This is a genomic window from Kitasatospora sp. NPDC003701 (assembly GCF_053587085.1).
Window position 1 is genome coordinate 1 of record NZ_JBSFNM010000023.1, and the last position, 54,710, is coordinate 54,710.

Consider the following 54,710-nt stretch of genomic DNA (forward strand, 5'->3'; position numbering starts at 1 on the left):
GCCGGCCTCCTGGAGGCGGCGGGCCAGGTCCTCGTCCGGGAACAGGGCCGCGGACGCCTCGTGGACCAGCCGCTGGGGATCGTGCGGCGCCAGGCCACGCTGCCGGATCGCCCGGCAGCGTGGTTCCACGACCCCGGTGATCTCCTCACCACCCGAGCCCACGTGGTGTTGCGGCGGCGCTTTGAGCCCAAGGTGGTCAACCGACAGACTGCAACGACCTGCTGCATCGCGACAACGGCGACCCCGCGAAGCCGCAGGGAGCCCGCGCGCGTTCCGGACCGCAGTGAGGCTGGTCAACCCGACATTCGCGGCCCACTCATTGCGGGGGCGATGGGTGCCCCGGGTCCTCCGTGGTGGCCTTCAGGACGGCCATCTCGCGGGGGGTGAGCCGACGCACCTGCAGTTCGTCGATCCGCCCGCCGGGGTCTTCGTAGTAGTCGACGTGGAAGCACTCCTGGCTCGGCTTGGCCGGGTCGACCAGGTCGTCCAGGATGCGCCGCAGGAGGTCGTGGCCACGGTCGCGTGCACGGTGGTCACGGGGGAGCGGGTAGGGGTCGTAGGACACCGCGACGGTGTACGCGTCGGGTGCGCTCATCCGCAGATCGGGCCGCCGCTGACGCAGCCGGCCCTCGATGACCCGCTGCAGGAGGGAGGGGCTCAGCTCGGCGGCCTGGTCCTCCTGCGGCATCGGGTCGGGCAGGACCCACTCGGCGGCCGGGACCGGGCCGGCCGCCGGGATCTCAACCAGGATGCCGTCGTGTGAGCGGGTGCACGGCTTGACGCCGCCCGTCCCGCCGCGCTTGCCGAAGGTCTTCTTCAGCACGCCGCACCCCTTGCACTGCAAGGCCCATTTGATCGTCGGCGAGCCCGGCCACCGCTCGGCCGGCTCCCACCCGGCCTCCTCCACCACCGCGAGGACCGCCGCCTCGTCCTCGGGCGTCGGGTGCACGCAGGCCGTCACCTCCAGCGGCGTCGGGCTCCGATCCACCACGAACCCGCAGCACCGGCACCGCCTCGGCCACGCCAGCGTCCGCTCGCCCGGCCACGGCACGATCGGTTCCCACTCCGCCCCCTCCAGCAGGCGGCGGGCCTGCCGCTCCTGGAGGGACATCTCGTCCCAGGGGGGTGCTGGCGCCAGGTTCATCGGAGGCTGGACCACCGCCTTCAGCGAACGTCCCTTCCCTGTGCCGCCCCGGGCCTCATCGGTCGTCATCGAACCTCTCCTTCACCGTCGTCGTTCGGGACTTGAGGGCTCCGGGAGGGCGGTGCCCGCCGAGCAGCCCCGTGCTGTACGGGTATGGGCGCCGACTAGCTCGGCTTCTTGTGTCCGCGGCCGGGCCCGTGGCCGGGACGGCCGTGCCACCAGGGGAGCGGCACCCGGGGGTTGTACCAGCTGGTGCCGCGCCCCGGGGCTTCGGTGTCGTCGGCGCCCTGCTTCGCGCTGACCATGAAGGCCCACCCAGGGTCCACCGTCGACGACATTTCCTCCAACTCGCTGTCAGCCCGCAGCAGGGCGGCGCGCTCGCGGCGGAGTGCCTGCGCCAACGTCGCACGGGGGACACCCAGGTGGTAGGCCATCTCCACGATCGACATCACCGGAGGCATCCACGAGGCCGTCGAGCCCTTCGGCCGGGTCCACGTCGGCCGTGGGGGCGGAGGTTCCAGGCAATGCGTTCTCCAGCGGGATCGGCCCGCCGGATGTGGCGGGTGGTACGGATCTGGTTCCGGGCCCGCGCGGCCGTCCTGGGTTGGTACTCGGGGGTGGGCGGCGGCGGGCACGGGCGGCGCTCCCTCCCGGCGGCTACCGGCTGAAGGCCGGCGCCCGGTAGCGGGTGCCGCCCGGTGCGCGCACCGTGGGCCGACGTCGCTACACCGGCGAGGTGATCGCATCGGCGCCGTGCTCGGCGAGCGCGATCCGCAGGCTGCGCACGTAGGCCAGCCGCTGCTGGAGCAGCGCCTCGGCCGCGCCCCGGCGGGCCCGCTGCTCGGCCACGAGCGCGGCCACCAGGCGGCGCCCGCTGATCCGGAACTCCCGGTCGGGGTCGACCGGACTGTGCGGGGCGACGCCGGTGTGCTCGACGAAGTGCCTGCGGGCCTGGATCTCGGCGAGGTCGCGCAGTGCCCTGGCCGCCGACTCCTCGCGCGAGAGCACCGGGGCATACCGTCGCGGGCGGTCCCGGCCCGCGACCAGCATCCGGCTGAACTGGTCGTGCACGTAGCCGACGACGGCCAGGACGTCCTGCCAGCCAACCAGGACGGCGACCGCCAGGTGGTACTCGACGGCCTCGGCCAGCGCCGCCCGTGCCGCCTGGTGGCCGGAACACGGCGGGCAGAGGCCGCCGGTACTCGGCTGGCGGCACTGCGGGCAGTCCCCGGTGTCGCCGTGTCCTGCTCCGGCCTCGGTCTTGGCTGCGGGGCTTCCACTGGTCAGGGCTCGGCGGCCGGTGCGTCGGGCGGCCGGACGGCCGTTGTCGGTGGTCATGCGTTTCCTCCAGGCGATCGGCTGGTCGCAGGCCGCTACTGCGGGGCGGCCTGCGGCGGATTGCCGTCGGGTCGGTCGTGGGGCGGTCGCGGGTCGTGCTGCTGAGCGCGCTGGTCGTGCCGGGACTGTCGGTGGTGCGCGGCGGTGCGGCTGGTGAGGATGGTCTGCCGGATCGCGGCGGTCGCCGCGGCGACGGTCGTGCGGGCGGCGGGCGGCCCGGCGGGTGCCACGGCGTCGGTCTCGACCGTGCGCCGTCGGCAGCAGGGGCAGCCGTGGTCGGCGTCGAGCAGCCAGCCGTCCTCGCAGCGGGGCTCCGGGCAGTCGGGTTCGGCGACCAGGGCGTAGGCGATGTCGTCGGCCCGCTCGGCGATCTCGCCGGCGGGCAGGTGGCTCCATCTCGCCCACCAGCGCCGCTCGATCCGCTCCCGCAGGGTGGCGGGGGAGCGGTGCCCCAGCTGGTCGAGGACGGCTTCGCGCACGGCGACGGGGATGCCCCCGCGCCGCTGGAGGGCGGCCGCCAGGACCGGCGGGTAGGCCTGGGTGACCCAGACTCCGGGGTGCAGGCCCTGCGGGCGCACCGCAGGTCTGCCGTTGGCGGCCGGCTGGCCGCCGCTGGGGCCTCGGCCGTCCTGGGGCGCGGACGGGTTCCGGACGTGGTTCGCCTGCACGTCCGTCATGGGCGTTCTCCTTGCGGTGGGTTCGGTGGAGCAGTGCGGGGGCGGGCCGTCACCGGATGGTGGCGGCCCGCCCCGTTCTGCTGTATCCGTCGGTGCCGGCGGGTCCGGGAGGTCAGGGGTTGATGGTGCGCGAGCGCGCGGCCTCGATGCGGGAGGTCGGTTCCTGGGCCCGGACGGCGGCGACGGCGCCGTCGGTCACCTGGTCGGCGGGGACGCCGACGGGGCCGGTACCGGTCAGGGTACGGGTGAGCGAGCGGCCGTCGGCGGTGACGACGTCGACCTCGGCCTGGTACAGGGCGGTCGCGGGCTGGGAGGACTCGGGGAGGGAGCTGGCCATGTTGTTCTCCTGGTGATGGTGTCGTCGCCTTCCGGCCCGGAGGGCGGGAGGCGGCTTGCGTGCGCGGCGCGGTGCGGGCTGTCCGCCGGGCGGGGGACTGCCGGGCGCGGGGGTGGCGAGTGCGGGTGGGTCGGCAGCCGGTTGGCTAGGGGGTGCTCGTGTGGCCGGCGGCCGGGTGGACGCGGTAGCTGCCGTCGGGGTGGCGGCGGACGGTGTCGCCGAAGCGGGCGACGGCGCGGGGGGCGTCGCCGTGCGCGGGGATGGTGAGTCCGTCGATCGCCAGGCGGTCGGTGCCGGGGTCGACGCTGGTGTGGTACTTGGCCGGGCCGATCAGTTCGTAGAGCTCGGCGATGGTCTGCTCGGTGACGTCCCAGGCGGTGCCGGTGGTGTCGGCGCACAGGAGGCAGGGGGTCTGGCCGAGGGTGTCGGAGTCCTTCTCGACGACGGCGCCGCGGGTGCTGAGGCGGGCCCCGTCGAGGGCCCGGCAGGCGGCGTCGAGGTGGTAGCGGCTGCTGCCGTCGAGGGTGAGGGCGGTGGTCACGGTGCTCCTCAGGCCGCCGGCGCGGCCGTGCTGGTGGCCTGCTGGGCGGCGCGGTAGGCGGCGATGTGGTCGGGGTGCAGGGGGCCGTCGAGGTAGGGGGCAAGGTCGCCGACGATGCCGGACGGGTCCTGGGCGGCGTCGAGTCGGCGCAGGCGCTCCTCGATGAGCCACAGGCGGACGGCGGCGGTCTCGGCGTGGTCGCGCAGCCGCGTGTTCCCGGACTCCTGGAGCCGGAGGGTCTCGGCGGCCCGCCCGGCGCGGTACTCGTGCGCCTGGTCGAGATTGACGCGCAGCCGTTCGGCGGTCTGGGCCGGGGTCCGGTCGAGGTCGTCCTGCTCCGGTTCCAGCTCGGGGTGTCCGGCCTCCTGGATCTGCCGGTAGGCCGCCTGGTCCTGGTCGGAGAAGCAGAGGAACGAGCGCCCCAGGGCCGTCTCGGCGCGCTCGCGCCACATGTCGATGGCGATGCGGGCCTCGTCGACGGCGAGGACGTACGCGTGGTGGGCGGCGAACCAGGAGGACGCGGTGCTCAGCGCCTCCCAGTGCAGCTCGACCTCGCCCAGCAGGCGGTCGCGCTCACCGCGGGCGACCTGCTCGTTGGCCAGGCGGTCGCGGATGTCGGCGTAGCGGATGACGGTGTCCATCAGAGCCAGCAGCCGCTGGCCCTCGGTGGTGGACTCCTCGCCGTTCGGGTCGGCGTCCGGGTGGGCCTCCCGCCAGCGCCGGGCGGCCGCGTCGTACTCGGCCATGGCCGTCTCCCGGGCTCCGGTGAAGCCCTCGATGTCGAGTCGGTCCAGGCTGGTGATCATGGTGCTTCCCTTCGGGTCGGTGATCGGGAGCGGTGTCCCGGGATCGCGGATCGGCGTAGGGGGCCGGGGGGTGATGAGCGCGGCCCCGGCGACGGCAGCAGCACGGGTGCGGCCGGCTGCCGGGCGGCGGGCAGGGTGATCTGCGGTTGAGTGGCGCGGAGCGGGAGTCCACCTGGTCGGTGGCGGCCCGCTCCGCGCTCCTGCGAGCGGCCCGGGGTGGGCCGGTCGGCGGGACGGCTGCCGGTGCTGTGCCGACAGGTGAGCAGGTGCTGTCGGCGGAGGTGCCACGGGCGGGAAGTTCAGCCCGCGGCACCTCCGCCGGACGATCCGGTTCCGCACCTGCTCCTTGCGGCTCAGGCGGGGGCGGCGCCCGGGGTTTCGGTCATCACCATGACGCGGACGTCGACCGCGGTGCCGCGCCGGTTGATCGTGTCGACCTGGTCCTTCTGCTCGGGGTCGAGCACGACCGGGTCCTGCAGGATGACGACGTACCGGCCCTTGGTGATGGTGTCCGGGTCGCTCTCGCGGCGCTCGATCTCCAGGAGCGCGTGGTGGAGCGCGGTGGTGACCTGCTGGGCCGTCGCGTCCGGGCCGAGGGTCTTGCCGGTGGTCTTGCGCCCGAACACGAGCGGGCCGGCCTGCATGTCGATTCGCAGTTCCATGGCAACTCCTGCTGTGTAGGGACGAACGTGCTGTCGGTGGATTGCGCTGGCGGGGCGCGGCAGTTCGGGTCCGCCGCCGGGCTAGCGGCTGGTGGGGAGGGATTCGATGGTGTTCTGCCGGATGGCTTCGAGGACGGCGAGTGCCTGGGGGCGGTTGAAGGTGCGGACGGCGGCGGTGATCGGGCCGAGGTCGACCCGGCTGCCGCGTGTGCGGGCGGCGTCCTCCAGGAGGGTCGCCAGGCGCTCGGCGGGGTCGTCGAGCCAGGTGCTGTCGGCGGCGGTGCCGCGGGCGAGGTGGGCGATGGCCGTCCACCAGTCGGCGGGCAGGGGTTCGAGGTCCGCGAGCTCCAGGGAGAGGAGCCGTTCGGCGAGGTCGACGGGCAGGCTGCTGTAGGGGCGGCCCTGCTTGGCGCGGGCGATGGCCTTGTCCACGGTGCGGACGGAGGCGCCGCCGAGCTGCTCGGCGACCTCGTCCCGGCCGCCGCGGCCGAGGGCTGCGGCGTGGCCAGCGATGGCGGACGCGCGCCGGTCGGAGCTCTCCTCCGCCTTCTTCCGCAGGTACTCGTGTCCGTCGTCGACTTCGCGGACGACGGCGAGCCAGTCGGGTTCGGCGGTGGTGCTCAAAGCGGGCTCCGATTCTCGGGGTGGCGCGCGGGCCGGCTCGGCCCGGCGCGCCGTCAGTCCTCGTCCGGGGTCCGGGCGAGGGTGTCGCGCAGGTCTCGCAGGTGGGCGTTCAGGCCGTCGATCACCAGGGGGCCGGTGTCCATGCTCTCGCGGAACTCGCGGGTGAGGCGGGCACCGATCTCCAGGAGCTGGGCGTCGGTGGTGCCGGCGGTGACGCCGGCCTCGTCCGCGGTCCAGAGCGTGCCGATGCTGTCGGTGCTCCACACCTCCAGGACACCGGCCGTGCTGTCCCGGGCGGCCCGGCACAGGGCCTCGATCTCGTCGTAGGCGGCGCGGGCGTCGTCGGTGACGAGGTGTCCGACGTGGTTCCAGCCGTCGAAGCGGACTTCGGAGCCGTCGAGCAGCCGCTGGGCGGCCGGCAGGATCTGCTCCAGCAGCTCGTTGGCCGGCTCGGCCGTCAGCGCGGGGATGTCCCAGCGCAGGTCGAGGCCGTATCGGACCGATCCCGGGGTGGCGGAGCCGACCTGCGCGTCGTAGGAGGCGAGGAGGACCCCGTCGTTGAGCCCGAGCTCGACGTAGGGCTGCTGGGGCTCGTTCTGGTTGTGGTAGCGGTGGTGGAGCTCGGCGTCCCCGGTGACCGGGCGAACCCGGACCGCGATGCGCGTCGTCATGGCGTAGCCTCCTGGCTTGGCCCGTGCCGGCGGTAGGACGCCGGCACTCGGCCAGTGCTGTGCCGGGGGAGCCGAATCTCTCCCGGCACAGCAAACACTACCTCCCGGGGTTCAGTTTTTCTACCCCATGTGCGTATTCTGCATTTCACGAGAGATTTTCACACCAGCCGTGCAGCGCTGACGGCGGTACAACGCGCTCCAGGGCGGCGCGCCCCGTACCCGCACCCGGATCTCCCGCGCCGCACAGGCCAGCTGTCCCGACCGCCGCCGAGACAGGGCGCCGCACCACCCACACCCGCTGGACCGGCGTCACCTGGATGGGCCAAACGCGGGAAACGGCGGCGGGTACCGCTTCGCGCACCACCGGTCCGCCGTTCTCCCGGCATGGAGCTCGCCACCGAAGAAGCCGCCGTCACCATCCAGGTCCTGTCCGTCAACGGCAAGCGGATGCCCAAGACGATCTACAGCCAACTGCAGCACCGGAGCCTGCTGGACGACGACTGCACGCTGCGCGGCAAGCCCTGGGGGTACGTCGTCGACCCGAAGTGCTGCCACCGGTCGTCCGTACAGCCGCACTGGCACGTCCTGTACGAACTCGACGGGGAGTTGTGCGTCTGGGTCGTGCCGAGGAGCCTCGACGATGCCGAGTTCCGACTGCGCGACGTGGTCTACGAAGCCCGGGCAGCGGGCGCCGCATTCCTCGACGCGTGCGTGCTGGAGAACCGCCGGGGCCGCAACGACTTCTTCCAGGGCCAGGTCCTGAACCTCGTCCGCAACGACGAAGTGCGGGCCACCATCGAGGACCTGCAGGTCCGCCTGTCCTGCTCCCACGAAGCCGCAGAGCTGCTCCGGGTGACCAAGGCCAGCTGGTCGACCAGGAGCGCCGTCGAAACGGCGGAGGGCGCGCTCAGCGCGAAGTGCCAGGCCCGGGGCAAGGACGCCCACCAGCTGTACGACGAGCTGGTCACCGACATCCGCTCGGTGAAGCGGGCCCGGACGAACTACAAGTCGGCACTGGAGGTGCTCGGCCGGCTTCCTCAGCTATTCCTCGGCGCATGACCTGCTGCGGACCACGCCCCACGGGACGCGGGCATCGCTCCCGTCCGGCCCACGAAGGCGGGCAACCCCGCGCCGGGAGGGCGTCCGTGAACGCCTCGCCCACCGGAGCCGGCGGTGGCCGCTCTCCCCGCCGCCACCGCAACGGCCTCGGTCAGGTCAGGACGACCGTGAGAACCGCCGCGGCGCTGAACACGCAGCCGGCGATGACCGCCACCGTGCGAGGGGACTGGGCTTCCGGCTCGGTGGAGAGCCACATCCCGGTTCCGGCGAGCACGCTCAGTCTGCCGAACAGCGCGAGGCGCTGACGGCCCACGTCCCCCAGGTCCAGGAGCTCGCCCACCCGGCTGGTGACCCACCAGGCCGCGACGCAGAGCAGGACCGTGGGGACACCCCACCAGAACCAGCCGCCCCACCGACGGTCGTCCTTGCTCCGTGTCGCCTGGTAGACGTAGGTGTGGAACCGCCGGTGCATCCGCAACAGCTGTGAGGTCATGCGGACAGTCTGCCGCAGGACCACCGCCGGCCCGAGGCCGTCACCGCATCCGGCCCGCACCTGATCAGCGCCCCTCGAACACACGGTCCAGGCGGAGTTGGAACGGGCCGATGCCGGCCCGCCGACCGGAGCGCGGCAATCCGTCCACCCGGGCCGGTCACAGTGCCGGCTCGCAGTGCCCGCAGAGCTTGTACAACCGCCCGCCCTTGGGCCCGGTGTTGGCCTCCATCCAGGCCCTCGTCTCAGGCGCGTTCAGGGGCTTCCAACGGGGGTACCGAGAGTCGTGGTCCAAGGGGGACCGTCCGCTGGAGGCATCGACGCAGTGCGCGTACCGGCGCAGCTCCAGCCCGTAGTCGTCCCCGCTGGGCCGCTCGTACTGGTTGGGCAACACCCGTCGCGTGACGGAACAGGCCACTGTGTGCACCGTTCCCGAGCCCGCGATGAACGGGTACACCTCGGGCTGGTTGTACCGCTCCCACCAGTCGTCCTTCGCGTCGAGCAGGCCCTCGAACCAGCCACGACGGCGCTCGCACAGAGGGCAGCTCACCTGATCGCGCTCGCAGCGGGCCATCATGTTCCTGTCGTGTTCGAACTGCATGTTCGTGAAGGGCAGGTAGATCCCCTCGGCGGCGTCCCGCAGTGCCTCCCGCGCCGTGCGGGGGTTCACCTGACCCTTGGCGATGAGTTCGAGAAGGTCCAGGACCGCCGGAAGCTCGATGCTGAACCCGCCGCCTTGGTACGGACTCCGCTCCCTGGCCGGAGGGCGGAGCCGGCCGTAGTCGAACTCGACACCGTCCATCCATCCGGAGCCGAAGTCGACGTCGACCACAGCCACGGCCGCCGGCCACAAGGGCTCGGCGCCCTCGGCCGCCGGGTCCGCCTCGGACGGCCAACCATCGTCGTCGGGGACGACATCGGCCACCGACCCCTCCCCAGCACGCAAGGCCGGATTCCCGCTGCGCCGCTTCCCGGTCCGCTTGATTCCCAACTGGCTTTCTCCTGACGGGCGAAGACGTCATCCAAGGTGACCGTAGCCGACGGCGGGCTGCCGACCGGACATCTCTCGGCGTGCCCCGCCCGGACCCGCAAGGCGCAGCCGTACCGCAGCCGGCCCTACCGGCCTTCGAACGCGGCGGGCCTCCTGCCTGGTCAACTCCGAGCGCACCCCCGCCGACGCCCCCGATGCCCCGCCCGTCCGAACCAGCCGCCATCAACAGCCCACCTCCCGCAATGCACGCCGAGCGTCCACGGCGGCCCGGGCCAGGTTCCTGCCCAAGACGTTCGGGTCCACCGAAACCACCGCATCACGCTGCCCCTGACGCGCGGCAACACGGGCCAGGTGCTGCTCCACCTCCGCCAGCCGGCGCCGCAGCAGCCACTCGGCAGCCCGCGCCCGGGCCTCCTCCGACCGCTCCGCAGCACACTTCCGGGCCGCAGCCTCGCTCGCGAACCGGTGCCGCGAGCGCCACACCGCCTTGTAGGCCGCCACCGCTTCCTCGCACGCCGCCTCCGACTCGGCGAACACCCGCAGCGCTGACACCCGGTACCCGTCCAGCGCGTGCTGCACCGCCACCACCTCCGACGCCCGGCCGATCACCTCGTCCGCAGCCCCCAGCCGCGCCTCCTGCCGCGCCTGGCGCACCTGCGCCGCCGTCTGCTCCCACACCCGAAGGACGGTTACGTAAACCCCCAGGTCAGCGGACGCGGCCAGCGCCATGGAGATGCAAGCCTGCGTACCCTGCCGGATCTCCCGGCCCCGCGCACACCCACCGCACAACCCGGCCGCCTTCTCCGCCCCACAGTCCCCGCACGGCACCGCCAGCCGCTCCCGCTGCGCATCGGCAGCCGCCGCCTCCCGCTCCGGACGCTGCGCCTCCCACAGCGCCTGGGCCTCGGCCGCCCGGCGCGCGGCGTCGGCCTGGGCCTCGGCCCGCACCAGGGCATGGCTGCGCAGCGCGTCCTCGATCGCCTCCCGGCGCTGCTCGAAGGTCGCGGACGGCAGCTGTCGGACGGCCTGCCCGATGATGGCGCGCCGGGTGGAGCGGCGGTCCTCCAGCCGCAGGTCGCAGGTGACGCAGTCCTTGTCGGTGTCCAGCCGGACGCCGTTGTCGCACGCCGGGTGCTTGCACAACTGCTCCTGGGGGAGGCCCCGCTCCAGCATCCAAGCGACGACGTCGTCGATGTGCGGGTTGCCCTGGCTTCGCTGCCGCTTGAGCCGGAAGAGCAGCCGGTCGGCCAGTACCTCCGGGGCGTCGCTCGGGCCGGTCCACGCGGTGATGCCGGCCAGCGCCTGTCGAACGCGATTCAGCAGGAAACCTCGGGTCGACGGTCGCTTCAGTCGCTGCCAGAGGTCCTCCACCGGCGCCAGGGCGCAGGACAGCGCCGCGTCCCGCGGCAGGGCGACGGCGTCCGTCGCCCTGACCTCGGGCTGCTTCTGGTGGTGGCTGTGCTGGTCGTCGTACTCGGGCTGTTCCCCGCGAAGCGGGCCCTCATCGGCCCCGACGAGCCGAAGCGCGGGCACGTCGGAAGTGCCCGCGCCCTCGCGCGCGCCCGCGCGCTCCGGCCGACGGTGGGTCACGCCAACGGCGCAAGCGCCGGAAAAGCCACCTACCTCGTCAGCACAACCACCTACATCAACCATAGGAGCGTGGTGAGCGTGAATGTCGGCACTTTCCGAATCCGCCGAACCAGCCTTTCCACCCGGCATTTCCGCAGGTCGTAGGCCTTCCGGACGGTCGGCGGGACGCTCGGGACGACCAAGATCCCCCTCGGCACTCTCCGAGGCCGACGAAGAGGCCTCGGGAGCCTGAGCGGGGGAGTCCGAATCCGGGCACGCCTCAGCGGCGGACGGCTCCACCAGGTGGAGCGCCCGCTTGCCCGTCCGACGGGCCGTACCGCCGGACGCCGCCTTCTTCGCCGTCGTCCGCACCGCAGCATGCCGCTCGGCGACCGGCACCAGCCGCACCATGCCGGTCGGCGCACCGTCGTCGTTCAGCTCCAGTTCGACCAGGTCGTACCTCTGGAAGCGCTCCAGCAGCCGGCCAGCTACTGCGGGGGAGGCCTTCGTCTTGCCGCCGCGCAGGAGGAGGGCGAGCGTGGCAGCACCGCGGCCCAACTCAGGGGCCTTCAACGAGCCCGAGCACAGCTTGAGCGAGCCGCTCTCTCGGCACGACAGCACCAGCAGCAGCAGGGCGAGCCGGTTGGTCGCCGCTCCGTGCCCACTTCGGTTCTGCTCACGCTCCCGCTCGACCAGCAGGCCGGGCGGGATTTCAGGCTTGCCCGTCGGTGCCCAGCCCGGAGCGAACAGCGCCTCGCACAACCGCAGCAGGGTCGAGAGTTCGTCGCGATCAAGTGCGAGCGGGTGCCTCTGATCACGGACGTACGCGCGCTTCACCGGCTCAAGACGGAAGTCGAGTGAGACCACCCGGCCGTCCTCCTGCGTGTGCTGGCGGGTCCTGATCACGCCCCTGGCCCGCAGTGGCGGCAGGATTTTGTGGCTGACCATGGACACGCTGACGCCCAGCCACCGGGCGAGCTCACCCGACCATAGCGTCGACGTCCCCCGCCCCACCTTGCCCTTGGCGAGCAGGACGACCGCCGCCAGCCGCGCGGTGTCCGGGAGCCCGACGACCGACTCGTCGGCCAGCAGGGCGCGCACCGCAGCCTCCAGCCGGAGGCGCATCGGCTCACCCAGCAGCAACGGCTCCGGCGAGACCTTCTGCGTCGGGACAGCACGAATCCACCCGCGCCGCTGGCCGGCTGTCGGGCGCGACTGGGCAACGGGCGGACGGGACGCCAAGATCGCGTTCGCGCTCACCGGCCGCCCCAGAGGGCCGCCGACGGCGCAACGCGAAGCGCCCGCACGGCCGAGACGGCCGAAAACAGGCGGTTCCACCAGCGTGCGGGCACGCCGGAGTGGATTTGGGCAGCACGATGCTGCATCATGGCCTTGCTCTCCTACATGGCCTGAGAGGGCACGCAAAGGCCCCTCAGGGGCCGGAAGCGGTTCCGCGAAAGAACCGAATGAAGAAGCGAGTCGACAAGCCCCGGCAAGGGCGGTCACTCACGAGGACGATCTGGGAACCTCACCGGCAGGCACCGGTCGAGCTCCCGGGCGGCGCCACCGCCATACCTCCCGGCAAGGAGGACAAGCGGAATCAGGCGCCGCCACAGAGGGCCTAGGTCATCCCCACCCCCACGTCACGCCGGCCGCGCTCAGCGGCCACGGCGAACACCACGCTCCTGACGTAGCGGAGCGCAGCGGAACCCGAACGGATCAAGCCCAGAACGCGGGCGATACACGATCGGACGAACCCCACCCGGCGGAAACCGCCGTCGAGCAGGGAAAACTCAGACATGGACGGGCTCGGAGCAGCCGGGCGCGGCTTGATGCCGCGCGACATCGGCCGGGTGCTGTTGCGCCCTCGGGCCGTCCAACGGGTACGCTGATTCACAGCGCACACCTCCTCTGTCTAAAGGTGTGTCGAGCCAGTAGAGCCGCTACCACACAGCTCCTGGCTCACCGGCCCCGGGCAACCGAGTCCGGCGGGCTTCCACCCCGCCGCGGATGCCACGGGGCCGTTGTCGTTCCTGCAGACCTTCGCCGTTCGTCGGGGCTTCCACCTCCCGGCGACCGGTGACGGTCTGCATCTGATCCTAAACCCACAGCAGGGCCCTGCGGGCACCCCATTGCACTGCGAACGCGCGTGTGTCGGTCTTGACCGTTCATCACACCGCCTGCCGGCGGAACCGGTAATACAGAGTGAGCGCGGCGTTGGCGCCGCCGCCGGTGGCGGTGGAGACCCGTTGGCCGTCCCGGGCGCTCAGATCGCCGGCCGTGACGATGCGTGGGTGCTGGGAGGCCGACGGGCAGAATCCGTCCGTGCCGACGGCGAGGCCGGGAAGGGCGGTCGGGAGCGTCCCGATGTTGGTGACGACCGAGTCGACCTCCATCGCCTCCTGGCTGTTGTCGGCGCGGACGATTTCGATCTGGAACGGCCCGGTGCCCGAGACCGCGACGGCCTGGACCGGGAGGAGTTCGACCCGCGGGTCGGATCGGACCTCTTCCACCTTGTACGTGTCGCGAATCGGGTGGCACACCGTCAGTTTTCGGTCGGCGTCGCGGTGGGTCCGCAGCCAGGTTCCCAGCGGCCGGTCGCCGCCCAGGACGAGAGTTCGAGGCCCGAGGTGGGCGGGTGACGTGCGGGCGATCTCGGTGAAGTCCTCCGAGCAGGCGACCCACGGGACCTCGGAGGACTTCGCGGTGTGCACGCCGGTCGCTGCGACGAGAACCTCCCCGATCACGCTGGTGCCGTCGGCCAGGAAGGCACGGACGAGGTCTGCGCCGGCTTCGACGCGGACGACCGTCGCCTGCAGGTACGAGCAGTAGTTGTCGAGCCCCGCCAGGTTCTCGCCGAGGGCCCGCGCGTAGCTCGGCCCGTCCGGGAAGCCCGGCCAGTTGGCGAGGTGCCCGATGCGCCAGAGCGTCCCGCCGGGGGCTGGGGCCGGGTCGATCAGCAGCGAGGTCATGCCGACGCTCGCCGCAGTCGTGGCAGCGAGGCAGCCAGCCGGGCCGGCACCGACGATGATCAAGTGGGCATCGTGGGTCACTGGGGTCCTCCTGCGGAGAGTGCGCGGTGCACATCGGTGCTGGTGAGAAGCAGGTGACGGCCGAAGTTCCTGCGGGCAAGCAGCAGGGCGGCGTCGTGGTACTCAGGGCCGCCCGAGGACGCACAGGCGTCCGTTACCAGCCAGGGGGTGATGTTGTACTGGTAGGCGTCGGCGGCGGTGTCCAGGACGCAGCTGTCGGTGTCGATCCCGCAGAGCACCACGTCCGTCCAGCCCTGCTCCCTGAAGAGCGTCAGCACGCCGGGCGCCTTGAACAGGCTGGACGTGGACTTCACGATCCTTCGGGTGGCCACACTGGCGAGGGGGGCGAGTTCCGGCGCCAAGGCCTGCTCTTCCGGCGAGCGCAGCTTCGTCCAGCCACTGATCCGCTCGTAGTGGGATCCCACCGGGTTGGTGAAGGTGGCGACGATCGTCGGCCGGCCGTCGCGCTGCCAGGCCTGCATCAGCGTTGCGATCGTCGGCACGGCATGCTCGCTTGGTGCCCGGACGAACCCGGCCTGCACGTCGATGGCGACCAGGACCGCCGCGTCGTGCGGTATGGCGGCGAGCTCGGGGCTCATGAGACCTCCTTCAGGGCAGCCCAGGCGTCCTGCAGCCGCTGGGGAAGATCGCTGGTACCGACGACCGCCGCCCGCAGCGCGCGGTGCTGAGCGCTCTCGGTCGGCCGGGCCGACGTCAGCCTGGTGTGCGCACCGCGTAGCCAGCGCCAACCGAACGGCTCCGGCAGCTTCGGGTCGAGTCCGTCTTCGACCAGGCGTAGAAGGTGGGCGGACAGGGCCCACAACGCCTGGGTGTCGAGCTGCAGATCCACGATGTCGTCGATCGTCAACGCCCGCTCGCCGGGGTGCGGCTGGTAAGCGAGGCCCGACCAGCTGGCCACCCCGGGGGACAAGGCGCCGTTGAACCCGATCGCGTCCGGATGACGCCAGCCAGCGGCGAGCCGCTGCTCCTCGACGCCGAGCGGCAACGGGTTGTCTTCGTCGGAGCGGTCGACCAGCACGCCGGGCGTAGCGAGGAGCTGGAGCGCGGTTTCCAGGACCTCGTCGGCCCACGGGTGATGGTGCAGCTCGTACACCGACAGCACGTAGTCGGGTAGCGGTACCTCGGGCGCGGTGGCCACCAGGTCGGCGGCCAGAAACGAGACCGCTTGCTGGGCCCAATCGCGGTTGCGACGGTAGGCCGGGTACCGCCATAGAGCGAGGTCGGTTACGGAGCTCAGCCGCAGCTGCTGGCGGACATGGAGCACGGCGACACCGAAGGCGTAGACGTACAGACGGCCGTCACGACCTTCGCCGGTAGGTACTCGTAGTAGGCGACGGTCGAGGGCCGCCGGGCCGGCGGGGCGGGTCGTGCCCCGATTGAAAAGGGCGTTCGCGGTGGAGCCGAGGTGCAGCGGAATGAACTGGTGGGATGTCACGGAGAAGTCCCCGGTCAGCCGGGCGGGCTGCCCGACGACTTCGAAACTCGTCCCCGCCTGCTCCAGCAGAACTCGAAAAACGGCCGCTTCGGCCTCGCCCATCAACTCAACTCTTCGGTCGAGCAGTTGAGCCGTGCTAGTGGTGCACACCCACGACTCCCCTCCGTTGCGCCAGTTGCCCACCGAGTTCCGCGAGACGCCGAGGTGAGCGGCCAGCTCCCGGTCCGACATCCGCAGAGCCTGCTGAAGGCACATTGCCTCGCGACCGGTCCAACTCTTGATGCGGATGTCAACCATTCCACTCCCTCCCCAAGTTGCAACGCTCAGTGTGCCGTCATTGGGCCACCACTGGGCCGCCATTGGGCCACCACTGGGCCAGTTGAGCCTCCCGCTCCCCCTGGCAGCTCGCCATGCTTGATCCGCGGCGGCCACCAGGTCGTGACGACGTGGGGAGGCAGGGTGCGAATGCGTTGGAAGGCTGGACTCGGCTGCTTTCCGTCAGAGCAGCCCAGGGAAGTCCAGGCCGTCGTAGACGAACTCGACGCGGTCCGGCACTGCCGCGATCTGGAGGAGCTCCAGCGGCATGCCAGATTCATCAACGAGCAGCCGTTCGACTCTGGCCACGCTGCTACCAGCAGCCAGTTGAAAGGTGCTGGCCTCATCGGTGGTTGCCCGTCTGTAGCCGACACGCTCGGTGCCCAAGGCGATCGGGTACTCCGCATTGAGGATCGGCAGCGTGCCGCCCGCGACCTTCCCCTCGCGATCCAAGCCGCAGCGCTGAGCAACCCGGGCGGGGTACCAGGCCTGCTGGACCTGGAGGACCTCATCGCCAATCAAGGCGTGTCGCGTCCTGCGGGTCACGCGGTACTGGTCGGCTTCGGAGAGCGCGAGCTTTTCTGCAACAGTCACGGGCGCTTCCATGGTGGAGACGCTGATGAACAGCATCTTGCCGTCCAGTCCCTGGGCGCGGGTTGCCGCCTCCCAAGGGCCAAGACCGTCGACCCCGCCGGCCTGCGAGTACCGGCTGAGCGGGATGCTGACAACGCGCAGATCCCTCACGTATCGCCCGCTCCCGTGCTTCACCGTGACGCGCCCCTCCGCCTCCAGCTGTCGGTACGCCGCGCGAACGGTGCCGGTCGAAGCCCAGCCCTCGTCAGCCAGGTCCTTGTCGCCGGGAAGTCTGTCTCCGACTGCGTAGACGCCGTCCTCGATATCGCGCCTGATCTTGTCGGCGAGGTCCCGCGCTCGCTTCGTCAACGCCATGTCCCGGCCTCCCTCCTCTATAGGCACATGAGTGTCGTAACAGTGAACCACACGGTCAAGAGTGTCGACACTCTCAGGGTATTCGGTAAGTCCGGCGACGGAGTCTTGACTCTGACCGTTCGTCATGCGATGGTTGTCACGTCGCCAAGCGGAACGGGCTCGCACCCCGAACGCCGCTGGTGGCAGACCAGATCGCTGTGTCGGGAACGGGGTTCGCAACCCGGAAACGACACTGCGGGCCCAGGATTCGCAGTCCTGGACCCGCAGCTGGTGCGGTTCGCGGCCGCACCGGGTGGCGATCGCCTCGACCTCAACGCAACTGAGGGAGTAACTCGCCGTGAGCATCATGCCGCAGGACACCCTGACCAGCTACACCGACCCCACGAACACCCCCCCGGCCGTCGCACCGGTGCTGAACCTCCGCACCGCGCTGGCCTCTCCCGCGGAGCCGCAGGCCTGCCTGGACGACCTGTCCCCGGAGGAGCTCGCCGAGGTCCGCCACTTCGACATCGTCGAGCTCCTGGACCGCGCCGTCCTGGCCGGCGCCGTTGGCACCCTCGACCTCGGGACCGTCACCCTGGAGTGCTACGGGTCCATCGTCTGCGCCCTTGAGACCGAGGAGATCCGCACCGAGGGCGACATCACGACCGTCACCAAGATCACCCGCACGGGCCGGCTCGCCGTCACCGTCCGGGTCGAGGCGGACGGGCAGGTGGCGGCATGAGCGGCAAGGACTCGGACGCCCTGCTCAGCATGCTCCTCGCCAAGACGGCCGCCCGTCTCGCCAAGGGCGCTGCGAGCGCCGCCGCCGCCAAGCTGAAGGCCGTGAAGCCGGGGGGCTCCAAGTGAGCGGGCCTCGGATCATCGCCTTCGGGCGGATCGAGCGCGGGACGGTCGCCCGGCAGAGCGTCGCCGCCGATTGTGTCGATGCCCGCCGGGATGTGCAGCCGCGGTCCAAGGCGGACCGGGCGGCCCGCGGCCGGGGCGCTACGGTGCCGGCCGTCGAACTCCGCCAGCCCTGAACCCTCTCCCCGAGCAGCAGCTCTAGCGACTGCCCATGCCCCGCGAACAACCCGCCTGGCGGGCGCGGGGGTTGGGGACCTGGCTAGGACCTTGCTCCGCCACTCGGAGATCACTCTTCGTGATCTGACGGTGGCTCGCCGTAAGTCGAATCCAAGGCGCGGAGGCTTCCTCGAAAGGGATGAATCCGTGAGCACCTGATACTTGAGAACTCCATAGCGTGTCATGTGCATTGCAGGACCGCCGCGTGAGCGGAGGCCGCGGCCTGGCGTGGATTGCCCCCGAGGGGAGTAGAACCGCGCCCGGCAGCACCGCAGCTGCTCCCCCTTCGTGCTGGCAGGCACGGCGCCCTCGGGCGCGGGGGACTAGCGGGTCCTGAACGTGAAGACGAGATGAGACAGATCGTCTCCCCAGACGGCAGGGACTGCCGTCGGCGACACAAGACCGGACCATCCGGTTCTGCCCGCATCTGCCAAGCGGCCCGGCTCTGGAGAACACGCCTACGGCGTGCCACCCGCCCCGCGCGATGTCGCCCTGTTCCAGGTGAGAGACAGAGAGATCGTCACCCGGTCGCCGGCCTCGTCAGGCCGGCCAGTCCCGCCCTACCGGCGGGCGCGTCCAGCCGCTGCGATCGCGCGGCGGCTGGACGCATACCGAGCAGCCCCGTGGTTGCCCCGATCCCCCGGCCAACCGCCCCACGCTCCCGCGTGACGGCGTCCGTGGCCCGGGGGCGAAGGGGGAGCTCCGGGACCGACCCGGTCCCCTCCACGACTCACCCAGGAGGCCACGTGGCCACCCGCGCCCCCAGCCCCAAGATCGGCACCAAGAAGACCACGAACCACGGCGACGGCGGCAGCGACCCCCAGCGGCGCACCGCCACCGAGAACGCGCTGGTCGCGCAGTTCTCGCCGTTCCGCGAGACCCGCACCGACTCCCGCTACGTCTGCCGCTCCGGCCGCTACCCGGACGGCAACACCCCGGACGGCCCCGTCCAGCGCCCCGAGCGCACGCCGGCCAGGACCACCCCGCTCCACCCCTGGCCGCCGGTCCGCCAGCAGCGGACCGCCCGCACCGACCACCAGGCCGCCGCCTGACCGGCGCCGCCCGGCCCGCGAACTGACCCCCACCCCCGCACCAACCGTCCTTGAAGGAGGACCCGATGTACACCCTCCGCAGCTTCGCCGGCGGCAACGGCACCGGCACCGAGGAGGACAGCAAGTCCACCACCAAGAAGGAGGACAGCAAGTGATGACGCTCGACGCCCGCGAGAGCGACCGCCAGTGGCGCGACCGCGCCGTGTGCCGCGAAGAGGACCCGGAGCTGTTCTTCCCGCTCGGGAACACCGGCCCCGCCCTCCTGCAGATCGAGGAGGCGAAGGCGGTGTGCCGCCGCTGCCCGGTGATGGAGACCTGCCTGCGGTGGGCGCTGGAGACCGGCCAGGACGCCGGCGTCTGGGGCGGGATGAGCGAGGACGAGCGGCGCGCGCTGAAGCGCCGCGCGGCCCGCAACCGCGCCCGCACCGCCTGACCGACCACCCGACCACCCGACCACCGACACCGAGAGGACCACCAGACCATGGCCCTTCCCCAGTGGCTCAAAGACCACCTGGACGCCGACGACCCGCTCCGCGACCTGCGCCGACTCGGCCAGTGGCTGAACAGCGACGACAACAGGTCGGACTGGCACAGCATCCGCCTCGCCCGCGACACCGCCGAGCGCGCAATCGACCACACGATGCGCGAGCGCCTGGGCGGCTTCACCGTCGAAGAGGCCGCCCGCCTGCGTCAGCGGAACAAGGAGGCCCACGCCCGCCTCAGCCTGGCCGAGCTCGCCCTCACCCTCGCCGAGACGAGCCGGCTGCGCACCGCGACCACGCTGCGCAGCGCACCCGACAACGCCGACGAGAAGCGGGTCCGCTGGCAGGCCGGGCGGATCAACACCGGGATCCGCGCGCTCCTGACGCTGCTGACCGAGGCGCCGTTCAACTACCCGGTGGAGACCGTCCGCACGGCCGGCGCCCTCCTGGAGCCCCTGACCAACACCTACGACGCCCGCACCGCGACGCGCGCCGTCAAGGACCTGGAGCGCTGGGCCGACGCCGTGACCACCGCGGTCGACATCCTCAACTGCGCGCCGTCCACCAGGGCCTGACCCCGCACCCCGTTGTTGCCCTGATCCCAGGGAGTCCGCCTCGCGGCGGCCCCTGGGCGATGGGGAGCGCCGGGACCGTCCCGGCCTCCGCCTGGAGGCAGATCATGACGGACAACCAGAACAGCGCCAACGCCGCCGGCGCCACCGTGACGGCCGGCCCGGCGGCCGCCCCGAGCGGCAGCAACACCCCGAAGGCCGACGGGGGCGGCAAGGGCACCCCGGCCCCGCCGTCTACACCGTCACCGACGAGCACGGCAACACCCGCAGCGTCCTGCCGCTCGACCGGGTCTGATCCGCCGGACCTTCCCGGCGGAGACGACATCCCGGCGCGCGGACCCTCCGGTCCCGCACGCCGGGCCCGTCCGCCGGTTGCCCGGTCCGCCCGGCCCACCTCCCCCGAGGTGCGGTCGGGCGGACCGGGGAGCCGGAAGGACCGGCCAGCACGACCTGCGGAGGCGCTCATGCCCGTTCCGCCCGCACCGACCGCGCTCGCGCTCCTGCCCGTGCTGCTGCTGATCGCCGCGGCGGAACTGGCCAGGGCCCGGCGCACACGGCACGAACCCGACGTCTACGAGCCGGGCGACCAGCTCAGCCCGGCCGAGGTGGCGGACATCGAGGCCGCCGGCTTCGAGCCGGTCTACCTTCCGGACCCCCGCCCCGTGCCCGACAAGCCTGAGGCCGCCGCGGCCCTCCAAGCCGAGGCCCTCGCCGCCGAGGCCCGGCTGGCCGCCAGAGCGCAGGCCCTGGACGGCCAGTGGGCGCAGCTGGCCCGGATCGACCGGCAGCTGGACACCGTCCCCCCGAACCCGCCGCGAGCACCGCACCCGGTGCCCGCCCCCTCTTCCCCCGCTTCCCCCCGAAAGGAGCCGACGGCGCCGTGACCGTCCCCACCATCCAGAAGGCGAACGGCCACCCCCCGAGCCTCCTGCCCACCCAGCCCACCCCGATCACCAAGCAGTCGCCCGTCCCGCCGGACGACGAAGCCGACAGCATCTACGACCACGACCTCCAGGCGCAGCCCGACGACGGGCAGGAGGAGAACAGCGGAGCCTTCCTCACCGCCCTGGCGATTGCCTCAGTGCTCCTGGGCGCGGTCGTCGCCGGCATCGGCTTCGCCGGCTCCTACAACACCCTGCGCGACCTCGCCGCCCGCAAGGGGTTCGGGGACTTCGCGTACGCGTTCCCCATCGGCATCGACGCAGGCATCGTCGCCCTGCAGGCCATCGACCTCTACATGATCAACAAGCGGGTCAGGTTCCCGCTGCTGAACCGGATCGCCATGGGCCTGACCCTGGCGACCATCGCCTTCAACGCCGCCGCGTCGGGGCCGATCCTCAAGGATCCGCTCGCCGCCACGATGCACGGCATCATCCCCATCCTCTACATCGCGGCCGTCGAGGCGGCACGGCGCTTCATCGGCCGCCGTAACAAGCTGCTCCACGGCGGGGCCGACCTCGGGGCGCCGCCGTTCAGTCGGTGGCTCCTCTCGCCCTTCAAGACCGCCGGCCACTCGCGCCGGATGGTGCTGTGGAACAAGCCCTACGCCGAGGTCGTGGCCATGGCCCACGAGCTCCAGGTCTACGAGGAGCGCCTGCGCCAGAAGTACGGCGAGGACTGGAAGACCGGGGCCAAGCCGGACGAGCTGCTGCCCTTCAAGATGGCCAAGGCCGGCTACAGCGTCGACCGGGCCCTGTCGATCCCCTTCGAGGAAGAGATGAAGGCCGCGCGCCGGTCCGGGGAGGCAGCCCTTCAACGAGCGACGGCCGAGGTTCAACAGATCCACGCCGACCTTCAAATCCGCGAGGAGCGCCTCGAAGCGGAGGCCGCCGAGATCCGCGCGGACGGCCAGCTGAAGCTGACGGAGATCGATACCAAAGCCAAGATCGACAACGAGCTTCAACTCCGGAAGGTCGAGCTTCAGCGGCAGGCCGCCGACCTTCAAGCCCAGCTGCAGAGGGTTCAGGACGAGGCGGCGGCCGAGATCCAGGCCATCCAGGACTCGACCGCCAACCGGCGCTTCCTGGCCGACCTCGAACGCAAGAACCAGCAGCTCAAGGCCGAGACGGAGGAGAAGCGCCTCCTGGCCGAGGCGGACCGGCAGAACCAGCAGGTCGAGCTTGAAACCGCCCAGCACGCGGCCCGGATGGGGGCACTGGGCCGGCTGGCTGACTCGCAGGAGCTTCTGGCCGCCCAGCAGAACGAGCTGGACGCCGCTGAAGCCGAGCGCAAGGCCGTTGAAACCCGCGAGGCCGCCGTTGAAGCCGACCGCAAGGCCGCTGAAGACGAGCGTCTGGCGGAGGGAATCCGGGCCGAAGCGGCGGAGCTGCGGGCCCGCACCGCCGAGAACACCGAACGGGCCGTTGAAGCCGAGCAGCGCACGACCGAAGGCCGGGCACGCGTCGCTGAAGCCGCCGCCCGCGAGCGCCTGGGCCAGGTCGAGTTCGACGTGGTCCGGATCATGGGCCTGCTGGCGGCCGCCGAGGACGAGACCACGGTCACCAACGACGTGATCGCGCGCGAACTCCGCTGCTCCATCGGGACGGCGTCCACCCGCCGGGGCCTGGCCAAGGAGCACCTGGACAACCCCGACAGCGAGCTGCAGGCCCTGTTCTGGAGGACGTACCAGGTCCCGGCGGACAGCCGGGCCCTGGAGGCCTGAGAGGCCCTGTACGACCGGCTCCCGGCCTCTCCGCCGGCCACCGGGGCGCGCCCGTCGCCCCGGTGACCGGCGAAGGCGTTGCGGCGCCGAGCACCACCCACGACCCGGCCGACCGGCCGGAGCCCGGGTCGACGAACAACACACCAGGTCACGGCACCGCCGAGGCCGACCCGCTTCCCCGGAGAGATCATGACCAGAAACGAGAACCCCGAGTCGAGTACGCCGCAGGTCCGCGAGGCGATGCGGGCGCTGGCCGGCGACCCGGAGCAGTTCGCCCGCTACCTCGCCGACATGCAGCGCCATCTGCTGGGCCTCACCTCGACGCTCACGGTGCTCGCCCAGGCGGCCCAGGTCGAACTGCGCGGAACCCATGTCGAGGGCGACCGGTTCTACCACGCCCGGGCGCGGGCGCTGCCCGTCGAGCATCAGATGAACGTGCTCGTCAAATCGCTGAAAAGCGCCACGGAGGCTGCGGAAAAGGTTGCCTTTCAGCGGCGCAGGCATGACGAAAGGGTTGATGCGCTTCCCGGCCAGCGGTCCGCGAAAGCCCTGGAAAAGGCGAACAAGGGCCGGTCCTCCAGGGCTCTGCCGGTCAATAAGCCCGGCGAGCAGGTTCCGCCGCCCACGAAAAGCGGCTACAGTGATGAGCCCCGGTCGATTCTCGATCTGCGTGACAGGCGGTCGGCATGACGCGGCCGCAGACCAGAATCGAACGAAGCCAGGAGAATCGACGCCAGTTCTTCGTCGCGGGCGAGAACCAGGCGATCGAGCGGCGCGGCGACGAAAAAGGCGCAGCGGAATCCTGGCTCCGCGTCACCCGCACATGGGTGGCGCAGCAGGCCAGGGTCCACCCGGACGTCTTCGTCGGCTGGGCCAACGTGATCCGGCTGTTCCTGACCGCGATGCAGCGGCGGGCGGCGGGCGATCCGCGGGTCTGGGACGACCTCCAGGAGTACGCGAGGTCCGTCACCGCCCAGTTCCCCCCGCAGTAACCATGCGTCACCACGAGAGCCCCGCCGCAGTGCCGGCGGGGCCCTCGCGCGCGCGTATCGCGTGCACCCGTGCACCCGTGCACGCGTGCACGAGGACCCCACTCTTTGTCAACCCCCCTCGAAGGGACCGAGCGTGTCCGACGACGACTCCAACGGGCGGGTGATCACCTTCCCGGGCGGCGGCGACCAGCCGTACGTCGCACCCCCGATTCCGCGCTACGCGGACACCGCCAGGGCGCCGGAGGCCCCCGAGCCCCCGCCGGACGTCCCGGCGATCCCCGAGCCGCCTCAGGCGGCCGCCTATATGCGGTCGGAGGGAATTCCCGCCCGAAAGGCCGCCGAATCCGAAGTGGAGGAATACGAGGAGGGCGGGGAGGAAGAATACGGCGAATATTACGAGCGCCGTTCCCTTGCCGATCTGGTCGCCGATTGGCTGCAATTCAAGGTCGACAGTGCGCGCGCCGAAAGGGACGAACACGCGCCTTTCCGGGAAGCGCGGGTCGCCGACAAGGTCGCGCGTCTCACTGCGCAGACCGCACGCGAAATGTCGCTGATGGCGCAGCACAACGAATTGCAGAAGGCCCAGGTCGACGCCCGGACCGCCATGACGGCGGCGCAGGGAAAGGGCGCGGCCGCGCAAAGGGGCGGGGCGGACCCGGGCAAGGGATTTCACAAGAGTTCGCAGCGCGGGTCGGGCGGGTCGGGCGGGTCGGGCGGCGGCCCCGGGGGCCGGGGTCCGGGCGGGTCCGGGGGGTCGGGCGGCGGGTCGACGAACCGGAGCCCGAGCGGCCCGGGCCCCGGGTCGACGAACCAGAGCCCGGGCGGCGGGCGCGACAACAGCCGGTCGCAGGGCGGGCGTCACGACCGTGGCGGCGACCGAGGGTCGGGCTCCGGTGGCGGCAAGAAGGGCCCTGGAGGCTCTTCTGGCGGCTCCAGCGGCTCCGATGGGTCTCCGAAGTCGTCCGGCGGCTCCGGCGGGCGGCACAACGGCTCTGGAGGGGGTCGGGGCGCAAGTGGCGGGAGTTCGGCGGACGGCGGCACCCGCTCGCCCACCTCCAGCCCCGCTGCGGAGCGCTCCCGCGCCCACCAGGAGCGGAAGTCCACCCGGCAGGCCGCCGACCTGGGCGACCGCACCGCGGACCGCGGGCAGCAGCGCAGGAACAAGCAGCGGGTCTGGGAGGACAAGTACGGGGACAGCCGCAACGGCCTGGCGGAGCGGAAGGCGCGCCGCCAGGCCGCGAGCGAGGGCGACGCCCCCCGCACGCTCGCCGGCGCAGTCTCCGGGCGCCTCAGGCGCCGCCGGAACTCCTCCGACGGCAGGGAGGGCGACGACAACGCGGCGGCGAGGCCCGCCGACGCGACGTCGACGCCGGACGAGAAGGCTGTGAAGGTCGACGACCCGAAGCTGAAGGCGGACGACAAGGCGTCGAAGCCCGACGGCGAGTCTGTGAAGGCCGCCGACGAGGCGTCGACGCCGGACGAGGAGGCGGTGAAGGCCGGCGGCCCGGAGCTGAAGGCGGACGACGAGGGATCGAAGCCCGACGACCCGTCGTTGAAGGTCGAGGACCCGTCGTTGAAGGCCGACCTGACGGAGGACCCGAAGGACGAGGACCCCGCCGAAGGGCCGACGCCCGACAGCCCCGGACCCGAAGCGGAACCCGGACCCGGGCATGACGGCGCGGCGGGCACCGCCGACGAGGTCCCGCCCCCGGGGGCGACCACCGGCGACGGCTGGGCCTCGTTCTTGAAGGGGATGTACGACAAGGCGCCGCCCGGCGGGGGAGTGCCGGGGCCCGACCCGGAACGGGAGACGGTCACGGTCACCGTGGGCAGAGCCGATCGGGCCCCCGCCAGCGCGGCGGGCGCGGGCCCCGACGAGGACGACATCCCGGATGCCGAGATCGTGGAGGACACCGAGCCGGCCGAGCCGCCGGTGGCGCCCGCACCGAAGCCCGGGCCCGACGCGGGCCCGGACGAAGGCGGCATCACCGATGCAGTGATCGTGGAGGACACCGAGCCCGCCGTCGCGCCGGCGCCCACTCCGGACCCCGTGCCCCTCGCGGGCATGACCGGGCGGGCCTCCGGTGGCGCGGGCATGGACGAAGACGGCATCACCGACGCGGTGATCGTCGAGGAGGCGGTTGTCGTGGAGGGTACCGAGTCGGCCGTTGTGCAGGTGCCCGCACCTGGGCCGGACCCCGACGCCGAGCGGTCGCTGGTGGTCCGGTCGGACCGCACGCGACGGGCCCGCAGGCGCAGGCGCCAGCAGATGGCGCGTGAGCACCGCACCGACATCACCTTCGACGAGTACCTGCTCCTGATGACTGACATCGCGGTGAACTCGGACAAGGACTACCAGATGGTGCTTAAGGCGGTGCAGGACCTGCAGGACCTCGCGGTGATGCTCCGGGAGATGAGCGGCGACCTGACCGGCAGCCACAACATCGACCGCAGGGTGACCCGGCTGCTGGCGGACCTGGCCGACCTCTCGGACGTCACCGCGCACGAGGCCAAGGTCCTGTCCAAGGAAGCCGAGACCGCCGCGACGGTGTCCGCCGCGGCCGCCCACGCGGTCGCGAAGGTCTACGGCGAGGACCGCGCCGCCATGGACGAGACGGGCCTGGACATGGCCTCCGCCGCCGTGCACCACGACTAGGAGAAGAGAGGAGGCCACACACCCATGAGTGACCAGACGAGCGACCAGGCGGACAGACTGCCGGCCGTCGCCGACCCCGGCGGCGCCATCGCCCCCGCCGACAGCGGCGGATCCCAGGATGCCGAGGCATCTCTCGCGCCCCGCAAGAAGCCCAGGGTCCGTCGTCGCCGCAAGCGCCGGCAGGTCCTGGGCGGCCTCGCCGACGGCGACCACAGCTTCGACGGCGTCCAGCACAAACTGACGGTGGTGATCGAGGCGATGGGCGCCGCCGTCGACAACCTGGAGGGCCTGGACCGCCGAGCCCGCGCCACGGCCAAGGAGGCCTCCAACGCGGCCGGTGCCATCGCCCGCGCCGATCTCGACGAGACATTCGTCGGGATGACCGATGAGGTGGCGACCGCCCAGATGGAGGCGGCCAAGGCCGTGCGCAAGATGCTCCGCGCCGCGCAGAAGGCCGAGAAGGACGCCTACGCGGTCCGGCGCGCCCACGCCAAGCTCTACGGCGCCCTGCACCGCGTCCGCAAGGGCCGCCGGTTCCGCACCCCGAAGCCGGACTTCTTCTCCCGGTAGCGCACCGCACCATCCCCCCGAGGGTGGGCACGCCAACGACGGCGTGCCCACCCTGCTCTGTGAAAGGACTTCCCCCGGTGGCCCTCGCCGTCAAGCTGGAACGCTCCCTCTACCTGGCGGCCGCTCCGTTTCTCGGCGCGGCCGCGAACCTGCCCGACCACCCAGCCATCGGCACCACCGTCGCCTCCGCCGGCGGCATCGGCGTCGCCGCCTCCCTCATCGTGGTGTGCACGGAGAAGGACAGCGCCGGCCGCTGGCTGGTGCGGCTCGCTCCGCTGACCCTGGCCGCCGCCGTCGACTACGCCACCTACCGCATCCCCGGCTGGGGATGGGACGCGGCGCTGGCCCTCGGCTGGGGGGCGCTGTGCTGCGCGGTCGTGCCGATCGCCCGGACCACCGGCCGCCACCGGCGCCGCCGCAAGGTCCTGGCCGCCGTCCCGGAGGCGCCGGTGCTCACCGCCGCGGCCCCGGAGGCCGTGCCGGAGCCGGTCGCCGACGACGGCGCGGACCCCTTCACCCAGGGCGTGAGGCTGCTGTGGAAGCGGGCAGGCGATCCGGCCCGGACCCACGTCGTGGTGGCCACACCGCACCCGGGCAAGCCCCACGACTTCACCATGTTGCTGCGGGCCAACGAGCCGGGGCGCCCGATCAGCGGACTGAGCGAGGCCGACGTCGCCGCCGCCTGCGGCGTCCACGAGGACGACGTCAAGTTCGTCTCGACCACCCAGATGGCCGGCCGTCAGGCCGGGCCCGGCTGGCAGGAGGTCGAGGTGATCCCCGACGAGCGCCGCCGGCGCCGCACCAAACCCACCGTCGCCGAGTGGTGGGAGGACGGGATTGGCCAGCACGCGATCCCCGGCTCCAAGTACACCAACCAGGTCCGCAAGCACGAGCGGGGCGTCACCTACTGGATGGCGCAGCTGCCCGACTCCGCCGGCGAGCCGCGCGTCGACAGCGTGGCGCTGGCCCGAGCGCTGGGAGTCCGGCACGAGGAGGGCCGGGTGTTCGTCACGTTCGAGGGCCGCCACGTCCTGGTGGCGGTGTGGGACGAGTCGCCGCTCGCCAAGTTCTACCCGGCCACGCGCGAGCTGCTGACCCCGGACAAGAACGGCTGGTACACCACCGGCGTCCTGGCCAACGGTCAGCCGGCCCGCAACCGGGTGCACACCAACCGCGGTGCGGCCCACGGCCTGTACGTCGCCCCGTCCGGCGGCGGCAAGACCCAGCTGATGGCACTGTCGGTGTGCGCGCAGGCCAACTGGGGCGCCGTGATCTGGCTGGTCACCGAGGCGCCGGATGAAAAGACCGCCGCGCTGGGCGCGCACGTCAACCGGTACGGCGTCGGCGCCCTGTACATGGTGCGCGCGCTACGGGCCATCGACGCGCTCATGGAGATCCGCGGCACGATGCCGTGGGCCGACGGCAAGGTCCACGACTGGGAGGCCGGGAAGCCCGGCTGCCCGTACCGGCCGCTGACCGTGTTCTGGGATGAGTTCCTGTCGGCGGCGAGGAACGAGGAGTACGGCGCGGAGATCATGGACCGGGCCGAGTCCGGCACGGTGAAGGGCCGCAAGTACGGGATCGGCGAGCACGTTGCAGGTCAGAGCGTCTTCGTCCAGGACGGGTTCACGCAGCTGCTGCTGGAGAACATCCGCGAGAACTCGCCCGCCCCGGTGGTTCTCAAGGTGGCCGCGAAGAAGGTCCTGGAGATGTTCAAGACCCTCGGGGTCGCGCCCGACGACATCCCGGAGCCGCTGCCGCGGTCGTTCTCCCCGGAGGCGGAGGGCCGGATCGACCGGATCCTCAGCGGCGAGGCGGAGCCTCCCGGCGACGACAACACCGGCGGCGTCGGCTGGATCGTCCCGCGCTCCAAGCCGGAGGTCCTGCGCACCCTCTTCATGAACTTCAACGAGCCCATCGCCCATCTGTTCCCCGACGAGGTCTTCGGCCTCACCCCCCACGAGATCGCCGAACTCGAAAAGCGCGACCTCTGGTTCGACTGGAACGAGCCGCCCCGCCCGGGCGAGTTCGGCGACGACGACCTGGAGGAGGACGACGCCTGGATCGACGACGAGCCCAAGCCCACACGCAAGAGCGGCCCCAAGACGGGCGGCAAGGGCGGCGGCAAGGAGCGCCCGATCCCCGGGCGCAGCAACGTCCGCTCCCCCGATGAGGCCCTGGCCGCGCTCCACAAGCTCGGCCGCTGACCCCCGCGGGGCGGGGCCGCGACACCGCGGTCCCGCCCCGGCCACCGCAATTCCCGCCCCTGCTTCCGTTCCTGGAGTCCAGCCGTGATCGTCTCCGTCTCCCTCGTCGCCGTCTCCGGTGCCCTCGCTGGCTACCAGCTCTGGCGCCACCAGGTCCCGTACTGGAAGGCGGCCGTCTTCACCGTCTTCGGCTTCTGCCTGGCCCAGACCGCCATGGCGCCGTCGATCGGCGACGCCCTGCGCGCCGTCACCGGCTTCTTCACCAACCTGGCCGCCTGACCGGCACACCCCAAACCAGCCACGGGCGCGCCCCGAGACGGGCGCCCCGGGCACCGAAGGCCCGTGCCAACCGGCCGGCGCCGACAACCGAACACCCCGCGCAGGGCGCGCCGACACCGGTCGGCGCGCCCTGCACCATCCCCGGAAGGACAACCCCGTGCACACCGACCCCTTGGCCGACCTGCTCACCACCGACCGGCTCGCCGCCTGGCGGTCCCCGTCGGCCCGGCCGAGCACCGAGACCCTGTTCGACGCCGCCGCGGGCACCGTCGCGATCGGCCGCCACCCGGACGGCGGCGACGCCGTCCTGGAGCTGTACAGCTCCGAGGGCGCCACCCCCGCCACCATCACCGGCCTCCCCGGTGATGGTGGCGGGATCGGCACGCTGCTCGACACGTTGTGGGACGTCGAGCAGGCCACCGCCCTGGTCGAGCCGTGGGCGGTGGACCCGGGCGGCGCCCACACCGCGCACCGCCCGCCGACGCGGTGCGCGGACACCGCGGAGCGCGCCGTCGAGCTGCTGGCCGAGGCCCGCGAGCTGGTCCTCTCCCGCGTCCACGGCGGCCTCCTCCAGCCCACCCTCAAGGGCTACCGGCCGACGGACGCCCACCCGCTGGTCACCCTCACGGTGGTCGGCCTGGCCGACCTGCTCCGGCAGGACCGGCGGATCGGACGGGAGCTGGAGGTCATCGCCCGCTGGGCCCGCCGCGGCGGCCTGAGCCTGCGTTCGGCGGACCGCCCCGACACGGCCGTGCCCGGCCTGCTGGGCCAGATCCTGGCCGGCGGCAGCCGGATCGAGCTCCTCGCCGGGACCGGGAGCAGCGGCCAGGACCAGGTCCTGCCCGGCACGGGGCTGCTCACCCTGCCGTTCGGCGAGCCGGTCCTGTTCCGGGCCTGGCCGCCGATGCCCGGCGCGTGAACCCCGCCCCGCCGCACTCCACCCGACCCGCCCGCCATCGAGGACAGGAGCCGCTCATGCGACCCGACCCCACCACCCTGCAGGACACCGGAACCGACGACCCGGCCACGGACCTGACCGACGTCACCCTCACGCTCACCGACGACGTCTCCGACCACCAGGAACGGCGCGAGCTCACCCAGACGCAGCTGACCGACCTGCTGCTCGCCTTCGACGACTGCGAGGACGGCTCCGAGGGCGTCGACGAGCAGGTCGAGGTGTCGCTGGAGTACAAGCCGGCCGAGTACGGCGGGCGCCGCTGGCGTGGGACCCGCAGCTTCGCCCCGCAGGCCGCGCATGCGGTGCTGGCGGCCTTCGAGGCCGGCCCCCTGGTCTGACCGGACGTCGGGACCAGCCGAACCCCGTCGCGGGCGGGGCCCACCGACCGCTTCACGGCTTCGGGCCAGGGCCCCGTCCCGCCGACCCCTCACCCCCCAGACCCGCCCCCGAAGGAGTCCTCCGTGTCCACCACCAACAGCAGCCCCGAGAACGGCCAGCTCCTCGACCCGGCCCGCGTCAACCTCCTGGAGCCCGGTTACACGGCCGCGCAGATCGACGGACGGATCGTCGCAATGGCGGTAGGCCGGGACCGCGACGACGACGTCGACTTCGTGCCCGCGATCGTCGACGGCCAGCCCGGGGCCGTACCGGTCCTCGACGTGACCGCCTTCCTCGACGCCGCCGAAGCGCGCAACGCCGCCCACCGCGAGGCCATCGACGCGATGACCCCCCCGGCCGCGCCGGCCCCGCCGGTCGCCGACCCCGGTCTGCCGCGGGCGGTGCGCGAGTACATCCTCTACGGCTCGATCGCCTCGCTGGCCGCCGGCGGGGCGATGTGGATGATCGGCGCCGCCGTCGCCGAGGTCGCCCCGCACGCCGACAAGCTCGGCGAGCTCCTGAAGTGGGCCGCGGTCCTCGTCGGCGCCGTCGTGCTCGGCGTGGCCGGCCTGCTCGGCAAGCTCCGATCCGTCACCACCCAGGCGGCCTCCGGCACCTCGCCCGCCGCGACGGCCAGCGGCGAGGGGGCCACCGCCACCGGCACCGTGCTGGCCCTCGTGCACCGCACCCACACCACCACCATCGGGCGCCAGTCCGCCGGTTGGCGCGGCTACATCACCAACCACAACGGCTGACCTGAAGAGCGGCCACCCGCACTTCGGGGCCCCGTCCGCCGGCCCTCTGCATCCGATCACCAGGAGACCACCGTGCCTCACCCCGAACCCGAACCCCTCTGCCCGGACTGCCAGGTCGCCATCGGCGAGCACCACCACGACGGCTGCGACACCGCGCACTGCGCGCTCACCGGCCGCCAGCGCCTGACCTGCGGCCACGGCGAAGACGACGAGGCCTGCCGCAGTACCTGGAGCGGCCTGTGGCCCGGCGACGCCGAATGCCGCGAATGGGACTGGTGGGCGCGCGAGGTCCCCGGCATGGGCCTCGTCCCCTGCCCCGCCGACGCCCCCGGCGCCAGCGAGGACACCAACCGCCTGGTCACCGCCGCCCGCTGGGACCCTGCCGCCCAGCGCTACCAGCGCATCTGACCGGCCGCCCGGCTTCGCCCCCGGCCCCGCGCCGCCCGCCCGCACACCAGCGCGGCAGGCGGCGCGCCCCTCGGGGGCGTTGCCGGCCGACCGGCCGACCGGATCCTCTGGAGGAACCCGTGACCACCACCGCTCTCTCGGCCCCCGTCGGGGCCGCCCCGACCGCACAGGGCCCCGACATCGAGTCCATGACCACCTGCGGCGACTGCGGTACCGGCATCGACCCCGGTCCCGCCAACCAGTGCGGCACCAGCACCCGCGACGGCGCCGTGGACGGCTGCGGCCGGCACTTCTGCAGCCAGCATCTCTGGCTGGACGGCGTCCTGACGCCGCAGCCCCAGAACTGCTCGCCCTGCCTGAACCGGCGCGCCCTGCGATCGGCGGCGTGACCATGCCGAGGCAGCACCTGTGGATGTCCCGCGCCGACCGCCGCGCCTGGGGGGCCGCCGCATCCCTGGCCGACCTCGGCCGGCTGACCGCCCGCTGGCTGGAGGGCACGCTCGCCTCCCAGCCCGGGTACGTGCCGAACTTCGGCCCGGACGAGGAGACCACCCAGACCCCCGGGCTGGTGCGGGCCCTGGCCCTGTGCAACCGGTCCGGGTACGTCACCGACTGCTCCCAGCCCGGCCTGTCCGAACCCGACCGTGACCTGGACTGGTGGACCCAGCGCGAAGCCGTCTCCGGGATCACCGACGACCCGGACGTCCTCGCCGCCCTGCGCGAGGCCGCCGCCCGGCACGGCCTCCTCTACATCGAGCACGGCCCCGGCACCCCGGCCGGCCCCCGGCGCGAGCGCATCGCCGTGACCACGTGCAACGGCGAGGCGTACACCTGGGTCGGCGGCTGGATGGCGCCGGAGGATGTCCGCTTCCGTTGGAAGGGCGCGGGCGAACAGGCGGTCGCGGCCGCCGAGCGGGCCTGGCAGGTCACCCTCGCCAACCCGGACTCCGGCCCGAGCCGCCTCCTGCTGACCGCCCTCGTCGAGGCCTTCGCCGACCCGGCTGATGCCCGGTGCGTGCGCTGCGGCTGCACCGAGGACGACCCGTGCGAGGGCGGCTGCGTGTGGGTGCCGGAGCTCCTGCTCCTGGAGGACCTGTGCAGCAACTGCGCCGTGGACCACCTCGCCGAGCAGGCCACCGCCGCCGACGACGGCCAGGACCACGCCGACACCGCCGGGCCCGCCCCGGCGGCCCCGTAACCCCCGATCACCGCCGCCACGCCACCGGCAGGGGCGGGAACCGCCCACGCGCCTCCGCCCCGCCGCAACCACCCCGCACCCCGAGGAGATGCCTTCGATGAAGTCCTGGAACACCGACCGCCACCTCATTGCCGACAGCGACCACGCCACCGTCACCTTCACCGGCGGCGCCGAGCTCGTCCTCGCCGACTGGGAGACCACCGAGGCCGCCCCCGACCGGGACGGCCGCGTCTACGCCACCCTCCGCGGCTGGATCGCCAACACCGAGGGCAGCGGTACCCACACCGACCCCTACACCCGGCCCATCGAGGCCGGCCGGGCGCAGCTGGTGCTCGCCGAACTGCGCGGCCGCGAGCCCCTGCAGGACCTGCCCGTCCAGGTCGACATCCGCAGCACCGGAAAGCCGCACCCGAACACCTGGGACCACCCCGGCTACCTGTGCACCCTCACCTGGCCTGCCCGCCGCGTCGACGCCGACGGCAACCCGGTCCTGGAGACGGAGATCGGCTCCACCCGGTGGACCGATCCCGACAGCGGCCGCGAGTGGGACCTGACCGCCGCCTACATGCCCGAGGGCGAGCCGTACAACCCGCTCGGCTTCGTGTGGCGCCACTACGACGGCTGGAGCGGGGGAGTGCCGCAGCTCCTCCCCTTCTATAGCGGCAACCACGGCCCCGCCTACGGCGCCGGCTCCGCCCGCCTGCTCACCGACGGCCGGTGGGCCGAGGCCGCCGAAGCGCCCGCCATCACGGCCCGGGCCCGCTGAACCAGCCGCCACCTTCGCCCCCCCGAGCGGGCCCGGCCCTCCCCGGCCGGGCCCGCTTCGCACACCGAGCCACCACCGACCCGGAGCCGACCATGACCACCACCAACCCGCCCTCCACCGAGCCCAGCCCGGCCACCGGGCCCGCCCGACGCACCCTCAAGGCCGCCACCCGCGAGGGCTGGGGCCGGGCGACCGCGCCGGGCGCGTTCCTCGACCGCCGCCGCCAGGACGTGCGCGACGCCCTCGACCACGGCTGGCGCGCCGGCGCCCGCTGGGTCCGCCTGGCCACCGGTCTGATGATCCTTCTCGGCGCGACCGCCGCAGCCGTCGTCCTCTGCTCGGCGGTCCGGCAGGTCCTCGCCGCCAGCGGCGCCGGCACCTGGCTGGCCGTGATCACCCGCACCGTCACCGGGCCCGTGCACCACTACCTCGCCGAGCACACCGCCGGCCTGCCGCTCAGCGGCGCCGACGCCTACCGGCTGTGGGCGGCCACCGGCCTGACAACCGCCGTGCTGTCCTTCGCCCTTCGCTCCACCGCTGCCCGGCTCGCCTGGGCCGGCTGGTCGGCGGGCACCCTGGCGGCCGTCTGGCAGGCCAGCCCGGACGGCGGTCGCCCTGTCGCCACCGCGCTCACCGCTGCCGTTCTGGCCGCCGTGTGCGCCCCGGCCCTGCGCGGCCTCGCCGTCTCCCTGCGCCCGCGGGTCATCGTCCACGACACCCTCACCGTCGTGCTGACCGCCCAGGTCTGCGCCTGCCGGCGGAGTGCCCCGGCGGTGCACCTGGTGGTGCCGGCGCCCCGCACCCGGTCCTGAACTCCCCTGCAGTCCGCGGGGCCCGGCGGACCGCCCGCCGGGCCCCGGCCCACCCTCACCCAGGAGTCACCCGTGAACGCCCTGCTCTCCCGCGCCGTCAACCTCGCCGCCGTGAACTCGCCCTCCGCCCGCACTCTCGTGATCGACTTCGACGGGGTCATCCACCCGGAAGGGCCGTGGGACGGCGGCCGCATGCGCGGCGCGCCCCTGCCCGGTGCCGTTGACCGGATTCGCGCGCTCCTGGACGGCGGCTGGCGCATCGCGGTGATCACCGCTCGGGGAAGCGATCACCACGAGACCGTCGCCCAGTACCTGAGGGACCACCTGGACCGCAAGGTCGTCCTGCGGCCGGGGGAGGAGATCAACTACTGGACCACCGAGCACGTCATTCTCGTGGGCAACACCAAGCCCGGCGCCATCGTCTACGTGGACGACAAAGGCGAGCACTTCACCGGCTGGGACACGGCTCTCGCGGGACTGCCCGACTCGCCGGACGACCTGCCCCGCCTCGCGCTCCCGGCGCAGCGCCGAGGGGCCGGGCGCAACCATTGGTGGCTGCTCCGGGCGCCGTTCAACCCGTCACCAAGGTTGGTGCGCGCCGGTGAAACCGCAGGTCAAAGCATTGGTGGGCGCCGTGTCCGAACCGGTATCCGCGGCGAGTCGTCCACCAAGGTTTCCACCAATGCTCACGGGCTCCACTGGGGTCACCGGCCGCCGACGTGGTGGCCCGTCAGCCCCGGGAGCACCCTGCCCATGATCGTGAACCACGTGCCGACCGCCACCGAGCGCGCCCGGCTCGCCGCCCTCGGAGCCGCTCAGAACCTCGCCACCGTCGCCGGTGCGGCCGCCGCCGGTCTCGCCGTCCACCGCGCCCTGCGGGGCCGACGCCCCGCCGACGAGCGGATCACGGCGACGGCACTCGCCGCGATCGGCGCCGCCGTCCTCGCCCAGGAGATCCTGGACACCGCGCTGGCCCCCCTGCGCCGCTCCGCCCTCGACCGCCACCCCGTCTTCGTGGCACCGCACACCTCGCCGGTGGCCGGCGGCGAGGAGGCGGAGGCCGGGGCGCAGCTGACGATGCGGGACATCGAGAGCGCAGCCTGCGTTGCCGCCGCATACGACGCGCGGATCAACGCCGCCGGCATCCTGGGTGTCGACGGCCCGCTGCGTGAGCGCGCCCAGTGGGCCGGAGCCCCGGACGGGTCGGCCACCCTCGACCTGCCGTTCGGCGCGGTCCTGCGCTACCGGCCCGCCCGCTCGCAGGACGGAGTGCGCACTGCCGTGCCGTGGGAGGAGCGGTTCACGGTCAGCTCCGACGGCCGGGACACCACCGTCCAGACCGGCGCCGACGTGCTCGCCGTCCTGGAGCCCCTGGCCGACGGGCAGACCGAGCCGGCGGCTGCGGCCATGGCCCGGGCGGCCGCCGAGCTGGAGCCCGCCGCCGAGCCGTATGTCGTCTTCCGCCCGGCCAACCGCCTGGCCTAGGCCCGCAGCCCGCCGTCGACCGCCCGGCGGGGCCCGTGCGCCCCGCCGGCCCACCCCGGACCGATTCCCGCCCGCCCACGGCCGGCCGGACGCGCGGCCCGCCCGGCCGCCGAACACCTTACGGAGCACTGATGCACCCGCACATCGTCGCCGGGATCCTGGAGCGCTCCCTGCACACCTCGCTCGGCGCCGAGCTCACCCGCGCCGCCCGCGGCAGCGCCCAGCTGCTGCGGGAGCTCACCCGCCAGAGCTTCGAAGCGCTGCGCGACCACGGCGCCCGCAGTCCGTACCGCCCCACAAGGGCCGAGCTGCGGGCCGTCGCCGCCGCCCACCGCAGGATCGCCCTCGCACCCGTCACCGACCCCGTCGCCCTGGCCGACGCCCTGGAGCGCGCCGCCGACCGGCTCGACACCCACACGTACGGCCCGGACACCGGCCGGCCCGGCCAGGGCATCGTCGCCGCCGTCGAGTACCACACCCCGGACCTGCGCCTGCGCTACGACGTCCTGACCGTCATCGCTCAGCACCTGCCCGAGCCCGGCATGACCATCACCGCCTGGGAGCGTACGGCCGAGCCGGGCCGCGTCCTGGCCGCGGCGCTGTTGCGCTCCCTCGCCGCCCGCCGCGTGGCCCCCCGCTATCCGCGGCCACCCATCGAGCCGGCCCCGGGCACACCCGAGCCGCTCGACCCGTTCGACGAGACCGATTCCTGGACCGTGCACCCGGCGCCCGACCGCCGCGTGCACACCGACCGGCGCAGCCTCTTGCGTGCCTTCCAGGAGGCCGCCGCCGGTACCACCCACCCGCACCTCTCCCGGATCTACCAGGACCGCGCCGACGCGTTGCGCGCCCGGTAGGTCCCGTCCCGGCTGGGCTCGGTTCCGGCCGCCGGGCAACATCCCGCCCCAGCACTTCCCGCGTCCCACCCTCACAGGAGGCCCGGTGACCACCCACGCGAGTCCCGTCAAGCCTGTCATCGTTCTTCCCGTCACCGTCGACACCCCGCCCGACCAGCTCCAGGAGACGATCTTCCTCCTGGCCCAGGCCCGGGGTCGCCTGGACCTGGCACTGCCCGACGGCACGGTGGTCAGCTACCACCCCGCTGCTGCGGGTGCCCGTGTCCGCCCGCTCGCCGCCGGCGACGCCGCCGTGCTCGGCGCCTACGGCGAGCTCCTCCCGCTCCCTCTGCTGCTGCGGCGCTCGCAGGAGGCCTTCCATCTCTGGCAGTCCGCCGGGGACCGGGCCGGTACGGCGATCGGGGGCACCGGCGCCGACCTGTCCTCGGTGCAACTGGAGCACGCCTACCTGTTGGCGCACGCGGTGGCGCTGGACGTCGCGTCGCTGCGGGACGGCGCGGAGCCCGCTTCGGTCGACGATTGCGTGGAGGCGGCCAACGGCCTGCGCCCCCTGGCCGGCCTGGCCCCCGCCGACGGGGGAGAGGCCCTGTCCTGGCTCCGTTACACCTACGCCAGCGGCCGGGCCGGTGCCGTCCAGGCCTGACACCCTGCCGGATCGTCTACGGGCCGGGGAAGCAGCGAGCGCCGACCCGGTCGGCACGCCATTGGTGCCGACAAAGCAATAGGCACTGAAATGGTGGCCACTGATTGCATGGCCACCATTTCGGTGGCATAGTTGGGGTGTCAGGGCGCGGACCTCCACAATCCGCGGCCCGCCCCTTGTTGCCGGCGCTGCGCTCACCGCACCGCGACAACTCCTGCCTGTCCGCAGGCGCCGAGCCCCAGTCCAGCCGGGGCAGAACCGAGAGGCACCCATGACCACCGAGAACAACCACATCTCCCAAACCCCTGGCTCGATCCGTGTCGAGATCGAGGTCCTGAGGGGCATGGTGACCGTCGGCACCAGTCCCGGCGTCAGCCGTGCCACCGTTGCCGTGCACACCGCGGACACCCAGGGCACGATCGCCGACGCCGTGATCGGCACAAGGTTCGTCGAGTACGGCGACACCCTGAAGGTGAAGATCCCGAGCACCGACGACAGTGAGGCGTCGATCGCGGCCCCGCATGTCGCCGCGATCGGCCCCTCCAGGGCCACGTCCCGCGTCAGGTGGAGTGGCACCGGGAACCTCCGGACTTTCGGCGGGGTCCGGAACGCCGTCGAGTCGCCCTTCGCCGCCCCGCACGCCGCCGCTTTCGGCTCCTCCACGGCGACGTCCCGCGTCAGGTGGAGCGGCACCGGGGTCCGGAGCGCCGTCCTCTCCCAGAGCGGCCTCGGGAACGTGCAGATGGACGACGGCACCCTCTACATCAACGGAGTTGCCATCGTCCGGGACGGCGTGGTCGTCGTTCCGGAGGGCACCCGGGTCAACGGCCTGCCTGGCACCATCCGCGTCGACATCCAGCTGCCGCCCGGCAGCGAGGTCGCCTTCACCAGCAGCGGCGAGGCCTCCCTCACGCTCAACGGCGACTTCCGCCGGGTCGAGGCCGTCCTCGCGGACGGGGCGCTGTCCGCCGCCCGGGCGGACATCGGCACCGCGACCGTCAGCACCATCACCGGTGACATCGCCCTCGGGCACACGCGCGACAGCGCGGTCCTGCACTCCGACACGGGCGACATCGACGTCCACCGATTCGGGGGCGGCGAGCTCACCGCGACGACCACCACCGGCGACATCGACATCCGCACCCAGTCCGGGGTGAACCGGCCCGCGACCGTCACCCTGAACACCGTCAACGGCGACATCAACACCAACGGGCTCACCCGGGTCCCCCAGGTCCGTCTCACGGCGAACTCCCGTACCGGCAAGACGCGCCACCGCATCTGAGCCACCTCGGGGCGGCCGACTGAGCTGGCCGGCCACGCGGCCGCCCCGAGGCACCGGACCCGATCCAGACGGCCGGGACCCACCACCATGGTCCCCGACTGATCCGGAGAAACCCAATGACCGCCCCCGACAACACCCCCGCCCGCCGCGAGCAGCCCGACACCCCCCAGGGGCGTCTGGCCGCCGCGGCCAAACAGCTGGACCTGGAGATCGCCGCAGCCCAGCGGAAGTACTGGCTCGCGGTGAAGGCCGAGATCGACGTCAGCTCCCAGAACGAGGTCGCGGCCACCATGAAGGTGAGCCGTGAGCACCTGCGCCGGAACCTGAAGCGCTGGACCGGCCCGGAGAGCGGCGAAAGCGCCGGCTGACCGCGGCCGAACCCCGTGTGGTGCCCGCCCCGGCGGGCACCACACCGCAACCCCGACAGACTTCGGGAGCAACCCTTCGCAGGGCGCCCCGCACAGCGGCCGCCGCCCGCACCATCGGCCCAGCCGCCCCCTCCGCCCCAGCCGCGCCGACCAGCCGGCCGCGGCGCAGCGAGCGCGCGGACCCGGCACCACCCCGCCCCCCTTCGCACCTCACCACGGCCACGTCGACCGGCAGGCCGCCCCTGCCCACACCCAGCCGAAGGCCGCCATGACCATCACCACCACCCTGCGGGCCGCCGAGCTGGCCCGGATCCTGGACCAGACCGCCGCCCACCGCCGCACGCCCACCGACTGGAGGCCGGGCTCGGTTACGCTGCTCGACGCCGACCCGGCCCGCCTGCACGCCGTCACCACCTCCCGCTACACCCTGGCCGTCGCCAGCGCCGCGCTCCGCGACCCGGACAGCGAGGAGAAGGGCGAGGTTGGCGAGCCCTGGAGCACCACCCTCCAGGGCGACGACGCGGACAGCCTCGCCGCCTGGGCCCGCAACCGCGGCTACGACGAGGACGTGCGCCTGATCGTCGCCCCCGACCGGCTGGACGCCTTCACGCTCACCAGCAGCCTGCGCGTGCCCGTCAGCGCGGCCAAGTTCCCCCTGCGCGGCGGCTGGCGGGCGTCCCTCGCCGCCCGCCTGAAGCCCTCCACCGGCACCGCGCCGAAGCCGATCGCCCTCGACACCGCGACCCTGCGCCGCTGGAAGGGCGTCGGCGACTACGTGTGGCTCGGCGTGTCCGAGCACGACGGCAGCCTCCTGGTCGTGGGGGAGGACTTCGTCGGCGTGCAGGCGCCGGTGGCCATGGGCTGGCAGGCGCCCCTGGCCCACGCCTCTGCGGCGGCCGACGGCCGCCCGGTGGAGGTGCTGCCGCTGCCCGACGGCGACGACGAGTTCTCCACGATCCGGTGGGAGATGCTCCGGCGGATGGTGGTCGCCGACGAGGCGATCAAGGACGCCCGCCACGTCGGTGACGGTGCGCTGGCGGACGCGGTACTCGCGGTGGCCGGCTCCTCCCACGTGGCCGTCCGGGCCCTGCGGGCGCTGGAGGAGATCGACCCCCGACGCGCGCACGAGCTCGCCGCCGCCATCTCCGACGAGCTCGACAGCGGCGAGTTCACCGAGGCCGCCTTCGAGACCGCTGCGGCCCTGAACCTCGACCCGAGCGCGTGGATCGCCCAGTACAACGCCTCCAGGACCGCCCCCCAGGAGTCCTGACCCCCAGCCAGCCAGCCAGCCGCCCCGGGGCACGGTGCCCCTGGGCTCCCTGAGGAACCACACGACCAGGAGGAATCCTTCATGGACCCCTACAAGCCCACCGACGTCACGCCGCCGGAGCTGCTGCCGCAGGCCCTGGAGACGAAGGTCCCCGGCTGGGCCGAAGCCGCGTCGACCCCGGACGCCGTGACCAACTGGCCCGCGCGCCAGGCCGCCGCGATGGTGCGGTTCGAGCTGGACGCCCGCGGCTTGCCGCTCAACCCCGCCGGCCGCACCGGCAAGATCGGCCGCCGTCTCGGCAAGTGGGGTGAGAACGCGGCGGCCGACGCGATCGTGGTCGCCGGGACCGGCGCGGACCGGCAGGTCCTGCTGATCACCCGGGACGACATCGGCGTCGCCGCGACGCCCGGCGGCATGATCGAAAAGAAGGACAAGACCGTCGAGGACGCCCTGCTCCGCGAGCTGCTGGAGGAGACCGGCGTGGACCTGAGGAACCATCAGCCGGTCATCCTGGGCCGCCAGGTCGTGAACGACTGGCGCAACACCGACCAGGCCTGGGTCGCGTCCGCCTACGGGCTCATCCAGCTGCCCGCCACGGTGCCCGCCACCGGCGCCGACGACGCGCGCGACGCGGGCTGGTGGCCGTTCGCCTCCCTCGACCAGCTCGAAGCCGCGATCACCGCCGACGGACGCACCCTCTACACCGCGCACCGGCCTCTGCTGCAGGCCGCCCTGGACCACCTCGCCCAGTAGCGGGACGCCGTCCGCTCGGGGACCGGCCACCGCGGCCAGTCCCCGAGCGGACGGCACGACCCCGACTCCGGACCCGCAGCCTCTGAACCGGCCGTTCGGAGCTCCGACACCCGCACACCGAGAGGACCCCGTCGATGGCGATCCACGAACCCGAGTCCGCCGCACCCGCCGGCGCCCGGCCCCGGCAGAGCCAGGGCACGTCCCTCACCGACGCGGCCCGCTCCCTGGCCGACCGGCTGGAGGGACGCACCGCAAACCCGCCCGCCGAACCGCTGCCCCACGTTCCCTTCGGCGCGTCCCCGGGCCCCCGGGACGTCCTGGCCGCCGCGAACCGCGCCGGCCTCCTCACCGTCGCCGCCCAGTTCGGCGCCGCCCCCGCCGCCGGCCCCGACGGCCAAGTCCGCGCACGCCGCGCGGCCGTCACCGTCCTCGTCACCGACCCCGGCCTGCGCCGGCGCCTGACCGCCGCGGCCCGCGCCACCGGACTGACCGTCACCGACTACGGTTTCCCGCCCTTCACGCCCCGCTACGGCTTCGGCGGCGTCACCGTCTCGCTCTGCGACGGGGAACCCGAGGCCGAGTTCGGCCCCCGGCGGGACCGGTCCGGCCTGCGCCACCTCCTGCCCGGCTGCCACCCCGACGCCCTGCGCGAGGCCGCCCGATCCCGGCAGATCACCCTCGCCGACCCCGAGTGGGGCCGCAACGACCGGCTGTGGCCGCTGCTGACCCGCCTCGCCCCTCCCACCCGAAAGGCCCCGCGGATGCACCACCACCACCGCATCGACCCGCGCACCACCCTCGTCACCTACGGCGCGAGCGCGCACCTGGACGACGACCTCCTGGGGGAGCTCACCGACGACGTCGAGGACGCAGTGCTCGCCAACGTCGAGCAGGTGCTGCGCCTGCTGGCCGAGCCCGGCGCCGGCCTCGACCTCGACCAGGCCCTCCAGGCCCTGAGGTCCCTGCGCCACCAGCCGCAGGACGCCCCGGAGCCGTCGACGGCCCCCGCCGACCCGCTAGACGCCTACAACCACGCGGCCCGCCTGGCCATGGTGCTGACGGCCGCTCTGGGTGACTTCCAGGCCGGGCTGATCCGCGGCATCGAGCCGGGCATCTCCCGCACCCTGTTCCTCCAGGGCCTCGCCACGGCGGCGGCCGCCGCCCCCCTCGAAGGCACCACCTTCCCGTTGCGGGGGACGACGGAGGCCGGTCAGTGAGCACCGAGGAGACCCGCCGCACCTTCGCCGCCCTCGGGCTGCCGCAGGACTGCCTCCTGGTTCTTCTCGGCATCTCCGGCGCCGGGAAGACCACCCTGGCCGCCAGCCTCTTCCGCCCGGCTGACGTCCTCAGCGCCGATCGCCTGCGCGACGTACTCACCGGCGACGCGGGAGACCAGACTGTCTCCGGCACCGCCTGGAAGCAGCTCCACAGCCAGCTCGACAGCCGACTGCGACACCGGGTGCCGACCATCGTCGACGCCGTGAACAGCGAGCAGTGGGTACGACTCAACCTCCTCGCCCTCGCGCGGCACCGTCGCACACCGGTCGTCGCTCTGGTCGTCGACGCCGACCTCGAAACCGCTCTCGCCCGCAACGCCGCGCGCGAGCGCCGCGTGCCGCCGGACATCATCACCGCCCAGCACGAAGAACTCACCAACGGCCTGCCCGGGCTCGTGGCCGAAGGCTTCACCGCCGTACACCGCGCCCGCGACCTGCCCGTCCTGGACGTCGTCCTGCAGCGCAGCGCCGCATGGGAGGACGCGAACCCGGAGCGCCACATCGAGCGGGTCTTCGGCCGCGACCTGGCCCAGTTGTTCACCCGTCACGACGGCAAGGACGAGAGCGGCTACCGCACCGGTGCCTTCGCCGTCGGCGGTCACGAACTGCTGATCCGGTGGACCGACGAGGACGACCCCGGCGAGGTCGACCACCAGGTGCGGATCGGCTGCCCGATTTGCGGGGGACCGGCGTGGGTGTCCGTCTTCTCGGCGACGGACTTGCGCGACGCCGTCCTCGGCTCCCTGCCCTACGCCGCCCGCTGCCCGAACAGCTGCTCCTGACATCCCCCTCGCCGGTGCGGCCCGCCCCCGGGCCGCACCGGCCCCTGGCCCGACCCGACCACCCGGGAGACCTGTTGAACATCCTCGCGACCGACCCGGCCGCCCCCGGCACCGACCACTCCCAGGCCCTCCCGGCCGCACCCGCGTCCGCCCCGGCCCGCATCCAGCGCCTGCGCACCAAGGGCTGGCGCGCCCCCGACGGCGCCGCCTACGTCGGCCGCGGCAGCGTATGGGGCAACCCCTGGCTTACCGGCGAGAGCCGCGGCTGGACCGTCCTGCCCGGAGGCTGGATCGACCGCCGCCCGCACGGCCCGCTCTCCGCCGAGCAGGCCGTCGCGAGCTTCCGCAACTCCCGCACCCACGACATCGAGTTCCTGCGGACCATCCGCGAACGGCTGGCCGGTCGCACCCTGATGTGCTGGTGCCGCGTTGGCGCTGTGTGCCACGGGGACTGGCTGCTGGAGGTCGCGAACAGCACGACGCCCCTGGAGAAGCTCGTGGACCACAGCCCCAAGCCCGACTTCCTGGACGCCTGACCGATGGGAAACGACCTCCACTTCGCCCACCAGGAGCCCGAAGGGCCGGGCCTGCCCGGCCCCGTGGACCCCGACCGGCCGACCCGGCTCACCGACGAGCAGATCACCGAGCTCCGCGACCGCGCACGCCGCGAAGCCGGGCCGTTCGTGAACCCGGCGCTCGTCCACGCCACGCGGTACTTCCACAACCGCGACTGGGCGGCCGCCGTCACCGGCACCGCGGACTTCTCCATCGGCCACTGGCCGACCCTGTACCTGCTCCACATCGCGATGCAGGCCGAACCCGAGCCGCCGGTCACCCGCGCCCAGCTCGCCGACCACGCCGCCGCCGAGGAGCGGGTCCGGACGGCGGAGACGATGCGCGTCCTGCGGGAGCAGCGCACCGCCGAGCGGCACCGTGCCGAAGCCGACGAGTGGGCCGTGGCGGTGCGCGGCTGCCTGGTGAAGGTCGTCGTGCGGGAGAACCGCCACGGCCGGGTACGCGGCGGAGCCCGCGAACGCCTGCGGCACGTCGTGCCGATCAGCGAGGCCGCCTCGGGGCGCGGCCGGCGCCACCTCGCCGGCCGCGCCCTGTGCGAGACCCCCAACCGCGCCAGGCCGCTCCAGCTGGTGGACGAGCCGGTCGACGAACCGGCGACGTGCCGGCGCTGCCTGGCCTACGTCGCCCAGATCCGCTCGGACAGGGCCGCTTGACGGGCCGGCCCCGACCCCTTCTCCAAATCCTCCCGGAAGGACCCGTGATGACGACATCACCCGACCCGCTGACCAGCGCGAAAGCGCTGTGGCAGAACCTGATCGAGAACCAGCCCGCCGTCGCGGCCGCACTCGCCATGCACCTGCGCGCCCTGCCCGACACCTGGGCCCAGCGCGAACTCGGCGTCGCCCGCCCGCACGCCGCGCTGGAGCTGCAGCCCGTCAGCCGCGTGCCGATGGAGATCGCGCCGCACTCCCAGCACTGGGAGGAGTGCCCGGCCTGCGACGAGGCCGAGGGGCTGTGTCGCTACCACACGGGCCTCGCCACCGGCTACGAGGAGTTGCACCGCCCACTCCGGGAGGTCTGCGCGGCCGATCCGGCGGTGACCGTCGCGGCCGTCCTGATGCGCCTGGAGGAGGCGGACGAAGCCGCCGAGAACGGCGTGCTGGCCGCCGCCGTGGCGCAGCTGATCGAGGAGCAGCAGGGATGACGACGCCCGACGCGCCGACGGCCGACGCGCCGACCGCCGACGAGGCCGTGGCCGGCCTCCTGCCCCCGCCCGCGTGCCCGGACTGCTCGGGCTGCACCGCCCCGCTGTCGGTCGGCGGGGAGCTGGTCTGGGGATGCCCGTCATGCGGCCGCCGTACGTACGGCAGCGGCGACGAGAACGACGACGACGACCTGCCGTCGTACACGGAGACGGGCCCCGACGGCTCGGTGTTCGTCTACCACGGGAACGGTGAGCTCGACATCGAGGCGACCGCCGAATGGGCCTCGCAGGACTATGCGGACGAGGGCGGAGACGAGGACCAGGACGGGGGCGGGGACGGGGCGGATGACCCGCACGCCGGGTGCTTCGAGCCGCACCGCACGGCCGACGGCCTCGTCGACTGCGACAGGAGGGCGCTGTGACCGAACTCCCCGCGCCGAGCCGGACCGTGCCCGCCGGCCCCGCACCCACACAGGCGGGCGGTGACGGTCCGCCGGATGGAAGCCCGCGTGCGAGCACGGCGGACGGACCGCCGCGCCTGGACCGGGCCGAGGCGTACGCCGAGGTCGTCCACCGCATCTACTGCGACCGGCGAGCCACCCCGTCGGCGCGGGAACTGCTGCTCGCCGTGGCCTACGGTCTCTTCCTCGCCCCCGGTGTCGAGAAGGGCCACGTGCTCAACCGGGCCGCCCGGGTGCTGGGCCGCGACGCCATCGGGGCACCCCGCTTCGAGCGCCTGGTCGCCGACGACGCCCCCCGCTACGAGCCGCCCAGCGAGGCCGGCGACCGGGGCCCGAGCCAGGCGCCGGGCTGCGAGGCCCCGCGCCTTCGTCCGTACGTGTACCGGCCCAGGCCCACCGCCCCGGCCGACAACGACGAGGCTGTCGTGCCGCTGCGGCGCCCTCCCGCCCCGGTCGTGCACGTCCCCCCGGGCTACGTGCCGCCGGTCGACTTCCGCAACGAGCGCAAGATCTGCGGCGCCGACTCGCACCACCGAGTGCTGGAGCTGGACCCGCGCACCGGATGGACGACCGCGCACTGGTACTGCCGGCGGCATGCCGACCACGCCGAGCGGGTCACCGAGCAACTGCGCGAACAGAACGCCGCCGCACCCCCACCGATCCCCAACCGCGGCGGCCTCCTCCCCGTGTTCTTCAAGGCCCCGTGGGAGGAGGTCTACCGGCGGCACGCTCCGGCCACCTGGTCGCCGCCGGCCTACGGCCTGTCGGCCGACGACTGGCCGGACCCGGGCAACCCGCCGCCGGCTCGCCCCCGCCGCCTGCGGGCCCTGTGACCGCATCACCGTTCTCGGACCGGGCACCCCCCGGCCCGAGAACAAACCCCTGGACCGCAACCGACTGCCTCCCCCGGTGCGGCCCCGGCCGCACTCATCCCCTGACCGATCCGACCGCCCAGGAGCCCTCGTGACCCTCTTCGCGACCAACCCGCTCACCCCCGACACCGGCGACGGCCAGACCGCCTACTCCGTGCGCGCCCTCGCCACCGCCCGCCAGCCGATCAGCATCGTCGTCACCGGCTCCACGGACGCGGCGCCCGACATCGTCCACTACCACCCGGAGAGCGACCCCGTCACCGAGGCGCTCGCCTGCGCAGCCGTCCGCCACGCCTACCCCGACCTGCCGTCCGTCGGCCGGCTCATGTCCGACTACGCGATCGAGTACCACCAGCGGGAGCAGGCCGTCGCCGCCGAGCGTCGCCTGCCCGGCACAGTCGACCTGGACCGGATGCGCCAGCACGAGTACACCGCCCTGCTGTTCCGGGCGGTCGCTCTGGACATCGTGGCCCTGCAGAGCCCGCGCGACATCCACAGCGCCGCCCAGTGCGCCGCGGCCGCCAACAACATGCGCCGTCTGGACGGCATCGGCGTCGCCGAGCAGGAGACCGCCCGGACCTGGCTTCGGGTCACCTACCGCGCCTGGCTCACCGAGGGCCCCCACCCCTGGGACTGCGCGGGAGGCTGCGGCGGGCAGGGGTACGTGATGACCTACATCCACGAGGACGGCGTCGCGGTCCACCAGGAGCCGGACGCGTGCGACCGCGGCAACCCGGCCCTGCCCCACCCGCAGGACTGCGCCGCCTGTGGGGGCACGGGATTCACCGACGACGACGGCTGGTCCCAGTCCTGCCTTGGCTACGTGGAGATCGAGGCCGACGTGGTCGGCGCCCCCGACGACGACCCGTGGGCCCGGCCCTGAACGGCGTCCGGCCGGGTGCCCGCGGCCAATCGTCGCGCGCACCCGGCGGCGTGCCCCTGCCTGACCGCCCTTCCGCGACCGACGTGCCCTACCGTGATGGGCGAGCGCTCACCCGACGTCGAGGAGAACCCGCCCCGTCTCGGCGCCACCGACGAGGCGACGGGTGCCGTGCGGCTCCCGCTGACCCAGCTGGAGCTGGCTCAGTGGGTGGGTTCCTCCCGCGAGGCGATCGTCCGCACACTGGGGCACCTGCGCGGGAATGGCATCGTGACCACCGGGCACCGCACGATTGTCATTCACGACCCGGAGGCATTGCGCGCCACGGCGCCCGCCTGAGCACGTCCCGCACCGAGCGGCCGGACCGACCAGGAGGGCCCGGCCCGCGCCCCTAGCGGGTTTCACCGCATAAGCCCGTCGATCGTCGGCCTTCGCCGACCGGTCGGCGGGCTTTCGCGTGCTCCGGTCCTGCTGCGGGTGCCGGGGCGGGCCGTCAGTCGGTCTCCAGGAACCTGCGCGTACGCGCCCGCTTCTCCGCGTCCAGGGCCGCGGCGATCTGCGGGTGCTGCACGTCGAAGGCATCCAGCCGCGCAAGGGCCTCAGAGAGCCTCGCCTCGTTGGCCGGCTGCTGCACGCGGTAGTAGTGACCCGGCTCACCGCTGTCCTCGGCGCGTTCCCGCTGCGCGTCGTCGGCTGCGGCGATCGCGTTGGCCGCACCCTGGAGGCCTGCCCGCTTCGAAGCCAGGGCACTGCCCTCGGGCGTACGCAGGACCGCCGTTTCGGCGGCCTCCGCCGCTTGCAGCTGCTCCTGGTCCCGACGCCAGGTGACAAGCTGCTGCCCTTCCGGGGACGCGGTGAAGGCGGCCTCGGCCTCGGCGCCCAGCGCCTTCAGCCGCTCGGCTTCGGTGTCGCTGAACCACACCGGGACCGTACCGGCGATGAGGTGCGTGCCGCCCTCGGGCCGCTGCGTCTCGGGGACGCCGCGTTCGTGGGCCTCCTGGAGCCAGCCACTGACGATCGTCCGGCCGGCATCGTCCACGGCGGTGTAGGTGACGGCGCCGAAGGCGGTGATCAGGGGTCGGACGTGGGCAATACGTCCGTCAGTGAGCTGCTTGACGAGGGGTTCCATGGGATCTCCCGGGGTGAAGGCGTCGGCGAAAGCCCCCGCCCGGAGCGGGGGCCGTGCATGGTCGAGACCCTCACCCCGGCAGCCGTGCCGGGCTCCGGCCCACCGATGCCGTGGGCGTGCCACCCCAGGGCGCAGCGTCCCGGGACCGCGGTGGTCGCCACCGCGGCCGCCATCGTACGACGCCGCGCGGACATTGCGGCGCACCTGCCGGACACGGCCCGCACCGGCCATCGCCCACGGGGCCGGCGGCCTGACCCTACCGTGGTCACCGAGGCCAACTTTCCCTGCCGGCAAGGGGGAAGACGCAGGCCGAAGAGGAAACAGGAAACCTCGGGTTGCCCTTCCCGATGCTGCGCGGGCGCGATGAAATGGGTTCGTTCCCAACCGCTCCCGCCGGCATCCGGCGGTCGCAGCGATCCCCGAGCTCCGAAAGGCTGTGCACAACCATGAGCATTCTCGCCGAGCGTGACCGTCTCCTCCTCAACCCGGAGGGCACCAAGGTCCGCTACGGGAAGGACTGGACCGTGCTGCGCGGCACCGTCGTGAGCTTCGGCTACGGCCACCGCCAGTTCTCCGGAGCTCGCCACGACCTCTGCGTCCCCGCCGAGTGCAGGCATGTCCCGCGCGCCGACCTGACCCTCGACGCCACCGTCCAGTACTACAACCCGCACCGTGACCCCCGGATGCGGACGCTGACCGGCCTGGACGACGCGGTGCTGCAGCAGGTTCTGGACACCCCCGGCGCCGTCGGCGCCATCGACCGCGGCGTGTCGTTCGCCGTCGGTCTGCTCGACGACGTCGCCAACCGGAAGTTCCGCCAGGTCCGGCTCGCCGTCGGCTGCGTCGGGGGTCGTCACCGCTCGGTGGCGATGGCGGAGGAGATCGCGCACCGCCTCTGGACCTGGCACGGGATCACGTTCGACGTCGCCCACCTGGACGTCGAGAAGGGTCTCCTCCAGAGCCGAGACCACGGACTCCGTGCCTGACGGTGGCCGAAGCCCGAGCGGATCCCTCCCGCACGCCGAGCCGGACTTCCCCCGCGGCCGGAGCGGCGCCCCCGGCGGTCCTGCGATCGCCGAGTCGCCCGGGTGTGCCTTCTGCGCCATCGTGGCCGGCACCGCTGCGGCCCGCATCGTCCGGCGGTGGCCGGACGCTCTGGCCCTACACCCCCTGGGCCCGGTGACGCCCGGCCATCTCCTCGTGATCCCGCTGCTCCACGTCCCGGACGTCACGACCGATCCCGAGGTCAGCGCGACGGTGATGCGCCGGGTCTCGGAGATCGCAACGCCGCCGTGCAACGTCATCACCAGCGCCGGAGCGGCCGCCACCCAGACCGTCTTCCATGCGCACGTCCACGTCCTCCCGCGCTCCATTGGCGACGGCCTGTTGCTGCCCTGGAGCACCCCGGCAACCACCGGAGACGGCCGGCGCCAACACTGGCACAGGAGGCGCTGCCATCTGATCAGGCGTCAATTCAACGCGCTGAAAAGGTTGTTGCAGCTCAGAGGCGGTAGCGAACATGGATGAAATCTCGTACAGTTAGCTGTACGAGATTTCATCCATGCCTGAGGAGGGCGACATGGCCCTGCGCTACATCTACGGCACCACCGCGCAGCACGGCACCGACATCGTCATCGACCTGCTCCCGACCGAGGCCCGCGCCGTCGGCCGCGCCGACGCCGACGAACTCACCTCGATCCTCGACACGGCACTGTGGGCACTCACCCTGCTGCGCACCGGCAAGGACCGGCGCGCCGGCCACGACCCCGAGCCGATGACGGTCCAGCCGGTGACCGTCGAGAACTGGCACCTGGCGATCAGCCTCCTGGAATCGGCCCGGACCACCCTCCTGGCCGGCATCACCGCCGCCGCTATCCGCGAACACCGCCTGGCCGGCGGCAGCGTCGGGGACCTGGCCCGGGCCATGGACGCCCCCCGCTCCACCGCCCAGGCCCGCCAGGCCAAAGTGGTCACCGCCGTGGTCGGCGAGTGGGAGACCTGGGCCACCAGCTTCCCGCACGACAGCCCGCCCTTCACCGACACCTGGCCCTACACCGTCGACCTGGACGCGGAAGAATCCCGGGCCGTCGGGATCGACGCCAGCATGATGGCCGACTGGATGGACACCGTCCTGTGGGGACTGGCCCTGCTGCGCACCGGCTACAGCCACCGGAACGGCCTGCGCCGGGCCGCTGTGGGGTCCTGGGAGGACCTCATCAACGACCTTGTGCACCGGCTGGAGCCGCGTATCAAGGGCATCATCGACGCCGCCGTGCGGACCCACGCGAGCATGCCTGGGGGAACCGTCGCCGACCTGGCCCTCGCCATGGGCGTTCCGACCAAGACCGCCCAGTCGCGTCGCGACAGGATCCTCAAGGAGTTCCCGGGCGGCTGGGAGCGGTGGGCCATCGGCGCCCTGGGCGAGGCCACCGACGACGACGGCGCCAACCCCGCTCTGAACGTCCCGCTACCCGAGCACCGCACCGAGGTCTTCGAGATCGCCGCCCGCGACGGACGCGTCGGGACCGCCTGCAACTGCGGCTGGACCTCCCCGGAGCGCACCGTCGACCGCGTCGAGGCCGAACGCTGGGGCGAGGCGCACCGCCAGGAGCAGGCCGTCAAGGACACCACCATCGTGCGCCGCCCCCGGCGCTCGGCCGCGGCGCAGGAGACCGAGCCCGTGGTCGAGCCGGCGCACAAGACGGGCGTCTACGACTGGAAGGACGGCCTGGTCATCTGCCGCTGCACCTGCGGCGAATGGGAAGGAACCCCGACCTCGAACATCGTCGCCGCAACACACGAAGGCCTGGGCCACGTGTACGGCGTGGAGTCCTGACCAACTGCGCACCGACCTACCTGGGCGGCCGCTGTCCGGCCAAGACGTCGCGGCCGCCCCGGACTCCACACCCGATCAGACCTGGAACAGGAGCACTGCCATGCTGCACCAGCCCGGTCCCGCTGTCACCCAGTGGGACACCGCCGCCCGCGCGGCCCTCGTCTTCACCGCGCTGGAAGTCACCTTCGAAGGGGTTCACGACATCGCCGACCAGTGGGCGCAGGCCAGCCGGGACGCCGTGAACAAGGGCCGCTACGGCGACGAGATGGTTCTGCGCGACGGCTCGCCGGCCAGTCCCGAGGACATCGCCGACCCGCTCGTGTGGACGATGAGCGAGACCACCCTCGGCCGGATCAGCGCCGCCCGGCACGTCCTGTGCTACGGCGCGGTGCAGACCGTCGCCGCCCTCGCGGTCACCCGCGCCCTCGGGCTGAGGATCAAGCCGATGGCGCTGGCGGCCGGGACGGCCATCAACCTCGGAACCCACCTCGTCATCGACCGGCGCCTCCCGCTGATGCGCCTGGCCGCCATGCTGGGCAAGGGCGACTACGTCAAGACCTGCACGGTGGTACGCGTCGAGGGGAAGGGAGCCGACCAGGCGGGCCCCGGGACCGCGCTCTTCTCGCTCGACCAGGCCCTGCACCGGGGGATCGGCGTGGCTGCCGCCGCGGTGAGTGCCGTGCTGGCGGCCCGTGCCTCCCGCTAGCCGCACCCTCCGGCGCCCCAGCGAGAGCCCGGCCGGCGCCGACACCCGCCCGCACAACCCGAACCAACGGCCGGAGGCGCAGCAGCAGACCCCCGGCCGGGCAAGGAGATCGTCGTTATCCCGAGGGCCCGCGCTGTCCGGCACCGTCGTGGAGTCGAACGGCCTCGTGTCAGCCGGCTGCCGGCCGCCCGGAGGGCTGCTCGCCGCGCCCGGCCAGGGCGGGTACCGGGTACTGGTCCCACCTCCACGGCACGTGCCGGCTGTGCCGCCGGTGGTACCCGCAGGCGCGGCAGCGGGAGGGCGCGATCCGCTTCGGAGTGAAGGCGTGCACCGGGTTGAGCCACTGGCCCTCTGCCTGGAAGTGATCGGACCGGTGCCGCCCGCACCCCCTGTACGCGCAGATCCAGTAGCCCGAGGCGGGATCGGGTCCCTCGCGGAACCAGTGGTCGAGGATCAGGGGGAGGCGGAAGCTCATGGCCGCAAGTGTACGGCGCACACCGAAACGCACCCGCAGCGCCTCTCCGTCAACTCCACTGATGCTCACGGGGGTTGCTACGACCTTGTCCGGAACGAGCGCACCGGATGAGCATAGTCCGAGGTCATTAGTGCGATGATATGCGAGCATAAAATGAGGCGTTCTTCGAGCACTTTCGTGATACCGTCCAAGATAGGAGGTATGTGATGCCCGAGATTTTCGAGGCGGTGGACGCGCTGTTGGCCAAGGCCCGCGACGGCGGCGACCTGCCGGAGCCGGCCGAGCGGGAGCGACTGCGCAAGGCCGCCGGCCTGACCCAGGCAGAGGTGGCCGCAGCCCTGGATACCCGCCGGGAGACGTTCGCGAAGTGGGAGTCCGGTACCGCGCAGCCGCGGGCGCCCAGGCGCGGCGCGTACGCGTTCCTGCTCGCCGGTCTGGCCGACATCCACGGCACCCAGGGCCCGGCCGGCTGGCTCACCCTCGCCCGCCGCGCCCGCCCCCTTGACACCGACACCGACACCGACACCACCACCGAGGGGAAGTGATTCGCTGATGGACCGCAAGACGTACACCGCCGAACTCGCCGGCCTGCGCGAGCTGCGCGCCGAGATCACGACCGCAGAGAAGGCCGTCGCCACCGCGCAGACAGAGCTGGACAAGCTCACCGCCCAGCGTGCGCGCCGAGTGTCCGGGCTCGCGGCGCACGAGGGCGCGAAGGCCGACGCCATCGCGAAGGCGTCCGGGCTGCCGGTCGGCGACGTCGTCCGGATCGCCCCTCTGCTGGACCCGACCCCGCCCGCCGTCCGTGCCGCCCACGCCGATGCCCAGACTGTGTCCGTCGAGGCGCCGAAGGCCGCGCCGGCGTCCAAGTCGGCAACCGCAGTCGCTCCGGCGCTGACCCGCCCCGTCTTCATCGTCGAGCAGCCGGCCCCGGCCGTCGAGGCGCCCACCGAGATCGAGACGCAGCCCGCCCCGGCCGCGCCCGTCGCCGCTGCGCCGGTCCTCCCGACGGCTCCGGTGGCTCCGGCCGCAATGGTGGTTCGTTCGGCCGCGGCATCCGGTCCGCGCGAGCTGCCCGCCCTCCCCGAGGGCCCGGCCGGCGCCCGGTTCGAAGCCGTGACCACCGGCCTGGTCTCCAAGCGCCCGGCCTTCGTCCAGCAGGCCCGCAACACGGTCTTCCTCGACGCGGCGACCGGCGACCTCTCCGTACGCGACCGCGTCGTGCGCCTCGACCTCGGTGCCCGCACCCCGGGCGAGATCCTGGACGCCGTCCTCGCGGCCGCGCCGGGCACGGAGCGGATCTACGTCACCGCCGGCGCCCCCTGGCACGACGGCGCCGAGCGCTACAGCACGCTCAAGGACGCCGTCGCCGCGTGGCTGAACACCCCGTCCGAGCGGTGGACCACCGCCGTGGGTTCCGGCCGGGACAAGCTCGCCGGGCACTTCGTCCACCAGCGCCAGCCCGTCGGCCGCTACGCCCCCGCCGCCGCACCGGACAGCGGAACCACCGAGATCCGCTCCGTGGGGGAGTGGTTCGACCCGGACGGCGCCGACGTCGTCACCTGCCGCCAGGCGTTCACCCTGCTGTGGCAGGCGCTGCGCCGCTACTGGGACGACGCCGTGCTCATGGGCTCCCCGTCGCAGACCGGCCGGGACCTGTGGTCGCGCACCATCCCGACGACCGGCAAGTGGGCCGGCGGCTATCCGATCCTCAGCGAGGAGCTGCGGGGCCTGCTGCACGCCACCGGCGGCCAGGGCCGCACCGAGCTGATCCTGCCCCCGCGCGTGCCGGAGCAGCTGCCCGCGCTGGTCGAGTACGACCGCACGTTCGCCTACGCGAAGCACTTGTGGAAGAGCCCGGTGGGCACGCCGCGCCGGATTACCGCGTCCGCGTTCGCAGCGATGACCGAGCAGGAGCAGGTCAAGGCGCTGATGTCCTGCTCGCACTGGAACATCAAGGTGACCGTCCCGGCGGGCTGGAACCACGTCGGCCTGCTCCCGGCCCCGGTGACCGGTGACCGCGCCTGGGTCTACCCGTCGGAGCCCGGGGCGACGTTCACCACGTGGGCGGGCGGGGCGGAGGTCCACCTCGCACTGTCGAACCACATCGCGCCGTGGCGGATTGAGATCCTCGGCGGCCTGCTCTTCGAGGACGGCAAGCCGCTCGACGAGTGGGGCAAGCGCCTCAAGGCCGCCTGGGCGGACCTGACCAACCTCTCCCGTACCCACGCCGACGAACGCCAGCGGACTGCCGCCTACCTCGCCAGCCGCGCCGTCCGCTCGGTGCTGCTGTTTGGCCTCGGCGGCTTCGCGCAGCGCCCCCGCCTGGTCTCCGGCACCACCCCCCTTGGCGAGCCTCTCCCCGCCGGGGTGGAGATCCTCGGCCAGGACGACCAGGTGGTCACCTGGCAGCGGCAGGCCGGCTTCCGCCGTGACCCCTACGCG

63 protein-coding genes (1 of these 63 running past the window's edge) are annotated in these 54,710 nt (G+C 73.0%); 44 read left to right on the top strand and 19 right to left on the bottom strand.

Features of this window, described 5'->3' with window-relative positions:
• Window positions 1–316: 316 nt before the first annotated feature.
• From ACWDRR_RS22100 to ACWDRR_RS22145, 10 genes are all read right to left on the bottom strand, one after another.
• Entirely contained in the window at window positions 317–1,213 is an 897-nt protein-coding gene (locus ACWDRR_RS22100; protein ID WP_449773892.1) for a hypothetical protein, read from the bottom strand.
• A 95-nt stretch (window positions 1,214–1,308) separates the two neighbouring features.
• Window positions 1,309–1,593, bottom strand: coding sequence for a hypothetical protein (locus tag ACWDRR_RS22105; RefSeq protein WP_449773893.1), 285 nt, complete (start codon window positions 1,591–1,593; stop codon window positions 1,309–1,311).
• A gap of 274 nt (window positions 1,594–1,867) precedes the next feature.
• A complete protein-coding gene (locus tag ACWDRR_RS22110) occupies window positions 1,868–2,482 on the bottom strand; it encodes a hypothetical protein (RefSeq protein WP_449773894.1) in 615 nt (204 codons plus the stop codon).
• 35 nt (window positions 2,483–2,517) lie between these two features.
• Window positions 2,518–3,159, bottom strand: coding sequence for a hypothetical protein (locus ACWDRR_RS22115; RefSeq protein WP_449773895.1), 642 nt, complete (start codon window positions 3,157–3,159; stop codon window positions 2,518–2,520).
• 112 nt (window positions 3,160–3,271) lie between these two features.
• On the bottom strand, window positions 3,272–3,496 hold the full coding sequence (locus ACWDRR_RS22120; RefSeq protein WP_449773896.1) for a hypothetical protein: 225 nt from the start codon (window positions 3,494–3,496) through the stop codon (window positions 3,272–3,274).
• A 145-nt stretch (window positions 3,497–3,641) separates the two neighbouring features.
• Window positions 3,642–4,037 carry a hypothetical protein gene (locus ACWDRR_RS22125; RefSeq protein ID WP_449773897.1) on the bottom strand — a complete coding sequence of 132 codons (396 nt, stop codon included), beginning with the start codon at window positions 4,035–4,037 and terminating at the stop codon, window positions 3,642–3,644.
• Between the two features lie 8 nt (window positions 4,038–4,045).
• On the bottom strand, window positions 4,046–4,843 hold the full coding sequence (locus ACWDRR_RS22130) for a hypothetical protein (protein WP_449773898.1): 798 nt from the start codon (window positions 4,841–4,843) through the stop codon (window positions 4,046–4,048).
• 353 nt (window positions 4,844–5,196) lie between these two features.
• The gene (locus tag ACWDRR_RS22135) at window positions 5,197–5,505 is read right to left on the bottom strand and encodes a hypothetical protein (protein WP_449773899.1); all 309 of its coding nucleotides are present in this window, start codon (window positions 5,503–5,505) and stop codon (window positions 5,197–5,199) included.
• A gap of 81 nt (window positions 5,506–5,586) precedes the next feature.
• Window positions 5,587–6,129 carry a hypothetical protein gene (locus ACWDRR_RS22140; protein ID WP_449773900.1) on the bottom strand — a complete coding sequence of 181 codons (543 nt, stop codon included), beginning with the start codon at window positions 6,127–6,129 and terminating at the stop codon, window positions 5,587–5,589.
• Window positions 6,130–6,182: 53 nt separating this feature from the next.
• Window positions 6,183–6,800: a hypothetical protein gene (locus tag ACWDRR_RS22145; protein WP_449773901.1), complete on the bottom strand. Its 618-nt coding sequence runs from the start codon at window positions 6,798–6,800 to the stop codon at window positions 6,183–6,185.
• A 384-nt stretch (window positions 6,801–7,184) separates the two neighbouring features.
• Here ACWDRR_RS22145 and ACWDRR_RS22150 point away from each other — a divergent pair, with 384 nt between their 5' ends.
• Window positions 7,185–7,859 carry a hypothetical protein gene (locus ACWDRR_RS22150; RefSeq protein WP_449773902.1) on the top strand — a complete coding sequence of 225 codons (675 nt, stop codon included), beginning with the start codon at window positions 7,185–7,187 and terminating at the stop codon, window positions 7,857–7,859.
• A gap of 151 nt (window positions 7,860–8,010) precedes the next feature.
• On the opposite strand, the gene ACWDRR_RS22155 is transcribed toward ACWDRR_RS22150, so the two are convergent.
• The 7 genes from ACWDRR_RS22155 to ACWDRR_RS22185 form a co-directional block, all read right to left on the bottom strand.
• Window positions 8,011–8,352, bottom strand: coding sequence for a hypothetical protein (locus tag ACWDRR_RS22155; protein WP_449773903.1), 342 nt, complete (start codon window positions 8,350–8,352; stop codon window positions 8,011–8,013).
• Window positions 8,353–8,509: 157 nt separating this feature from the next.
• A complete protein-coding gene (locus ACWDRR_RS22160) occupies window positions 8,510–9,274 on the bottom strand; it encodes a hypothetical protein (RefSeq protein ID WP_449773904.1) in 765 nt (254 codons plus the stop codon).
• A gap of 288 nt (window positions 9,275–9,562) precedes the next feature.
• Window positions 9,563–12,169: a hypothetical protein gene (locus tag ACWDRR_RS22165; RefSeq protein ID WP_449773905.1), complete on the bottom strand. Its 2,607-nt coding sequence runs from the start codon at window positions 12,167–12,169 to the stop codon at window positions 9,563–9,565.
• 911 nt (window positions 12,170–13,080) lie between these two features.
• Entirely contained in the window at window positions 13,081–13,962 is an 882-nt protein-coding gene (locus ACWDRR_RS22170; protein WP_449773906.1) for an NAD(P)/FAD-dependent oxidoreductase, read from the bottom strand.
• Window positions 13,959–14,540, bottom strand: a complete 582-nt coding sequence (locus ACWDRR_RS22175; protein WP_449773907.1) for an isochorismatase family cysteine hydrolase — start codon at window positions 14,538–14,540, stop codon at window positions 13,959–13,961. Before ACWDRR_RS22175 ends, ACWDRR_RS22170 begins: the two co-directional genes overlap by 4 nt.
• A complete protein-coding gene (locus ACWDRR_RS22180) occupies window positions 14,537–15,694 on the bottom strand; it encodes a helix-turn-helix domain-containing protein (protein WP_449773908.1) in 1,158 nt (385 codons plus the stop codon). The genes ACWDRR_RS22175 and ACWDRR_RS22180 overlap by 4 nt, the downstream gene beginning before the upstream one ends.
• Before the next feature lie 201 nt (window positions 15,695–15,895).
• Window positions 15,896–16,660 carry a GntR family transcriptional regulator gene (locus ACWDRR_RS22185; RefSeq protein WP_449773909.1) on the bottom strand — a complete coding sequence of 255 codons (765 nt, stop codon included), beginning with the start codon at window positions 16,658–16,660 and terminating at the stop codon, window positions 15,896–15,898.
• Window positions 16,661–16,997: 337 nt separating this feature from the next.
• Here ACWDRR_RS22185 and ACWDRR_RS22190 point away from each other — a divergent pair, with 337 nt between their 5' ends.
• From ACWDRR_RS22190 to ACWDRR_RS22370, 37 genes are all read left to right on the top strand, one after another.
• Window positions 16,998–17,384, top strand: a complete 387-nt coding sequence (locus ACWDRR_RS22190; protein WP_449773910.1) for a hypothetical protein — start codon at window positions 16,998–17,000, stop codon at window positions 17,382–17,384.
• A complete protein-coding gene (locus tag ACWDRR_RS22195) occupies window positions 17,381–17,509 on the top strand; it encodes a hypothetical protein (RefSeq protein WP_449773911.1) in 129 nt (42 codons plus the stop codon). The genes ACWDRR_RS22190 and ACWDRR_RS22195 overlap by 4 nt, the downstream gene beginning before the upstream one ends.
• A 959-nt stretch (window positions 17,510–18,468) precedes the next feature.
• Window positions 18,469–18,774: a hypothetical protein gene (locus ACWDRR_RS22200; RefSeq protein WP_449773912.1), complete on the top strand. Its 306-nt coding sequence runs from the start codon at window positions 18,469–18,471 to the stop codon at window positions 18,772–18,774.
• Between the two features lie 154 nt (window positions 18,775–18,928).
• Window positions 18,929–19,207: a WhiB family transcriptional regulator gene (locus tag ACWDRR_RS22205; RefSeq protein ID WP_449773913.1), complete on the top strand. Its 279-nt coding sequence runs from the start codon at window positions 18,929–18,931 to the stop codon at window positions 19,205–19,207.
• A gap of 48 nt (window positions 19,208–19,255) precedes the next feature.
• Window positions 19,256–19,831 carry a hypothetical protein gene (locus tag ACWDRR_RS22210; RefSeq protein WP_449773914.1) on the top strand — a complete coding sequence of 192 codons (576 nt, stop codon included), beginning with the start codon at window positions 19,256–19,258 and terminating at the stop codon, window positions 19,829–19,831.
• A 461-nt stretch (window positions 19,832–20,292) separates the two neighbouring features.
• Complete coding sequence (locus tag ACWDRR_RS22215; protein ID WP_449773915.1) at window positions 20,293–20,712, top strand: hypothetical protein; 420 nt, start codon at window positions 20,293–20,295, stop codon at window positions 20,710–20,712.
• Window positions 20,709–22,490: a DUF2637 domain-containing protein gene (locus ACWDRR_RS22220; protein WP_449773916.1), complete on the top strand. Its 1,782-nt coding sequence runs from the start codon at window positions 20,709–20,711 to the stop codon at window positions 22,488–22,490. Before ACWDRR_RS22215 ends, ACWDRR_RS22220 begins: the two co-directional genes overlap by 4 nt.
• Before the next feature lie 189 nt (window positions 22,491–22,679).
• Window positions 22,680–23,180, top strand: coding sequence for a hypothetical protein (locus ACWDRR_RS22225; RefSeq protein WP_449773917.1), 501 nt, complete (start codon window positions 22,680–22,682; stop codon window positions 23,178–23,180).
• On the top strand, window positions 23,177–23,482 hold the full coding sequence (locus ACWDRR_RS22230; protein ID WP_449773918.1) for a hypothetical protein: 306 nt from the start codon (window positions 23,177–23,179) through the stop codon (window positions 23,480–23,482). The genes ACWDRR_RS22225 and ACWDRR_RS22230 overlap by 4 nt, the downstream gene beginning before the upstream one ends.
• Window positions 23,483–23,615: 133 nt before the next feature.
• The gene (locus ACWDRR_RS22235; protein WP_449773919.1) at window positions 23,616–26,138 is read left to right on the top strand and encodes a hypothetical protein; all 2,523 of its coding nucleotides are present in this window, start codon (window positions 23,616–23,618) and stop codon (window positions 26,136–26,138) included.
• A gap of 24 nt (window positions 26,139–26,162) precedes the next feature.
• Window positions 26,163–26,708: a conjugal transfer protein TraB gene (locus ACWDRR_RS22240; protein WP_449773920.1), complete on the top strand. Its 546-nt coding sequence runs from the start codon at window positions 26,163–26,165 to the stop codon at window positions 26,706–26,708.
• 77 nt (window positions 26,709–26,785) lie between these two features.
• On the top strand, window positions 26,786–28,915 hold the full coding sequence (locus ACWDRR_RS22245; RefSeq protein WP_449773921.1) for a chromosome segregation protein ParM: 2,130 nt from the start codon (window positions 26,786–26,788) through the stop codon (window positions 28,913–28,915).
• Window positions 28,916–28,999: 84 nt separating this feature from the next.
• Window positions 29,000–29,194 (top strand): hypothetical protein, encoded by a 195-nt coding sequence (locus tag ACWDRR_RS22250; RefSeq protein ID WP_449773922.1) that lies wholly within the window; start codon window positions 29,000–29,002, stop codon window positions 29,192–29,194.
• Between the two features lie 157 nt (window positions 29,195–29,351).
• Window positions 29,352–30,113: a hypothetical protein gene (locus ACWDRR_RS22255; RefSeq protein ID WP_449773923.1), complete on the top strand. Its 762-nt coding sequence runs from the start codon at window positions 29,352–29,354 to the stop codon at window positions 30,111–30,113.
• A gap of 56 nt (window positions 30,114–30,169) precedes the next feature.
• On the top strand, window positions 30,170–30,490 hold the full coding sequence (locus tag ACWDRR_RS22260; protein WP_449773924.1) for a hypothetical protein: 321 nt from the start codon (window positions 30,170–30,172) through the stop codon (window positions 30,488–30,490).
• 123 nt (window positions 30,491–30,613) lie between these two features.
• On the top strand, window positions 30,614–31,285 hold the full coding sequence (locus ACWDRR_RS22265) for a hypothetical protein (protein WP_449773925.1): 672 nt from the start codon (window positions 30,614–30,616) through the stop codon (window positions 31,283–31,285).
• Between the two features lie 72 nt (window positions 31,286–31,357).
• Window positions 31,358–31,693, top strand: coding sequence for a hypothetical protein (locus ACWDRR_RS22270; RefSeq protein WP_449773926.1), 336 nt, complete (start codon window positions 31,358–31,360; stop codon window positions 31,691–31,693).
• 119 nt (window positions 31,694–31,812) lie between these two features.
• A complete protein-coding gene (locus ACWDRR_RS22275) occupies window positions 31,813–32,082 on the top strand; it encodes a hypothetical protein (protein ID WP_449773927.1) in 270 nt (89 codons plus the stop codon).
• Between the two features lie 2 nt (window positions 32,083–32,084).
• Window positions 32,085–32,891, top strand: coding sequence for a DUF6919 domain-containing protein (locus tag ACWDRR_RS22280; protein WP_449774017.1), 807 nt, complete (start codon window positions 32,085–32,087; stop codon window positions 32,889–32,891).
• A 97-nt stretch (window positions 32,892–32,988) separates the two neighbouring features.
• On the top strand, window positions 32,989–33,657 hold the full coding sequence (locus ACWDRR_RS22285) for a hypothetical protein (protein WP_449773928.1): 669 nt from the start codon (window positions 32,989–32,991) through the stop codon (window positions 33,655–33,657).
• A gap of 92 nt (window positions 33,658–33,749) precedes the next feature.
• Window positions 33,750–34,469 (top strand): hypothetical protein, encoded by a 720-nt coding sequence (locus ACWDRR_RS22290; protein WP_449773929.1) that lies wholly within the window; start codon window positions 33,750–33,752, stop codon window positions 34,467–34,469.
• 72 nt (window positions 34,470–34,541) lie between these two features.
• Window positions 34,542–35,954: a hypothetical protein gene (locus ACWDRR_RS22295; protein ID WP_449773930.1), complete on the top strand. Its 1,413-nt coding sequence runs from the start codon at window positions 34,542–34,544 to the stop codon at window positions 35,952–35,954.
• A 131-nt stretch (window positions 35,955–36,085) separates the two neighbouring features.
• Entirely contained in the window at window positions 36,086–36,811 is a 726-nt protein-coding gene (locus tag ACWDRR_RS22300) for a hypothetical protein (RefSeq protein ID WP_449773931.1), read from the top strand.
• Between the two features lie 85 nt (window positions 36,812–36,896).
• Entirely contained in the window at window positions 36,897–37,454 is a 558-nt protein-coding gene (locus tag ACWDRR_RS22305) for a hypothetical protein (RefSeq protein WP_449773932.1), read from the top strand.
• A 271-nt stretch (window positions 37,455–37,725) separates the two neighbouring features.
• Window positions 37,726–38,736, top strand: a complete 1,011-nt coding sequence (locus ACWDRR_RS22310; RefSeq protein ID WP_449773933.1) for a DUF4097 family beta strand repeat-containing protein — start codon at window positions 37,726–37,728, stop codon at window positions 38,734–38,736.
• 116 nt (window positions 38,737–38,852) lie between these two features.
• A complete protein-coding gene (locus ACWDRR_RS22315; RefSeq protein WP_449773934.1) occupies window positions 38,853–39,104 on the top strand; it encodes a hypothetical protein in 252 nt (83 codons plus the stop codon).
• Between the two features lie 268 nt (window positions 39,105–39,372).
• A complete protein-coding gene (locus ACWDRR_RS22320; RefSeq protein WP_449773935.1) occupies window positions 39,373–40,374 on the top strand; it encodes a hypothetical protein in 1,002 nt (333 codons plus the stop codon).
• Between the two features lie 81 nt (window positions 40,375–40,455).
• Window positions 40,456–41,127, top strand: coding sequence for an NUDIX domain-containing protein (locus tag ACWDRR_RS22325; protein ID WP_449773936.1), 672 nt, complete (start codon window positions 40,456–40,458; stop codon window positions 41,125–41,127).
• Between the two features lie 134 nt (window positions 41,128–41,261).
• Window positions 41,262–42,344, top strand: a complete 1,083-nt coding sequence (locus ACWDRR_RS22330) for a DUF6919 domain-containing protein (RefSeq protein WP_449773937.1) — start codon at window positions 41,262–41,264, stop codon at window positions 42,342–42,344.
• The gene (locus ACWDRR_RS22335; RefSeq protein ID WP_449773938.1) at window positions 42,341–43,186 is read left to right on the top strand and encodes an AAA family ATPase; all 846 of its coding nucleotides are present in this window, start codon (window positions 42,341–42,343) and stop codon (window positions 43,184–43,186) included. Before ACWDRR_RS22330 ends, ACWDRR_RS22335 begins: the two co-directional genes overlap by 4 nt.
• A 74-nt stretch (window positions 43,187–43,260) precedes the next feature.
• Window positions 43,261–43,722, top strand: coding sequence for a DUF4326 domain-containing protein (locus ACWDRR_RS22340; RefSeq protein WP_449773939.1), 462 nt, complete (start codon window positions 43,261–43,263; stop codon window positions 43,720–43,722).
• Between the two features lie 3 nt (window positions 43,723–43,725).
• Complete coding sequence (locus ACWDRR_RS22345) at window positions 43,726–44,415, top strand: hypothetical protein (protein WP_449773940.1); 690 nt, start codon at window positions 43,726–43,728, stop codon at window positions 44,413–44,415.
• A gap of 47 nt (window positions 44,416–44,462) precedes the next feature.
• Window positions 44,463–44,906 (top strand): hypothetical protein, encoded by a 444-nt coding sequence (locus tag ACWDRR_RS22350; RefSeq protein ID WP_449773941.1) that lies wholly within the window; start codon window positions 44,463–44,465, stop codon window positions 44,904–44,906.
• Window positions 44,903–45,328 carry a hypothetical protein gene (locus tag ACWDRR_RS22355; protein WP_449773942.1) on the top strand — a complete coding sequence of 142 codons (426 nt, stop codon included), beginning with the start codon at window positions 44,903–44,905 and terminating at the stop codon, window positions 45,326–45,328. The genes ACWDRR_RS22350 and ACWDRR_RS22355 overlap by 4 nt, the downstream gene beginning before the upstream one ends.
• The gene (locus tag ACWDRR_RS22360) at window positions 45,325–46,200 is read left to right on the top strand and encodes a hypothetical protein (RefSeq protein ID WP_449773943.1); all 876 of its coding nucleotides are present in this window, start codon (window positions 45,325–45,327) and stop codon (window positions 46,198–46,200) included. Before ACWDRR_RS22355 ends, ACWDRR_RS22360 begins: the two co-directional genes overlap by 4 nt.
• A gap of 130 nt (window positions 46,201–46,330) precedes the next feature.
• Window positions 46,331–47,122, top strand: coding sequence for a hypothetical protein (locus ACWDRR_RS22365; RefSeq protein WP_449773944.1), 792 nt, complete (start codon window positions 46,331–46,333; stop codon window positions 47,120–47,122).
• Between the two features lie 96 nt (window positions 47,123–47,218).
• Window positions 47,219–47,458 (top strand): helix-turn-helix domain-containing protein, encoded by a 240-nt coding sequence (locus ACWDRR_RS22370; RefSeq protein WP_449773945.1) that lies wholly within the window; start codon window positions 47,219–47,221, stop codon window positions 47,456–47,458.
• A 154-nt stretch (window positions 47,459–47,612) separates the two neighbouring features.
• On the opposite strand, the gene ACWDRR_RS22375 is transcribed toward ACWDRR_RS22370, so the two are convergent.
• Complete coding sequence (locus ACWDRR_RS22375; protein WP_449773946.1) at window positions 47,613–48,248, bottom strand: hypothetical protein; 636 nt, start codon at window positions 48,246–48,248, stop codon at window positions 47,613–47,615.
• A gap of 446 nt (window positions 48,249–48,694) precedes the next feature.
• Between ACWDRR_RS22375 and ACWDRR_RS22380 the strand changes: the two genes are divergently transcribed.
• The 4 genes from ACWDRR_RS22380 (at window position 48,695) to ACWDRR_RS22395 (ending at window position 51,790) form a co-directional block, all read left to right on the top strand.
• The gene (locus ACWDRR_RS22380) at window positions 48,695–49,234 is read left to right on the top strand and encodes a RapZ C-terminal domain-containing protein (protein ID WP_449773947.1); all 540 of its coding nucleotides are present in this window, start codon (window positions 48,695–48,697) and stop codon (window positions 49,232–49,234) included.
• Between the two features lie 121 nt (window positions 49,235–49,355).
• Window positions 49,356–49,775 (top strand): HIT family protein, encoded by a 420-nt coding sequence (locus ACWDRR_RS22385; protein ID WP_449773948.1) that lies wholly within the window; start codon window positions 49,356–49,358, stop codon window positions 49,773–49,775.
• Window positions 49,776–49,809: 34 nt separating this feature from the next.
• On the top strand, window positions 49,810–51,084 hold the full coding sequence (locus ACWDRR_RS22390) for a hypothetical protein (RefSeq protein WP_449773949.1): 1,275 nt from the start codon (window positions 49,810–49,812) through the stop codon (window positions 51,082–51,084).
• 100 nt (window positions 51,085–51,184) lie between these two features.
• Entirely contained in the window at window positions 51,185–51,790 is a 606-nt protein-coding gene (locus ACWDRR_RS22395; protein WP_449773950.1) for a hypothetical protein, read from the top strand.
• Window positions 51,791–51,959: 169 nt separating this feature from the next.
• Here the strand turns inward: ACWDRR_RS22395 and ACWDRR_RS22400 are convergent, their stop codons facing one another.
• On the bottom strand, window positions 51,960–52,265 hold the full coding sequence (locus ACWDRR_RS22400; protein WP_449773951.1) for a hypothetical protein: 306 nt from the start codon (window positions 52,263–52,265) through the stop codon (window positions 51,960–51,962).
• A gap of 206 nt (window positions 52,266–52,471) precedes the next feature.
• Between ACWDRR_RS22400 and ACWDRR_RS22405 the strand changes: the two genes are divergently transcribed.
• Together ACWDRR_RS22405 and ACWDRR_RS22410 are read left to right on the top strand one after the other, a co-directional pair.
• Complete coding sequence (locus tag ACWDRR_RS22405; protein ID WP_449773952.1) at window positions 52,472–52,810, top strand: helix-turn-helix domain-containing protein; 339 nt, start codon at window positions 52,472–52,474, stop codon at window positions 52,808–52,810.
• A 7-nt stretch (window positions 52,811–52,817) separates the two neighbouring features.
• A protein-coding gene (locus tag ACWDRR_RS22410) for a hypothetical protein (RefSeq protein ID WP_449773953.1) crosses the window boundary here: on the top strand, window positions 52,818–54,710 show its 5' portion. The gene runs 309 nt beyond the window's last position; 1,893 of the gene's 2,202 nt are visible here — the first part of the coding sequence; its start codon is at window positions 52,818–52,820; its stop codon lies beyond the right edge, outside the window.

Excerpts from the sequence above, each read along its gene's own strand:
- ACWDRR_RS22100 (WP_449773892.1), bottom strand. The coding sequence starts at position 1,213 with ATGACGACCGATGAGGCCCGGGGCGGCACAGGGAAGGGACGTTCGCTG.
- ACWDRR_RS22105 (WP_449773893.1), bottom strand. The coding sequence starts at position 1,593 with ATGTCGATCGTGGAGATGGCCTACCACCTGGGTGTCCCCCGTGCGACG.
- ACWDRR_RS22110 (WP_449773894.1), bottom strand. The coding sequence starts at position 2,482 with ATGACCACCGACAACGGCCGTCCGGCCGCCCGACGCACCGGCCGCCGA.
- ACWDRR_RS22115 (WP_449773895.1), bottom strand. The coding sequence starts at position 3,159 with ATGACGGACGTGCAGGCGAACCACGTCCGGAACCCGTCCGCGCCCCAG.
- ACWDRR_RS22120 (WP_449773896.1), bottom strand. The coding sequence starts at position 3,496 with ATGGCCAGCTCCCTCCCCGAGTCCTCCCAGCCCGCGACCGCCCTGTAC.
- ACWDRR_RS22130 (WP_449773898.1), bottom strand. The coding sequence starts at position 4,843 with ATGATCACCAGCCTGGACCGACTCGACATCGAGGGCTTCACCGGAGCC.
- ACWDRR_RS22135 (WP_449773899.1), bottom strand. The coding sequence starts at position 5,505 with ATGGAACTGCGAATCGACATGCAGGCCGGCCCGCTCGTGTTCGGGCGC.
- ACWDRR_RS22145 (WP_449773901.1), bottom strand. The coding sequence starts at position 6,800 with ATGACGACGCGCATCGCGGTCCGGGTTCGCCCGGTCACCGGGGACGCC.
- ACWDRR_RS22150 (WP_449773902.1), top strand. The coding sequence starts at position 7,185 with ATGGAGCTCGCCACCGAAGAAGCCGCCGTCACCATCCAGGTCCTGTCC.
- ACWDRR_RS22155 (WP_449773903.1), bottom strand. The coding sequence starts at position 8,352 with ATGACCTCACAGCTGTTGCGGATGCACCGGCGGTTCCACACCTACGTC.
- ACWDRR_RS22175 (WP_449773907.1), bottom strand. The coding sequence starts at position 14,540 with ATGAGCCCCGAGCTCGCCGCCATACCGCACGACGCGGCGGTCCTGGTC.
- ACWDRR_RS22180 (WP_449773908.1), bottom strand. The coding sequence starts at position 15,694 with ATGGTTGACATCCGCATCAAGAGTTGGACCGGTCGCGAGGCAATGTGC.
- ACWDRR_RS22185 (WP_449773909.1), bottom strand. The coding sequence starts at position 16,660 with ATGGCGTTGACGAAGCGAGCGCGGGACCTCGCCGACAAGATCAGGCGC.
- ACWDRR_RS22195 (WP_449773911.1), top strand. The coding sequence starts at position 17,381 with ATGAGCGGCAAGGACTCGGACGCCCTGCTCAGCATGCTCCTCGCCAAG.
- ACWDRR_RS22205 (WP_449773913.1), top strand. The coding sequence starts at position 18,929 with ATGACGCTCGACGCCCGCGAGAGCGACCGCCAGTGGCGCGACCGCGCC.
- ACWDRR_RS22210 (WP_449773914.1), top strand. The coding sequence starts at position 19,256 with ATGGCCCTTCCCCAGTGGCTCAAAGACCACCTGGACGCCGACGACCCG.
- ACWDRR_RS22215 (WP_449773915.1), top strand. The coding sequence starts at position 20,293 with ATGCCCGTTCCGCCCGCACCGACCGCGCTCGCGCTCCTGCCCGTGCTG.
- ACWDRR_RS22225 (WP_449773917.1), top strand. The coding sequence starts at position 22,680 with ATGACCAGAAACGAGAACCCCGAGTCGAGTACGCCGCAGGTCCGCGAG.
- ACWDRR_RS22230 (WP_449773918.1), top strand. The coding sequence starts at position 23,177 with ATGACGCGGCCGCAGACCAGAATCGAACGAAGCCAGGAGAATCGACGC.
- ACWDRR_RS22240 (WP_449773920.1), top strand. The coding sequence starts at position 26,163 with ATGAGTGACCAGACGAGCGACCAGGCGGACAGACTGCCGGCCGTCGCC.
- ACWDRR_RS22260 (WP_449773924.1), top strand. The coding sequence starts at position 30,170 with ATGCGACCCGACCCCACCACCCTGCAGGACACCGGAACCGACGACCCG.
- ACWDRR_RS22280 (WP_449774017.1), top strand. The coding sequence starts at position 32,085 with ATGCCGAGGCAGCACCTGTGGATGTCCCGCGCCGACCGCCGCGCCTGG.
- ACWDRR_RS22285 (WP_449773928.1), top strand. The coding sequence starts at position 32,989 with ATGAAGTCCTGGAACACCGACCGCCACCTCATTGCCGACAGCGACCAC.
- ACWDRR_RS22290 (WP_449773929.1), top strand. The coding sequence starts at position 33,750 with ATGACCACCACCAACCCGCCCTCCACCGAGCCCAGCCCGGCCACCGGG.
- ACWDRR_RS22300 (WP_449773931.1), top strand. The coding sequence starts at position 36,086 with ATGCACCCGCACATCGTCGCCGGGATCCTGGAGCGCTCCCTGCACACC.
- ACWDRR_RS22310 (WP_449773933.1), top strand. The coding sequence starts at position 37,726 with ATGACCACCGAGAACAACCACATCTCCCAAACCCCTGGCTCGATCCGT.
- ACWDRR_RS22315 (WP_449773934.1), top strand. The coding sequence starts at position 38,853 with ATGACCGCCCCCGACAACACCCCCGCCCGCCGCGAGCAGCCCGACACC.
- ACWDRR_RS22320 (WP_449773935.1), top strand. The coding sequence starts at position 39,373 with ATGACCATCACCACCACCCTGCGGGCCGCCGAGCTGGCCCGGATCCTG.
- ACWDRR_RS22325 (WP_449773936.1), top strand. The coding sequence starts at position 40,456 with ATGGACCCCTACAAGCCCACCGACGTCACGCCGCCGGAGCTGCTGCCG.
- ACWDRR_RS22330 (WP_449773937.1), top strand. The coding sequence starts at position 41,262 with ATGGCGATCCACGAACCCGAGTCCGCCGCACCCGCCGGCGCCCGGCCC.
- ACWDRR_RS22345 (WP_449773940.1), top strand. The coding sequence starts at position 43,726 with ATGGGAAACGACCTCCACTTCGCCCACCAGGAGCCCGAAGGGCCGGGC.
- ACWDRR_RS22350 (WP_449773941.1), top strand. The coding sequence starts at position 44,463 with ATGACGACATCACCCGACCCGCTGACCAGCGCGAAAGCGCTGTGGCAG.
- ACWDRR_RS22355 (WP_449773942.1), top strand. The coding sequence starts at position 44,903 with ATGACGACGCCCGACGCGCCGACGGCCGACGCGCCGACCGCCGACGAG.
- ACWDRR_RS22370 (WP_449773945.1), top strand. The coding sequence starts at position 47,219 with ATGGGCGAGCGCTCACCCGACGTCGAGGAGAACCCGCCCCGTCTCGGC.
- ACWDRR_RS22375 (WP_449773946.1), bottom strand. The coding sequence starts at position 48,248 with ATGGAACCCCTCGTCAAGCAGCTCACTGACGGACGTATTGCCCACGTC.
- ACWDRR_RS22380 (WP_449773947.1), top strand. The coding sequence starts at position 48,695 with ATGAGCATTCTCGCCGAGCGTGACCGTCTCCTCCTCAACCCGGAGGGC.
- ACWDRR_RS22390 (WP_449773949.1), top strand. The coding sequence starts at position 49,810 with ATGCCTGAGGAGGGCGACATGGCCCTGCGCTACATCTACGGCACCACC.
- ACWDRR_RS22395 (WP_449773950.1), top strand. The coding sequence starts at position 51,185 with ATGCTGCACCAGCCCGGTCCCGCTGTCACCCAGTGGGACACCGCCGCC.
- ACWDRR_RS22400 (WP_449773951.1), bottom strand. The coding sequence starts at position 52,265 with ATGAGCTTCCGCCTCCCCCTGATCCTCGACCACTGGTTCCGCGAGGGA.
- ACWDRR_RS22405 (WP_449773952.1), top strand. The coding sequence starts at position 52,472 with ATGCCCGAGATTTTCGAGGCGGTGGACGCGCTGTTGGCCAAGGCCCGC.